The 57,671-nt window shown below is 70.7% G+C and carries 44 protein-coding genes, 1 tRNA gene, 1 rRNA gene and 1 pseudogene (1 of these 47 running past the window's edge); 20 read left to right on the top strand and 27 right to left on the bottom strand.

The features are described from left to right. The 6 genes from hflX to miaA form a co-directional block, all read right to left on the bottom strand. Window positions 1-975: the 5' portion of a GTPase HflX gene (hflX, locus tag AC07DI_RS10010; protein WP_384260845.1), read on the bottom strand. 516 nt of this gene lie to the left of the window's left edge; only the first 975 of its 1,491 coding nucleotides appear in the window; the start codon lies at window positions 973-975; its stop codon lies off the left edge, out of view. 196 nt (window positions 976-1,171) lie between these two features. After that, the gene (locus tag AC07DI_RS10005) at window positions 1,172-2,677 is read right to left on the bottom strand and encodes a M1 family metallopeptidase (RefSeq protein WP_478903518.1); all 1,506 of its coding nucleotides are present in this window, start codon (window positions 2,675-2,677) and stop codon (window positions 1,172-1,174) included. A gap of 127 nt (window positions 2,678-2,804) precedes the next feature. Next, window positions 2,805-4,952 carry a RelA/SpoT family protein gene (locus tag AC07DI_RS10000; RefSeq protein ID WP_384260848.1) on the bottom strand — a complete coding sequence of 716 codons (2,148 nt, stop codon included), beginning with the start codon at window positions 4,950-4,952 and terminating at the stop codon, window positions 2,805-2,807. 142 nt (window positions 4,953-5,094) lie between these two features. Beyond that, window positions 5,095-5,973: a diaminopimelate epimerase gene (gene dapF / locus AC07DI_RS09995; protein ID WP_478903516.1), complete on the bottom strand. Its 879-nt coding sequence runs from the start codon at window positions 5,971-5,973 to the stop codon at window positions 5,095-5,097. A gap of 79 nt (window positions 5,974-6,052) precedes the next feature. Continuing rightward, window positions 6,053-6,514 (bottom strand): hypothetical protein, encoded by a 462-nt coding sequence (locus tag AC07DI_RS09990; RefSeq protein WP_384260948.1) that lies wholly within the window; start codon window positions 6,512-6,514, stop codon window positions 6,053-6,055. 106 nt (window positions 6,515-6,620) lie between these two features. Beyond that, entirely contained in the window at window positions 6,621-7,559 is a 939-nt protein-coding gene (gene miaA, locus AC07DI_RS09985) for a tRNA (adenosine(37)-N6)-dimethylallyltransferase MiaA (RefSeq protein WP_478903514.1), read from the bottom strand. Window positions 7,560-7,741: 182 nt separating this feature from the next. Between miaA and AC07DI_RS09980 the strand changes: the two genes are divergently transcribed. Beyond that, window positions 7,742-8,032: a hypothetical protein gene (locus tag AC07DI_RS09980; RefSeq protein WP_478903512.1), complete on the top strand. Its 291-nt coding sequence runs from the start codon at window positions 7,742-7,744 to the stop codon at window positions 8,030-8,032. 25 nt (window positions 8,033-8,057) lie between these two features. Continuing rightward, window positions 8,058-8,333: an antitoxin gene (locus AC07DI_RS09975; RefSeq protein WP_478903511.1), complete on the top strand. Its 276-nt coding sequence runs from the start codon at window positions 8,058-8,060 to the stop codon at window positions 8,331-8,333. A gap of 99 nt (window positions 8,334-8,432) precedes the next feature. Here the strand turns inward: AC07DI_RS09975 and AC07DI_RS09970 are convergent, their stop codons facing one another. Beyond that, a complete protein-coding gene (locus AC07DI_RS09970) occupies window positions 8,433-9,179 on the bottom strand; it encodes a class III extradiol dioxygenase subunit B-like domain-containing protein (RefSeq protein ID WP_478903509.1) in 747 nt (248 codons plus the stop codon). 125 nt (window positions 9,180-9,304) lie between these two features. After that, entirely contained in the window at window positions 9,305-10,795 is a 1,491-nt protein-coding gene (gene miaB, locus AC07DI_RS09965; protein WP_478903507.1) for a tRNA (N6-isopentenyl adenosine(37)-C2)-methylthiotransferase MiaB, read from the bottom strand. Window positions 10,796-10,934: 139 nt separating this feature from the next. Here miaB and AC07DI_RS09960 point away from each other — a divergent pair, with 139 nt between their 5' ends. Further along, window positions 10,935-11,930, top strand: coding sequence for a TAXI family TRAP transporter solute-binding subunit (locus AC07DI_RS09960; protein ID WP_384260865.1), 996 nt, complete (start codon window positions 10,935-10,937; stop codon window positions 11,928-11,930). A 12-nt stretch (window positions 11,931-11,942) separates the two neighbouring features. Here the strand turns inward: AC07DI_RS09960 and AC07DI_RS09955 are convergent, their stop codons facing one another. Next, entirely contained in the window at window positions 11,943-13,358 is a 1,416-nt protein-coding gene (locus AC07DI_RS09955) for a sensor histidine kinase (protein ID WP_478903505.1), read from the bottom strand. A 15-nt stretch (window positions 13,359-13,373) separates the two neighbouring features. After that, window positions 13,374-14,063, bottom strand: coding sequence for a response regulator transcription factor (locus tag AC07DI_RS09950; RefSeq protein WP_384260871.1), 690 nt, complete (start codon window positions 14,061-14,063; stop codon window positions 13,374-13,376). A 286-nt stretch (window positions 14,064-14,349) separates the two neighbouring features. On the opposite strand from AC07DI_RS09950, the gene AC07DI_RS09945 reads away from it, so the two are divergent. From AC07DI_RS09945 to AC07DI_RS09930, 4 genes are all read left to right on the top strand, one after another. Then, complete coding sequence (locus tag AC07DI_RS09945; protein ID WP_384260874.1) at window positions 14,350-15,129, top strand: amino acid ABC transporter ATP-binding protein; 780 nt, start codon at window positions 14,350-14,352, stop codon at window positions 15,127-15,129. Between the two features lie 46 nt (window positions 15,130-15,175). Then, on the top strand, window positions 15,176-16,096 hold the full coding sequence (locus AC07DI_RS09940) for a glutamate ABC transporter substrate-binding protein (protein ID WP_478903502.1): 921 nt from the start codon (window positions 15,176-15,178) through the stop codon (window positions 16,094-16,096). A 119-nt stretch (window positions 16,097-16,215) separates the two neighbouring features. Then, the gene (locus AC07DI_RS09935) at window positions 16,216-16,863 is read left to right on the top strand and encodes an amino acid ABC transporter permease (RefSeq protein ID WP_384260879.1); all 648 of its coding nucleotides are present in this window, start codon (window positions 16,216-16,218) and stop codon (window positions 16,861-16,863) included. Further along, on the top strand, window positions 16,860-17,816 hold the full coding sequence (locus AC07DI_RS09930; RefSeq protein ID WP_384260881.1) for an amino acid ABC transporter permease: 957 nt from the start codon (window positions 16,860-16,862) through the stop codon (window positions 17,814-17,816). Before AC07DI_RS09935 ends, AC07DI_RS09930 begins: the two co-directional genes overlap by 4 nt. Before the next feature lie 63 nt (window positions 17,817-17,879). Here AC07DI_RS09930 and AC07DI_RS09925 read toward each other — a convergent pair whose 3' ends face one another. After that, window positions 17,880-18,638 (bottom strand): dienelactone hydrolase family protein, encoded by a 759-nt coding sequence (locus AC07DI_RS09925; protein ID WP_478903500.1) that lies wholly within the window; start codon window positions 18,636-18,638, stop codon window positions 17,880-17,882. A gap of 517 nt (window positions 18,639-19,155) precedes the next feature. On the opposite strand from AC07DI_RS09925, the gene AC07DI_RS09920 reads away from it, so the two are divergent. The 5 genes from AC07DI_RS09920 (at window position 19,156) to AC07DI_RS09900 (ending at window position 23,135) form a co-directional block, all read left to right on the top strand. Then, the gene (locus tag AC07DI_RS09920) at window positions 19,156-20,823 is read left to right on the top strand and encodes an FAD-dependent monooxygenase (RefSeq protein WP_478903498.1); all 1,668 of its coding nucleotides are present in this window, start codon (window positions 19,156-19,158) and stop codon (window positions 20,821-20,823) included. Beyond that, window positions 20,820-21,032 carry a putative leader peptide gene (locus AC07DI_RS09915; RefSeq protein ID WP_478903496.1) on the top strand — a complete coding sequence of 71 codons (213 nt, stop codon included), beginning with the start codon at window positions 20,820-20,822 and terminating at the stop codon, window positions 21,030-21,032. Before AC07DI_RS09920 ends, AC07DI_RS09915 begins: the two co-directional genes overlap by 4 nt. A gap of 80 nt (window positions 21,033-21,112) precedes the next feature. Next, complete coding sequence (locus AC07DI_RS09910) at window positions 21,113-21,652, top strand: cupin domain-containing protein (protein ID WP_478903494.1); 540 nt, start codon at window positions 21,113-21,115, stop codon at window positions 21,650-21,652. Window positions 21,653-21,690: 38 nt separating this feature from the next. Next, window positions 21,691-22,107, top strand: coding sequence for a rhodanese-like domain-containing protein (locus AC07DI_RS09905; RefSeq protein WP_478903492.1), 417 nt, complete (start codon window positions 21,691-21,693; stop codon window positions 22,105-22,107). A gap of 254 nt (window positions 22,108-22,361) precedes the next feature. Then, complete coding sequence (locus AC07DI_RS09900; protein WP_384260893.1) at window positions 22,362-23,135, top strand: polysaccharide deacetylase family protein; 774 nt, start codon at window positions 22,362-22,364, stop codon at window positions 23,133-23,135. 137 nt (window positions 23,136-23,272) lie between these two features. On the opposite strand, the gene recX is transcribed toward AC07DI_RS09900, so the two are convergent. Both recX and recA read right to left on the bottom strand, forming a co-directional pair. Further along, window positions 23,273-24,049, bottom strand: a complete 777-nt coding sequence (gene recX / locus AC07DI_RS09895) for a recombination regulator RecX (protein WP_478903490.1) — start codon at window positions 24,047-24,049, stop codon at window positions 23,273-23,275. A 3-nt stretch (window positions 24,050-24,052) separates the two neighbouring features. Beyond that, the gene (recA, locus tag AC07DI_RS09890) at window positions 24,053-25,174 is read right to left on the bottom strand and encodes a recombinase RecA (protein WP_384260898.1); all 1,122 of its coding nucleotides are present in this window, start codon (window positions 25,172-25,174) and stop codon (window positions 24,053-24,055) included. Window positions 25,175-25,444: 270 nt separating this feature from the next. Between recA and AC07DI_RS09885 the strand changes: the two genes are divergently transcribed. Continuing rightward, window positions 25,445-27,397 carry an SMI1/KNR4 family protein gene (locus tag AC07DI_RS09885; RefSeq protein ID WP_478903488.1) on the top strand — a complete coding sequence of 651 codons (1,953 nt, stop codon included), beginning with the start codon at window positions 25,445-25,447 and terminating at the stop codon, window positions 27,395-27,397. A 25-nt stretch (window positions 27,398-27,422) separates the two neighbouring features. Here the strand turns inward: AC07DI_RS09885 and AC07DI_RS09880 are convergent, their stop codons facing one another. Together AC07DI_RS09880 and AC07DI_RS09875 are read right to left on the bottom strand one after the other, a co-directional pair. After that, a complete protein-coding gene (locus AC07DI_RS09880) occupies window positions 27,423-28,700 on the bottom strand; it encodes an AI-2E family transporter (protein WP_478903486.1) in 1,278 nt (425 codons plus the stop codon). Between the two features lie 116 nt (window positions 28,701-28,816). After that, window positions 28,817-29,011, bottom strand: coding sequence for a DUF3046 domain-containing protein (locus AC07DI_RS09875; protein WP_478903485.1), 195 nt, complete (start codon window positions 29,009-29,011; stop codon window positions 28,817-28,819). Window positions 29,012-29,090: 79 nt separating this feature from the next. Between AC07DI_RS09875 and AC07DI_RS09870 the strand changes: the two genes are divergently transcribed. From AC07DI_RS09870 to AC07DI_RS09845, 6 genes are all read left to right on the top strand, one after another. Further along, window positions 29,091-30,101: a hypothetical protein gene (locus tag AC07DI_RS09870; protein WP_478903484.1), complete on the top strand. Its 1,011-nt coding sequence runs from the start codon at window positions 29,091-29,093 to the stop codon at window positions 30,099-30,101. Between the two features lie 153 nt (window positions 30,102-30,254). Next, a complete protein-coding gene (locus tag AC07DI_RS09865) occupies window positions 30,255-34,940 on the top strand; it encodes an ATP-dependent helicase (protein WP_478903482.1) in 4,686 nt (1,561 codons plus the stop codon). Between the two features lie 97 nt (window positions 34,941-35,037). Next, window positions 35,038-35,838 carry an Fpg/Nei family DNA glycosylase gene (locus AC07DI_RS09860; protein WP_478903481.1) on the top strand — a complete coding sequence of 267 codons (801 nt, stop codon included), beginning with the start codon at window positions 35,038-35,040 and terminating at the stop codon, window positions 35,836-35,838. Window positions 35,839-35,908: 70 nt separating this feature from the next. Further along, window positions 35,909-36,502 (top strand): TetR/AcrR family transcriptional regulator, encoded by a 594-nt coding sequence (locus AC07DI_RS09855; RefSeq protein WP_478903967.1) that lies wholly within the window; start codon window positions 35,909-35,911, stop codon window positions 36,500-36,502. Then, window positions 36,499-37,461, top strand: a complete 963-nt coding sequence (locus AC07DI_RS09850) for an alpha/beta fold hydrolase (protein WP_478903479.1) — start codon at window positions 36,499-36,501, stop codon at window positions 37,459-37,461. Before AC07DI_RS09855 ends, AC07DI_RS09850 begins: the two co-directional genes overlap by 4 nt. Before the next feature lie 40 nt (window positions 37,462-37,501). After that, a complete protein-coding gene (locus AC07DI_RS09845) occupies window positions 37,502-38,323 on the top strand; it encodes an SDR family NAD(P)-dependent oxidoreductase (protein WP_478903478.1) in 822 nt (273 codons plus the stop codon). Window positions 38,324-38,880: 557 nt separating this feature from the next. Here AC07DI_RS09845 and AC07DI_RS09840 read toward each other — a convergent pair. The 9 genes and pseudogenes from AC07DI_RS09840 to AC07DI_RS09800 form a co-directional block, all read right to left on the bottom strand. Then, entirely contained in the window at window positions 38,881-39,351 is a 471-nt protein-coding gene (locus AC07DI_RS09840; RefSeq protein ID WP_478903477.1) for a Dps family protein, read from the bottom strand. A gap of 187 nt (window positions 39,352-39,538) precedes the next feature. Continuing rightward, window positions 39,539-39,913, bottom strand: coding sequence for a helix-turn-helix domain-containing protein (locus tag AC07DI_RS09835; protein ID WP_055564110.1), 375 nt, complete (start codon window positions 39,911-39,913; stop codon window positions 39,539-39,541). Between the two features lie 109 nt (window positions 39,914-40,022). Beyond that, entirely contained in the window at window positions 40,023-40,604 is a 582-nt protein-coding gene (locus tag AC07DI_RS09830; RefSeq protein ID WP_384260931.1) for a CinA family protein, read from the bottom strand. Continuing rightward, window positions 40,604-41,299, bottom strand: a pseudogene (pgsA, locus tag AC07DI_RS09825) (CDP-diacylglycerol--glycerol-3-phosphate 3-phosphatidyltransferase); the annotation flags it as partial. The gene AC07DI_RS09830 and the pseudogene pgsA, both read right to left, overlap by 1 nt. Next, the gene (rimO, locus tag AC07DI_RS09820) at window positions 41,296-42,777 is read right to left on the bottom strand and encodes a 30S ribosomal protein S12 methylthiotransferase RimO (protein ID WP_384260934.1); all 1,482 of its coding nucleotides are present in this window, start codon (window positions 42,775-42,777) and stop codon (window positions 41,296-41,298) included. The pseudogene pgsA and the gene rimO, both read right to left, overlap by 4 nt. A gap of 138 nt (window positions 42,778-42,915) precedes the next feature. After that, window positions 42,916-43,821: a helix-turn-helix domain-containing protein gene (locus AC07DI_RS09815; RefSeq protein ID WP_384260937.1), complete on the bottom strand. Its 906-nt coding sequence runs from the start codon at window positions 43,819-43,821 to the stop codon at window positions 42,916-42,918. Between the two features lie 212 nt (window positions 43,822-44,033). Then, window positions 44,034-46,826 (bottom strand): DNA translocase FtsK, encoded by a 2,793-nt coding sequence (locus tag AC07DI_RS09810; RefSeq protein WP_478903475.1) that lies wholly within the window; start codon window positions 46,824-46,826, stop codon window positions 44,034-44,036. 146 nt (window positions 46,827-46,972) lie between these two features. Then, complete coding sequence (locus AC07DI_RS09805) at window positions 46,973-47,656, bottom strand: response regulator (RefSeq protein WP_478903473.1); 684 nt, start codon at window positions 47,654-47,656, stop codon at window positions 46,973-46,975. A 244-nt stretch (window positions 47,657-47,900) separates the two neighbouring features. Continuing rightward, window positions 47,901-53,312 carry a HAMP domain-containing protein gene (locus tag AC07DI_RS09800; protein ID WP_478903471.1) on the bottom strand — a complete coding sequence of 1,804 codons (5,412 nt, stop codon included), beginning with the start codon at window positions 53,310-53,312 and terminating at the stop codon, window positions 47,901-47,903. A gap of 437 nt (window positions 53,313-53,749) precedes the next feature. On the opposite strand from AC07DI_RS09800, the gene AC07DI_RS09795 reads away from it, so the two are divergent. After that, entirely contained in the window at window positions 53,750-56,371 is a 2,622-nt protein-coding gene (locus AC07DI_RS09795; protein WP_478903469.1) for a SpoIIE family protein phosphatase, read from the top strand. Window positions 56,372-56,463: 92 nt separating this feature from the next. Here the strand turns inward: AC07DI_RS09795 and AC07DI_RS09790 are convergent. From AC07DI_RS09790 to rrf, 3 genes are all read right to left on the bottom strand, one after another. Further along, a tRNA-Thr gene (locus AC07DI_RS09790) sits at window positions 56,464-56,536 on the bottom strand. An 86-nt stretch (window positions 56,537-56,622) separates the two neighbouring features. Then, entirely contained in the window at window positions 56,623-57,285 is a 663-nt protein-coding gene (locus AC07DI_RS09785; protein ID WP_384260951.1) for a DegT/DnrJ/EryC1/StrS family aminotransferase, read from the bottom strand. A gap of 116 nt (window positions 57,286-57,401) precedes the next feature. Continuing rightward, a 5S ribosomal RNA gene (gene rrf / locus AC07DI_RS09780) occupies window positions 57,402-57,518 on the bottom strand. Window positions 57,519-57,671 lie beyond the last annotated feature (153 nt).

The following is a 57,671-nucleotide window of genomic DNA, read 5'->3' as shown; positions in this document are numbered from 1 at the left end:
GGTGTAGACCCGGCCGCTCGGCGTCTCGGCCCGGCGCACGGTCGGGTCGAGGGTGGCGAACAGCGCGTTCTCCACCAGGACGCCCGCGCCCGTGAGGCGGTTGAGGAGCGAGGACTTGCCCGCGTTCGTGTACCCGGCGATCGCGACCGAAGGCACCTTGTTGCGCCGGCGCTCCTGCCGCTTGATGTCGCGGCCCGTCTTCATCTCCGCGATCTCCCGGCGCATCTTCGCCATCTTCTCGCGGATCCGTCGCCGGTCCGTCTCGATCTTGGTCTCACCGGGACCGCGGGTGGCCATGCCGCCACCGCCGCCGCCACCCATCTGGCGGGAGAGCGACTGGCCCCAGCCACGGAGCCTCGGCAGCATGTACTGCATCTGCGCCAGGGCTACCTGCGCCTTGCCCTCTCGGGACTTGGCGTGCTGGGCGAAGATGTCGAGGATCAGGGCGGTCCTGTCGACCACCTTGACCTTGACGACGTCTTCGAGGTGGATCAGCTGCCCCGGGCTCAGCTCACCGTCGCAGACGACCGTGTCCGCACCCGTTTCGAGCACGATGTCGCGCAGCTCCATGGCCTTGCCGGAGCCGATGTACGTCGCCGGGTCGGGCTTGTCGCGGCGCTGGACGAGGCCGTCGAGCACGAGCGCGCCCGCCGTCTCGGCGAGAGCCGCCAGCTCGGCGAGGGAGTTCTCCGCATCCTGGACCGTTCCCGAAGTCCACACGCCGACGAGCACCACACGCTCCAGGCGGAGCTGTCGGTACTCGACTTCGGTGACGTCCTCGAGCTCGGTGGAGAGGCCCGCGACGCGGCGCAGGGCCGCGCGCTCGGAGCGGTCGAACTGGTCGCCGTCCCGGTCTCCGTCGATCTCGTGGCTCCAGGCGACGTCCTCTTCCATCAGGGCATCGGCCCGAAGACCTTCGGGGTAGTTCTGCGCGAAGCTCTGTGCGTCCTGGGAAGGGGAAGAAGAGGAGGTCATTGGGTCCTAACGTCGATACGTCGATGGAATGTGCGGCGGATGCGGGATCCGTCACTGTCGACAACGCCCGGGCTGGTCCGGAGATTCCCGGCACCGGCCGGATCCGGCCCTGAGAAGTCCCCGAGGGGAAATCCCGGACGGACCGCGCCGCCGACCTGAAGATGGTTGCACGGCACGGTCCGTCTCGTCACCCGGATTATTTCGCAGTCTTCCCGGGTTTCGTGGACTTCCAGTCCGGATGCCCGGGCATCGGCGGCGTCTTCTTCCCGTACAGCCAGGCGTCGAAGAAGCCGCCCAGGTCACGCCCGGCGGTCAGGGAGGCGAGCCGCACGAAGTCGGCGGTGGCGACGTTGCCGTCGCGGTGGAGGCGGACCCATTGCCGCTCCACGCGCTCGAAGGCGGCCTTTCCGATCTCCTGGCGCAGGGCGTAGAGCACCAGCGCGCTGCCGTCGTAGACGACGGGACGGAAGATGCTGATCTTCTTTCCGGGCGCCGGCGCCTTCGGCCTGGCCGGCGGCCCGCCGGCCGCACGCCAGATGTCCGACTGGGTGTAGGCGGCCCGCATCCGGTCCGCCAGGGGCTTCTTCGCCTTCTCCTGCGCGAAGAGGGCCTCGTACCAGGTGGCATGGCCTTCGTTGAGCCAGAGGTCCGACCAGCTACGGGGGCTGACGCTGTCACCGAACCACTGGTGAGCGAGCTCGTGCACCATGATCGCCTCGACGTACCACGCGGGGATCTCGGGGCGGGTGAAGATCTCTCTCTCGAAGAGAGAGAGCGTCTGCGTCTCCAGCTCGAAGCCGGTCTGCGCGTGCGCGATCAGGACGCCGTAGACCTCGAAGGGGTAACGGCCGACCTTCTTCTCCATCCAGTCGATCTGGCCGGGTGTCTTCTTCAGCCAGGGCTCCAGGACCTTGCGGTCCTTGGTGGGCACCACATCGCGTACCGGGAGGCCGTTCGGCCCTTCTCGGCGCACCACGGTGGAACGGCCGATCGACACCTGGGCCAGTTCGGTCGCCATCGGGTGGTGGGTGCGGTACACCCTGGTGGTGGCTGCGGCGCCGTGTCGGCTCTCGGACTCCGGGAGGCCGTTGGCGACGGCGGTCAGCCCCTGGGGTGCGGTGATCCGGAAGGTGAACTCGGCCTTGTCCGCGGGGTGGTCGTTGCACGGAAAGACCAGGTGGGCGGCGTCCGCCTGGTTGGCCATGGCGAGTCCGTCACCGGTGCGCAGCCAGCCGCCCCCGCCGTTCTTCGTGGGCATGGGATCGCTGGTGTGCCGGACGGTGATCCGCAGCCGGTCGCCGGGCCCGACCGGCGCGGTCGGCGTGACGACCAGGTCCTCGCCGCTGCTTTCGAAGCGTGCGCGCTCGCCGTTCACCTCGACGGAACGCACCGTGCCGTGCGCGAAGTCGAGATTCACGTGCTCCAGGAGGGCGGTCGCCTGTGCGTCGATCTTGGTGACGGCGTTCAGCGGCTTGCTGTTGTCACCTCCGTAGGTGAAGGCGATGTCGTACGACATCACGTCGTACCCGGGGTTGCCCAGGTGCGGGAAGAGCGGGTCGCCGATGCCGAGCGGGGCGACCGGTGACGGTGCGCTCGCCGCGATGAGGGCGGCGGAGGCGGTCGCCGCGATCAGTGCGGCGGCGATGCGGGGGGTGCGGAGGGCCTTCGGCCGGGAGGCCGCGGTCCGAGGGGTGAGCAGCATGAACTACCGCTATCAGCGTGTGCCCTCCCGCACGTGACGACGCGCGCCGGGCCACCCGAACGAGTCGCCGTCGGGCGTGACTTGGCCGAGCGGAGTCACGCGTACGAAGTGGGCCGGGGCACCCTCGTCAGTGCGCGGCGGCCGCCGGATGCTGGGCGCGGTTCACGTCGTACACCCCGGGCACCGCGCGCATCGCCCGCATCAGCCCTGGCAGGTGCGCCGCGTCCGGGAGTTGCAGCGTGTACGTATGGCGCACTCGCTGTTGGCTCGGCGGCTCCACGGTGGCCGAGATGATCGCCACCCCTTCGAGGGCGATCGCTTCGGTGAGGTCGGCGAGCAGATGGGCCCGGCCGAACGATTCAGCGATCAAGGTGACCCGGCACTCGGCGGTGTCCCCCCAGTGCACGCCGACCTCGGGGCGCCCGACCTCCTTCATCCGCGCCACGGCGGGACAGCCGACCCGGTGGACGGTCACGACACCGCCGCGCACGGCGAAAGCGGTGACGTCGTCGGGCGGCACCGGCGTACAGCACCCCGCGAGGCGGACGCTCGCACCCTCGCGGTCCACGACGGCGTTCGCCGCGGCGGGCCGTGCCGCTGCGGAGGGTTCCGGTTTCGGTACGGGCGCCGATGCCTGCTGGGGCGGGCGCTGTGCGGCCGGCGTCGGCACGGGCGCCGCGGGCGCCGGGTGGGTGGTGAGCCAGCGCCGGATGGCGATGCGCGCGGCGGGCGTGCGGGCGTGGTCCAGCCACTCGCGCGAGGGACCGGAGGTCAGGTCCTGGCCCATGAGCAACTGGACCGTGTCACCGTCCCGCAGGACCGTGCTGAGCGTCGCGAGGCGGCCGTTGACGCGTGCTCCGATGCAGGCGTGCGCGTCCTCGCCGTACTGGGCGTAGGCGGCGTCCACGCAGCTGGCGCCCGCCGGCAGGCCGAGTGTGCCGCCGTCGGGCCGGAAGACGGCGATCTCGCGGTCCTGGGCGAGGTCTTCCCGCAGCGTCGACCAGAATGTGTCCGGGTCCGGGGCGGCCTGCTGCCAGTCGAGGAGCCGGGAGAGCCAGCCGGGCCTCGTTGGATCCACCCGCTCGTCGTCGGCGCCGTCGGACGGCTCCTCCGAAGGAGGAGCGTAGGGGTTGCGCAGTGCGACCACGCCCGCCTCGGCGACCTGGTGCATCTGATGCGTGCGGATGAGTACTTCGGCGACTTCGCCGTCGGAGCGGGTCACGGCCGTGTGGAGCGACTGGTAGAGGTTGAACTTCGGTACGGCGATGAAGTCCTTGAACTCCGAGACGACCGGAGTGAAGCAGGTGTGCAGTTCCCCGAGGACTCCGTAGCAGTCCGCGTCCTCGTTGACGAGCACGAGGAGCCGGCCGAAGTCGGACGCGCGGAGTTCGCCGCGCTTGCGGTGCACGCGGTGGACGGAGACGTAGTGCCGCGGCCTGATGAGGACCTCGCCGGCGATGCCCGCGTCCCGCAGCACGCCGCGTACGTCGTCCGCGATGGCGCCCAGCGGGTCGTCCGCGCTCTCCGCGTTGGCGGCGACCATGGCCTTGACCCGGGCGCACTCCTCCGGATGGAGGATCGCGAAGACGAGATCCTCCAGTTCGGTCTTGAGCGCCTGCACACCGAGGCGCTCGGCGAGCGGAATGAGCACGTCCCGGGTCACCTTGGCGATGCGGGCCTGTTTCTCGGGCCGCATGACACCGAGGGTGCGCATGTTGTGCAGCCGGTCGGCGAGCTTGATCGACATGACGCGTACGTCGTTGCCGGTGGCGACGAGCATCTTACGGAAGGTCTCGGGCTCGGCCGCCGCTCCGTAGTCGACCTTCTCCAGCTTGGTGACGCCGTCGACCAGATAGCAGACGTCGTCGCCGAACTCGGCCCGCACCTGGTCGAGGGTGACGTCCGTGTCCTCGACGGTGTCGTGGAGCAGGGACGCGGTCAGGGTCGTGGTCTCGGCGCCGAGCTGGGCGAGGATCAGGGTCACCGCGAGCGGGTGCGTGATGTACGGCTCGCCGCTTTTGCGCATCTGACCGCGGTGGGAGGACTCGGCCAGTACGTACGCGCGGCGCAGCGGCTCCAGGTCGGCGTCCTGGTAGTGGGCCCTGTGGGCCTCGGCGACGTGGCCGATCGCGTCCGGGAGCCGGTCCCGGGTGCCGGATCCGAGCAGGGCCGCACGGCCGAGCCTGCGCAGGTCGAGGCGGGCGCGGCCGCGCCTGCGCTGGACCCCGGGCGTCGCGGGGCCGGGCGTGGCTGGGTTCGTGGCCTCCGCACTCATGGGCACCTCCGGCTGCTTCGACCGGCGGTGAGCGGACGACGGCATACTCCGTCCGGGCCGGTGCTTGATGCTACCGAGCCCATCACGCGGCGCTGACCGCCTCTCGCCGAGCGTGAAACGGATCACCCATTCGAGCGACAGTTCATGGGAGTACCGTTTCGAGCCATTCGGACGCGACCGCGCCCTCGGCGACGATCACCGCGCCGCCCGTCATCTCGATCTCGCCGTCGGGCCGCTCGGTGATCGTCAGGCGTCCGCCGGGCAGGTCGACGGCGTAGGTGACGGGGGTCCCGGTCACAGCAGGGTCCACGCCGTCCCTGCGGGCCGCCGCCACGGCGACGGCGCACGCGCCCGTGCCGCAGGAGCGGGTCTCGCCCGCGCCGCGCTCGTGCACGCGCATGGCGACGTGGTGGGGGCCGCGGGGGACGACGAATTCGACGTTCACCCCGTGCGGGTAGGCGGCGGCCGGGCTGAAGGGCGGCGGGTCGTAGAGGCTGCCGGCTTCGGAGAAGTCGTCCACGAAGGCGACCGCGTGCGGATTGCCCATGCTGACGTTGCGCGCGGGCCATCGGCGGTCGCCGACCGAGACGGTGACGTCGCCCTCAAGGAGCAGCGCCTTGCCCATCCCCACGGTGATCTCGCCGCCGGACTCGGCCTTGGCGATGTGCACGGTCTTCACGCCGCCCCGGGTGGCCACCGCCAGGTCGCCCTCGCCGACATGCCCCGCACGCTGTAGGTAGCGGGCGAAGACGCGCACGCCGTTGCCGCACATCTCCGCGACCGATCCGTCGCCGTTGCGGTAGTCCATGAACCACTCGGCCCGCTCCGCCAGATGGCGCGCCTCGGGGTGGGCGGCGGAGCGTACGACATGGAGGAGGCCGTCGCCACCGATGCCCGCGCGGCGGTCGCACAGAGCGGCCACGGCGGCCGGAGGCAGCTCGATGGCGTTGTCGGGGTCGGGGATGATCACGAAGTCGTTCTCGGTCCCGTGCCCCTTGAGGAAGGCGATCCGCGTGCTCATTCCTCGATCGTACGGGGTGGGTACGACACTCGGTTCACGGAGTGCGGCCGGGAAGGCGGACCGCAGAGGTTTTCCGACCTCAGCGGAGTCTGGCCACGCGCCACACGGCGAGGACCACGGCGCCCAGGAACGTCAAGGCGTACGCGGAGACGACCCGCCAGTCCGGGCGGCGACCGGAGCCGCGCTCGGGCAGCCCCGGCCAGGTGTGCCCCACGCGGCGGGCGGCCATCATGCCCCAGCCTGCGGCGCAGCAGCTGATCAGCAGACCTAGCATGGCGACCACCGCGCCGCCGTCGCCGAATTCGAAGGCGAGCGGGAAGGCGAACATCAGCGAACCGACCGCGGCCAGGATCACGATGGGCGCGAGCTGCCAGATGCGCAGGCGGCGCTGTGGGCGCAGCTCGACCTCGACCTCGGCCTGCGCCGTCATCCCGTCCGCGCCGGGACCGTCGTCGCTCACACTGCCCGGGGTCTCGTCGGGACCGTCGGGACTCAGTTGCTCTTCGCCGCCATGTGCGGTGTCACGAGGGCCGGCCTCCATCGCCACGCGCCCTCCACTTCGGACTCCACCGGTCGATCGATGGTCGATGATGGCACGGCGTCAGGCACCGGGATGACCGCCGGAGCGTCCCGATGCCATCACGTGATCAGGCTGTGACCGGTCGTTCGACCAACGCCAGTGCGCGTGCCCGGAGTTCCCCTCGGTCGGCCTCGGCACCACTGAGCCAGCTCACCCGCGGATCGCGGCGGAACCACGAGTCCTGACGGCGCGCGAAGCGCTTGGTGGCGCGTACCGTCTCGGCGCGCGCCTCGTCCTGTGTGCACTCCCCCGCGAGCGCCGCGAGCACCTGCTGGTAGCCGAGCGCGCGTGAAGCCGTGCGCCCTTCGCGCAGCCCCTGCGCCTCCAGTGCACGCACCTCGTCGACCAGGCCCCCCTCCCACATGCGGTCCACGCGCGTGGCGATGCGTTCGTCGAGTTCGGGACGTGCCACGTCGACGCCGATCTGGAGGGTGTCGTACACCGAGTCGTGGCCGGGGAGGTTGGCAGTGAAGGGCTTGCCGGTGATCTCGATGACCTCCAGGGCGCGGACGATCCGGCGGCCGTTGCTGGGCAGGATCGCCTGCGCCGCTCCTGGGTCGGCGGCGGCCAGGCGGGCGTGCAGCGCACCGGATCCGCGCAGCGCGAGCTCCTCCTCCAGGCGGGCGCGGACGGCCGGGTCGGTGCCGGGGAATTCCAGGCGGTCCACGGCCCCCCGGACGTACAGTCCGGAGCCGCCGACCAGGATCGGCCAGCGCCCCTCGGCGAGGAGGCGGTCGATCTCGGCGCGGGCCAGTTTCTGATACTCGGCGACGCTGGCCGCCTCCGTGACGTCCCAGATGTCGAGGAGGTGGTGCGGGACGCCGCCACGCTCCTCGGGCGTCAGCTTGGCGGTACCGATGTCCATCCCCCGGTACAGCTGCATGGAGTCGGCGTTGACGATTTCGCCGCCGAGGGACTGGGCGAGGAAAACGCCCAGATCGGACTTTCCTGCCGCGGTCGGACCGACGACGGCGATGACCCGCGGGGCGGGGGCTGCACTACTCACCGCCCCAGTCTCGCAAACGCGGGGCCCTCTTCCCGAACGAGCTACGTGACGGCACGGCTTCGGGGTCGTTGCCTGTTGCGAGGTTCCGGCCGCCGGTTTCGAGGACCGATCACCTGTGCGCCGCAATGAGACGCACCGGGCGGGGCGGGATTTCGCCCACACGAGTAACGTATGGAGTAGATATGGGCGTTTTTGCACGGTTCCGTCGGAAGGCCAAGGACGGCGAAGAGGCGTCAACGACCGAGGCAGCTGCCGCCGCGCTGACGGCCGAGCCCGAGGAGGCCGAGGGCCTTCCCGAGGCCGGCACCGATACGAAGCCCGCTGCCGAGGCCGGCACGGACGCCGAGGGTGCCGCCGAGGAGAAGTCCGCGGAGCCCGCTGACGCGGCCGCCGCGGAGGGCGTGGAGATCCCGAAGCAGCAGTCCGCCGAGGCCGCCGCCGACAGCGAGGCCGGTGAGGGCGCCCGGAAGTAGCTCCCCAGCGAGGGAAGGTGTACCCATGGGCTTCCTGGACCAACTGAAAGCCAAGCTCGCCCCTGCCAAGGACAAGGTCTCGGACCTCGCGCAGCAGCACGGGGACAAGATCGACCGGGGCCTGGAGAAGGCCGCGAAGGTCGTCGACGAGAAGACCAAGGGCAAGTACAGCGACAAGATCCAGGCGGGCACGGGAAAGGCGAAGGACGCGGTCGACCGCCTCGCAGGGGCGGACGAGGGCAAGAACCCGGGCGGCAGCGCCACCCCTCCGTCGCCCCCACCACCCCCTCCGGCTTCCTGAACCACAGCGGCGGACGGCCGCGGAGCACACCGCTTCGCGGCCGCCACCGTCCGTCCCGGCCGGTTCGCCGGAAGTGGCCGGTCCGCCCGGCGTCCCGGGCTACGACCAGGCGGCCACCACATAGCCCACGCCGTACGGCGCGTCCTCGTAGAGAAGCTCGCCGCTCAGCGACGCGCCCTCCGCCGCGCCTGCCAGCACCTGCCACGGGGCGCGGCCCGCCGCCTTCAGTTCGTACGCGAGGCCCGCGTCCAGCGCCTTCAGCGCCGCCACATCGGCTGCGCCGAGGGCACGTCCGACCTCCGCGTCGAAGTCGGCCGCCCGCTCGTCCAGGTACCCCGGGGCCTTGAGCGTGCGGCACGCGCTGGAGTCGCCCATCACCAGCAGTGCCACGCGGTCCGCGCGTGCCCCGATCTCCCCTCCGACGTGAATACACCGCTCGGCGGGAAGTGGTTCCCCCACTCCGAGACCTTCCACCGGGGCGGTCGACCACCGCGTCTGCCCGAGCAGCCATCCGGCCACCGCGAGGGACGGCGGCAGCGGACGCTGAGGGGCGGCGTCCGGCGCCGTGCCGGGTCGGGAGGCCTCCCGCGCCGGCACGGGACCAAGGTGTACGTCGAGGTCCACCCCGAAGCCGCGGAAGGATCCGCGTGCGCCCTGGGGGTGCGGCCCGCGGCCGCTCTGCTCGGCGGGGCCGACCACGACGAGGCGGTCGGGCCGTGCGGCGGCGAGCACCCCGATGGCGTCCGAGCAGGCCGCGCGCGCGGCGTCCAGTTCAGGACCGGCGCCCGCGGCGACCTCGGGGACGAGCAGCGGCGGACAGGGGCAGACGGCAGCGGCGACAAGCATGATCCGCAGCGTAACGCGCCCCTGTCGGCCGATCGTTTCCGATCCCCGCCCCGGTGAGCCTCGATTCCGGATCCCGCCCCGGTGCGGGCCTTGCGCCCGCCCCCGTGGTCCCACCGGCTGTGCGGTCAGTCGCAGCCGCAGCCGCTGCCCGCTGCCGCCGGGAGCGGCTCCGGAGCGCCGATCTTCGGCAGGCCCAGCATCACGCCCGTGGGCTTCGCGGCCGCCTCGGTGTTCCGTTTCTCCCAGGCGTCACCCGCGCGCGTGGGGCGCACGTTCAGTACGGCGCCCTCGGCCAGCAGGTGGTGCGGCGCGGCGTAGGTGATCTCCACGGTCACGACGTCACCGGGTCGCACCTCGGTGTCCGGCTTGGTGAAGTGGACCAGCCGGTTGTCGGGGGCGCGGCCGGAGAGGCGGTGCGTGGCGCCGTCCTTGCGGCCCTCGCCCTCGGCCACCATCAGGTCCAGAGTGCGGCCGACCTGCTTCTTGTTCTCCTCCCAGGAGATCTCCTCCTGGAGGGCCACCAGCCGCTCGTACCGCGACTGGACGACCTCCTTGGGGATCTGCCCCTCCATGGTCGCCGCGGGCGTCCCGGGGCGCTTGGAGTACTGGAAGGTGAAGGCGCTCCCGAAGCGGGCCTCGCGGACCACGTGCATCGTCTGCTCGAAGTCCTCCTCGGTCTCGCCGGGGAAGCCCACGATGATGTCGGTGGAGATCGCCGCGTCGGGCATGGCCGCGCGGACCTTCTCGATGATCCCCAGGAAGCGGTCCTGCCGGTACGAGCGGCGCATCGCCTTGAGGATCGTGTCCGAGCCGGACTGCAGCGGCATGTGGAGCTGCGGCATCACGTTCGGCGTCTCGGCCATGGCGGCGATCACGTCGTCGGTGAAGTCGCGCGGGTGCGGGGAGGTGAAGCGGACACGCTCCAGGCCCTCGATCTTTCCGCAGGCGCGCAGCAGCTTGCTGAAGGCCTCGCGGTCGCCGATGTCCGAGCCATACGCGTTCACGTTCTGTCCGAGGAGCGTGATCTCGCTGACGCCCTCGCCGACCAGCGCCTCGATCTCCGCGAGGATGTCGCCGGTCCTGCGGTCCTTCTCCTTGCCGCGCAGCGCGGGCACGATGCAGAAGGTGCACGTGTTGTTGCAGCCGACCGAGATGGAGACCCAGGCCGCGTACGCGCTCTCGCGACGGGTCGGCAGCGTCGAGGGGAAGGCCTCGAGGGACTCGGCGATCTCGACCTGTGCCTCTTCCTGGACGCGGGCGCGCTCCAGGAGGACGGGCAGCTTGCCGATGTTGTGCGTGCCGAAGACGACGTCCACCCAGGGCGCCCTCTTGACGATGGTGTCGCGGTCCTTCTGGGCCAGACAGCCACCGACGGCGATCTGCATCCCCGGACGCTTGGTCTTCATCGGCGCCAGGCGCCCGAGATTGCCGTACAGACGGTTGTCGGCGTTCTCGCGCACGGCGCACGTGTTGAAGACGACGACGTCGGCATCGCCGTCCGCCCCTTCGGGCGCACGCTCGTAACCGGCGTCCTCCAGCAGGCCGGAGAGCCGCTCGGAGTCATGGACGTTCATCTGGCACCCGTAGGTGCGCACCTCGTAAGTCTTCGCGCTCATCTCGCCCCCCAGGGTACGGGGTCGCCACGCGCGCGTGGCCGCGGATGGCGACCGGGGCAGCAGGCGAGCGGGGCCCGGGGCGGCACAGTGTGGTCTCACCCCTGGTCAGCACGGTGAACGGGCTGGCAGGATCGCGCGCATGCTCAAGGCACTCCCCCACATCGGCAGGCGCCGCGCCCTCCAGGGTTCGGCCGCGGCGCTCGTGGTGTTCGGCCTGCTGCTGTGGTGGCTGCTGCCCGTGGGAGAGGACTCCCCGAGCGGGCGGATGACGTTCAGTACGGGCGTCGAGAAGGGTGTGTACGAGCGGTACGGCAAGCTCCTGCGGACGGAGATCTCGCGGGACATGCCGAAGGTCGACGTCGAGCTCCTCAACAGCGAGGGCTCGCAGCAGAACGTCGCGCGGGTGGCCACAGGGAAGTCCGACTTCACCATCGCGGCCGCCGACGCCGTGGAGACGTACCGCCTCGACGGCGCACCCGGCTGGTACCGCCTGCGTGGCTGTACGCGGCTGTACGACGACTACGTCCAGCTCGTGGTGCCCCGGTCCTCGGACATCGACACCGTCGAAGAGCTGCGGAACAAGCGCGTGGCGGTGGGGCAGGAACATTCGGGGGTGCGGCTGATAGCCGACCGGGTGCTCAGCGCCGCGGGCCTCGATCCGGTCGCGGACGTGAAGCCGGTGGCCGCCGGGATCGACACCATGCCCGGGCTCCTGAAGAGCGGCTCCATCGATGCCTTCTTCTGGTCGGGCGGGCTCCCGACCACTTCGGTGCGGGAGCTCTCCGAAGAGATGGACATCAAGCTCGTGAAGCTCGGATACCTGGTCGACGCGTTGCACAAGCAGGGTGGTGGTTCGCGCTACTACCGGGCCGCGACGATGCCGGCCGACGCCTATCCCCTGGCCCAGCGGGGCTCCGCCGTACCGACGCTCGCCGTGGCGAACCTCCTGGTCACCACGGACCGGGCCGATCCCGAGCTGACCGAGAGGCTGACCCGCACCGTCATCGACAGCCGCGACCACATCGGTGATCAGGTGCACGCGGCCCAGCTGGTGGATCTGCGCACCGCCCTGTTCACCGACCCGCTCCCGCTGCACGACGGCGCGCGCCGCTACTACCGCTCGGTGAAGCCCTGAACCGCTGCCGTCTCACACCGGCGCCGAGGGCCCGCTGCGCGGGACGCTGACCGTCACCCTCAGGCCGTGCGGTTCATGACGGGCGTATGCGATGGAGCCGCCGCCCGCCGCGAGCAGGGCCCGCGAGATGGACAGACCGAGCCCCGAGCCCTGCACGTTCTGATGCCGGTTGCTGCGCCAGAAGCGGTCGCCGACGCGCGCGAGCTCGTCCTCGGTGAGGCCGGGGCCGCCGTCGGTGACCACCACGGTCGTCGTCGCGTCACTGGAGGAGACCGCGACATGGACGAGCCCGGCCTCGGGCGTGAACTTCAAGGCGTTGTCGATCACCGCGTCCAGTGCGCTGGAGAGGGCGATCGGGTCGGCCCAGCCGGTGGTGGCGGGGCAGTCGCCGGTCAGCCGCACGCCGCGCTCGGCGGCGAGCGGCCGCCAGGAGGCGACGCGCTCGGCGGCCAGTTCGCCGATGTCGGTGAGGCTCAGGTCGGCCGCGGCGTGCTCGGCGAGGGCGAGGTCGAGCAGGTCGTCGAGCACCTGGGCAAGGCGCTTGCCCTCCGTGCGGACCGAGGCGATCTCTTCGTTGCCCTCGGGCAGTTCGAGGGCGAGGAGCTCGATGCGCAGCAGCAGGGCCGAGAGGGGGTTGCGCAGTTGGTGGGAGGCGTCGGCGACGAAGGCGCGCTGCTGCTCGAGGACGTCCTCGACGTGGTCGGCCATCTCGTTGAACGACCGGGCCAGGCGTCTGAGTTCCGGCGGCCCGCCCGCCGCCGCGACACGGGACTTGAGGCGCCCGGTCGCTATGTCGTGCGTGGTCGCGTCCAGGACGCGCACCGGGCGCAGCACCCAGCCGGTGAGCCGCAGGGCCGCGCCGACCGCCAGGAGCATGGCCGCCGCCTCTCCCGCGCCGATGAGCAGCCAGCCGTGCAGTGTCGCCGAACGCATGCGCCCGGTCGGTGAGTCCGTGACGACGACGGCGATGACGTCGCCGTCCTTGATCACCGGGGACGCGACGGCGAGCCGCCCGCGTTGCCACGGCCACACCTGCTCGGGATCGTGGCTGCCGCGCGAGCGGAGCGCCTCCTCGAAGGCGCCCCGCACGTCCCCGCGCCGTGGCAGGAACCAGTTGCTCGGAGCGTTGGCCATGGGCCCGCCGTCGCGGTAGAAGACACCCGCGCGGATGCCGTAGACGTCGAAGTAGTCGTCGAGTTCCTTCTGGAGCGTCTCGCGGCGCTCGTCGCTGCTGCCCTCCACCCGTGAGCCCGCGGGGCGTTTGGTGACGAACTGCGCGAGCGAGGCGAAGCGCGCCGTGTCGTCGATCCGGTCGACGACCACCTTCTGCTGCTGGGCCGCCGCGACGCTGACGGCTAGCGGGAAGCCGAGCGCGAGCAGGACGCCCGCCATCAGGATGATCAGCAGCGGGAGGAGGCGGGAGCGCACCTGTCCTGGCCCGGGCTACGCGGCCGGGGCGACGAGGCGGTAGCCGACGCCGCGCACGGTCTCGATCAGGGCCGGCATGTGCAGTTTGGAACGCAGGGACGCCACGTGCACTTCGAGCGTGCGGCCGGTCCCTTCCCAACTGGTGCGCCACACTTCGCTGATGATCTGTTCCCGGCGGAACACCACTCCGGGGCGCTGGGCGAGGAGGGCGAGCAGGTCGAACTCCTTGCGGGTCAGCTGGACGACCGCGCCGTCCACGCTGACCTGCCGGGTGGGCAGTTCGATGTGCACGGAACCGAGCCGGAGTCTGCTGTCGCCGGGCGTCACCGCGTCGCCCGGCGCGGGCCGCCGGATGACGGCGTGGATGCGGGCGATGAGCTCCCCGGTGTCGTACGGCTTCACTACGTAGTCGTCGGCTCCGAGGTTGAGGCCGTGGATGCGGGAGCGTACGTCCGCGCGCGCCGTCACCATGATCACCGGCGTCGAGCCGCGCTTGCGGATCTTGCCGCACACCTCGTAACCGTCCTGGTCGGGCAGGCCCAGGTCGAGAAGCACCACTCCGAAGGGGGCCGATTCGGCGGGCAGCAGCGCCTGCAACGCCTCCGCGCCGCTGCGGGCGTGCACGACGTCGAATCCGTGCCTGGCCAGGACCGCGGACAGGGCGGCGGCCACGTGATCGTCGTCCTCTACAAGAAGCAGTCTCATACGGGCCCCCTCCAGTTCATCGGTCGTTGTGCTGTGGCCGGTAATGGTGGTCGCGTACTCGCGCGGCGCACCAAGGCATCCACGCCGATGGATAAGGACCTCGTCAAGAGGGTTCAGGGCGTCGGCACGTTCCGTTACCCACCCGGTACGCACATCGTGGACCCTCTTCACACGGTGTGTCCGGTTGCGGCCGGATCGTTATGCTCAATTTCCCCTCAGATGTAATGACGCTGGTCGCACTGGGTTATTACTGTCCTCCCAACCGAGGAGGATGGAGCAACAAGCCGTGACCGAAGTATCGGTGACCAAGGACGCCATACCGTCTGGGGCCGACGACCTGGTCGTGCTGAAGAACGTCAACAAGCACTTCGGCGCTCTGCACGTCCTCCAGGACATCGACCTGACCATCGCCCGCGGCGAGGTCGTCGTCGTGATCGGCCCCTCCGGGTCCGGCAAGTCGACCCTGTGCCGCACCATCAACCGCCTGGAGACGGTCGACTCGGGAGACATCTCGATCGACGGCAAGCCGCTGCCCCAGGAGGGCAAGGAGCTGGCCCGCCTCCGCGCCGACGTGGGCATGGTCTTCCAGTCCTTCAACCTTTTCGCGCACAAGACCGTGCTCGAGAACGTGACGTTGGGCCAGACCAAGGTGCGCAAAACCGGCAAGGCGGAGGCGGAGACGAAGGCGCGCGCCCTGCTCGACCGCGTGGGCGTCGCCTCCCAGGCCGACAAGTACCCCGCACAGCTCTCCGGCGGTCAGCAGCAACGCGTCGCCATCGCGCGGGCGTTGGCGATGGACCCCAAGGTGATGCTCTTCGACGAGCCCACATCGGCGCTCGACCCGGAGATGATCAATGAGGTCCTCGAGGTGATGCAGCAGCTCGCCCGGGACGGGATGACGATGATCGTCGTCACCCACGAGATGGGCTTCGCCCGCTCCGCGGCCAACCGCGTCGTCTTCATGTCGGACGGGCGGATCGTCGAAGAGGCCGTGCCGGACCAGTTCTTCAGCAACCCGCGCAGCGACCGGGCCAAGGACTTCCTCTCGAAGATCCTTAAGCACTGAGGCTTCCACGCCGTCTCAACTCCAGTCGAAACAGAGGATGTTCACGATGAAGTTCCGCAAGTCCGCCGCCGCAGCCGCCGTTGTCGCCGCTCTCGCCCTGACCGCCACCGCCTGTGGTGGCGAGGAGGGGACGGCCGGTGACAAGCCGAAGGACCCGGCCGGCGGGAAGAACGCGCCCAAGCTGCCCACGTACACCGTGAAGTCCGGCGTCAAGGTCGACTCCGACGTCCTGAAGAAGGCCCAGAAGGCCGGCAAGATCGTCATCGGCGCCAAGGACGACCAGCCGTACCTGGGCTTCAAGGACAGCGCGGGCAAGCGCTCCGGCTTCGACATCGAGATCGCCAAGATGGTCGCGGCCGACCTCGGGTTCAAGCCCGAGCAGATCGAGTTCAAGACGATCGACTCCGGTGTCCGTGAGACCACCATCTCCAAGGGTGACGTCGACCTCTACGTAGGCACGTACACGATCAACGACGAGCGCAAGAAGCAGGTCGGCTTCGCCGGGCCCTACTTCATGGCCGGTGCCGACCTGCTCGTCCGCCACGACGAGAAGAGCATCACGGGGCCGGACTCCGTGAAGGGCAAGAAGGTCTGCTCGATCGTCGGCTCCACTCCCCTCCAGGAGATCAAGAAGTCGAAGTACGGCGCCAAGACCGTCGAGCTGGCGAAGTACTCGGAGTGCGTGCAGCAGCTCATCAACAAGGAGGTCGACGCCGTCACCACCGACGACGCCATCCTCAAGGGCTACGCGGCACAGCAGCCGAAGGCGCTGAAGGTGGTCGGCAAGCCGTTCACCAAGGAGCCCTACGGCATCGGCATGAACAAGAACGACAAGGCCCTGCGGAACGCGGTCGCGGACGCCGTCGAGGCGCACCAGAAGAACGGCGACTACAAGAAGGCGTACGACGCGACGCTCGGCCGGTCGGGCTCCAAGTTCACCGAGCCGCCGGCCCTCGAGCGCTACTGACCCGCTGCTCGCCCGCTCCACTCCCCGGCAGTGAGCTGACCGGCCCCCCGTAGGCACCCAGGCGGTGCCTACGGGGCCGGCTCCCCTGCCCGACCACTGCCGCCCACGAGGACATCCCCGTGAATGTACTGCTCGACCATATGGCGGAATTCCGCGAGGGATTCATAGGCACGATCTGGCTGACCGTGGCCAGTGGCGTGCTCGCGCTGCTCCTCGGCGTCGCGCTCGCCGGCTTCCGCGTCTCGCCCGTGCCGCCGCTGCGGTTCTTCGGCGCCGCTTGGGTCACCCTGTTCCGGAACACCCCGCTGACGCTGCTCTTCCTCACCATCTGGTTCGCGGTGCCGCAGGTCTTCGACTTCGGCTTCGACCCGTGGACCAAGGCGCTGATGGTGCTCAGCATCTACACCTCGTCGTTCGTCTGCGAGGCTGTCCGGTCCGGCATCAACACCGTCCCCCTCGGTCAGGCGGAGGCCGCCCGTTCACTGGGGATGACGTTCTTCCAGACGCTCGGGACGATCATCCTGCCCCAGGCGGTGCGCACCGTACTTCCGCCGCTGAGCAGCATCTTCATCGCGCTGACGAAGAACTCCGCCATCGCGGGCGCGTTCAGCGTCACGGAACTCTTCGGCTGGCAGAAGACCCTCAGCGACCAGGGCTTCGCCATCGCCTGGCTGTTCCTCTGGGTGGCGCTCGGCTACCTCATCATCACATTCACCATCAGTGGCCTGTTCCGGCTGCTCGAACGGAGCCTGGAGGTCGCACGATGAGCTCCAGCGTCCTGTACGACGCCCCGGGCCCCAAGGCCCGGATGCGCAACCGCATCTACTCCGTCATCGGCACGGCGGCCATCATCGGCCTCGCCGTCGTCGTGATCATGCGTCTCTCCGACCGCGGCCACTTCGACTCCGCGGTCTGGAAGACCTTCAACTACTCCAACGTGCGGACGATCATCCGCGACGGCATCGTCACCACGCTGAAGGTCTTCGCCCTCGCCGGGGTGCTTTCCCTGGTGCTCGGCGCGCTGCTCGCGGTCGCCCGTGCCTCGGACCACCGTCCGGTGCGCTGGCTGGCCACCGGTTTCATCGAACTGTTCCGCGCCATCCCGCTGCTGATCACGATCTACGCCCTGTGGGTGCTCTTCCTGACCTACAAGAGCGACCTCGGCTCCGTCGGCGCCAACAACGGCTTCTGGGCCCTGGTCATCGGTCTGGCCGTCTACAACGGCGCGGTGCAGGCAGAGGTGCTGCGGGCCGGATTCAACGCTGTGCCACGCGGTCAGGTGGAGGCGGCTTACGCGCTGGGGCTGCGCAAGTCCCAGGTCATGACGATGCTCCTGCTGCCGCAGGCGGTCAGGTCCATGCTGCCCACGATCATCAGCCAGCTGGTGGTCACGCTGAAGGACACGTCGCTCGGCTACATCATCACGTACGCGGAGCTGCTGTACGCGGCGCGGCAACTGGCCAACACCACGCTCGTCAACGGCCAGTACATCTACGTTCCGGTGATCATGGTCGTCGGCACGATCTACGTGGCGATGTGCATGGCGCTCTCCGGGCTCGCCACCTGGGTCGAGAAGCGCGGGCGCCGCGCGAAGACGGGCATCGTCGTGGCGGCGGCCGCCGAACCGGCCGAGGCACCCGGCGTTCTCGACCCGACCGAGCCGCTCGACGGACCCGGCGGCCCTGACGGCCCCGACGCGCCGCCCGCCAAGGTGAAGTAGCGGCGCGCCGGGCCGGAACCGGGTCCACGGAGTCAGGTGAGGCAGTGGCCGTGGGCCGCTGCCTCACTCTTTGGTCAGGGTGCGCCCGAGGAGGGCAAGCAGGCGGTCCCAGTGACGCCGCAGCGCGGCCGGGCTGAAGGCGTCCGTGTCGGCCATGGTGAAGCCGTGGACGGCGCCGGAGTAGGTCTCGCAGGTGTAGTCGACCCCCGAGGCGTCCAGCGCCCTCTGAAGCTCGCTGAGAGCCTCGGGCGACAGGTCGTGTTCGGCGAGGCCGATGTGGACCTGGGCGGTCAGCTCGGGCACGAGGCGGTGCGGGCTGTCGGGCGCGTCGGTGACCACGAAGCCGGGATGGAACGCGGCGAGGGCGGCCACCTGCCCGGGGTGGGCCGTCGCGGTGCGCATCGCCAGGGCGCCGCCGATGCAGTAGCCGATCACGCCGACCAGCCCCGCGCACGTCTCGGGCCGGGTGGCGAGGAACCCGAGGTACGCGTCGGCGTCACGCAGAACGCGTTCGGTGGTGTGTTCCTCGACCAACGGCATCAGTCGGCCGATGATGTCGGACCTGACCTCTTCGCCTATGTGGTCGGGGAGTTCGGTGACGGGGGCCGGGCCCCGCCGATAGTAGATGTTGGGGACGAGCACGTAGTACCCGTGCCCGGCCAGCTCGCGGGCCATCCGCTCCAGAACGGGCCGCACTCCGAAGGCGTCGCTGTACAGCAGCACCCCCGGGTACTGCCCACCGTCATCGGGGAAGGCGGCGAAGCCGTCGGCCTCGCCGTCGGCGGTGGGAATCTGCAGCGTCTTGGTGAGCGTGACGGACATGGCGGATGGTCCTTCCTCGGAACGATGCAAGTACGCGACCTCTCTCCAGGCCGGAACAGAGCGGAGAACGACCCGGTGGTGACCTACGGTCACGGGCAGACCTGGCGCCGGTGCGAGGGCACCTGCACATCAGGTACCGGTCGAACCCGGTAGGAACCGTAACAGCGATGATCAACCCCGGTCGCTCATAGAACTCCCCCAACGGATCACGGAGTTGATTCGCACCCGCACCCCCTACAGGGAGCCCGCCTTCGTCATCCCATCGGACCACGTCAGACGCCGGGCGGCGCCCTCACGGCGTCCCACGCGGGCAGGGCCGCGATTGGTGGGACGATCAGACATGGTGGTGACGGCGGTGCTCAGGCCGGGGCCGCCGTCGCTTGACGCGGGCACAAGCAATGGGTTGCATACGTTCTGTGATCGTGCACCGGGCTCCAACTGCCAGTTTCTGTACGTACGTCCAGCGCATCCGGGCAGCCCGGACCCTCGGAGTCCGCCGGGCCGGAGGGTGTGCGCCGTGGACCCGGTGATCGTCGTCGGCGCGGGTCCCGTAGGACTGGCGCTCGCCCTCGCCCTCGCCCGCCATTCGGTACCCACCGTCGTCCTCGACGAGGGTCCCGGCAAGGACGAGCAGCGGCCCGCGCGGACCGTCGTGCTCCGCGAGGACACCGCCGCGTTCGTGGAGCGGCTCGCGGGCCGCTCCTTCGGTGACGTGGAGTCGGGTGCGCGGTGGGCCGGCTGGCGTTCCGTACGGCGCAAGCAGTTGACGCAGGAGCTCGACTTCGGCGACGGGACCCGCGCCCCGCTGCATGTGCCGCAGCACGTACTGACCGGAGCGCTGCGCGAGGCCATCGCCACCGAGCGACTCGTCAAGATCGCGGTGGAGAGCAAGCTCGACTCGCTGGAACAGGACTCCACAGGTCTGACCGCACACACCCGCGACCCCAAGGGCACCTGGTGGCGCGGCAGTTACCTGGTGGGCTGTGACGGCTCCCGCTCCACGGTGCGCAAACTCCTCGACGTCCGCTTCCCAGGACGTACGGCCGTCGAACGACACGCCGTGGCCTCGCTGCGCACGGAACTTCCCTGGCCCCGTCAGGCGTTGTTGCATCGGATGCCTCCGTGGCGCGGCGGCGGCGCCGAGGTGACGGGCCGCCCGCTCGCCGACGGGGTGTGGCGGCTCGACTGGCTGCTGCCGCCGCGCGGTGAGCTGGTGACGCCCGACGCCCTCGTCGTACGCATCCGGGAGACGCTCGCGGGCTGGTGCGGGGGGTCCACACCACCGTACGAACTGCTCGACACCGGAGTGCACATCGTCCACCACCGGCTCGCCCGACGGTGGCGGGTCGGCCGCGCATTCCTCGCCGGGGACGCCGCGCATCTGCTCGGCGCGCTCGGTGCACAGGGGCTCGACGAGGGCCTGCGGGACGCCGACAACCTCGCCTGGAAGCTCGGGCTCGCCTGGCACCACGGGCCGCGCGAAGCACTGCTCGACAGTTACCAGGTCGAGCGGCGGGCCGGCGTGGCCGCGCGGCTGCGCGCCGCCGACCAGGCGTTGCCCGTGCTGCGCGGCGGCAAGGGTCTGCGCTCGTATGCGCCGGGGACCGCACGCGGGCACGACACGCTCCTCACCGACGGTCACGTGGGGCGCGGCCGGATCGGCGCGCCCCCGTCGTACGCCGAGTCGCCGCTGGCGCCCGCCCCTTCGGAGTCCGTCACGGCGGTGGGCACGGAACCCGGTGAGCCGGTCGTCGACGTACGGGTGACGGCGCCCGACGGCTCCATCGTCCAGTTGCGGGACCGCCTCGGGCTCAAACATCTGCTCGTCGTCCTCGTCGCGCCGGGCACCGTGGTGTGGGAGCGGCGGCACTGGGTGACGGCCGGAATCATGCCGCGGCTCGCCGCCGCCGTCACGGCGCTGCCGCACCCCGCGGAGCTGCTCGTCGCCGAGAGCTACCCGGGGGCCGCCGCCCACTCGGTGCTGCTCGTACGGCCCGACGGGCACCTGGTCACCGCGCTCTCGGGGGTGCGCCCGGCCGAGCTGTACGCGGCGGCCGAGGCGGCGCTGGGCGGCCCCGCGCCGGCGGGAGGCGGGGGCGAGGCAGGGCAAGCGGACCGGGCCGACCAAGCGGATCAGGAGGAGCAGGGGGAGAGCGCGGCGGAGACGGTGCGGCCTCGGAGGTGAGGGGGCGGGGGTGGGGCCCGCTTCTCGCGTTCGAAGGGCCCGTCCGCCTGGTTCCGAGGGTCATTCGACCGCATGCTGGGCCGAGGTTGACCGGCCCTCAGCCCCGTGGTCTACTCCGGAACGTGACCGACACCGATGTGCGCCTGTGGCGGAGGGTCCACATGGACCTCGTCCGCTACGCAGGCTGCGTGTGTCACCCGTCCTGTTGATTTCGCCTTCTCCTTCGCGCGCTGAGCACCCGTTCCGGGCCGTCTCGCGCGCTTTTCCGCGAACCACCAGGACGGTACCCGTGTCTGTTGTCCCTTCCGCCGCCGCGCCCGCGTCCGCGCGGTCCTCCGCGCCCACCGCGGCCGAACTCCTCGCCTTCGTCCGCCGCACAGCGGCCGACCCCGACCTCATCGCCTCCCTGCCGCTCGATCCCGAGGGCCGCACCTGGGTGCGGCTGCAGGGCCCCGGCGGCAGCGAGGCGTGGCTGATCGGCTGGCCGCCCGGCACCGGCACCGGCTGGCACGACCACGCCGAGTCGGTCGGCGCCTTCCTCATCGCGACGGGCACCCTCAAGGAGTACTCGCTCGCGGCGCGGCTGCCCACCGACGGCTGGAAGACCCTGGAGCTCTCCGACGGCGTCGACCGCGAGCGGGAACTGACGGCCGGTGAGGGCCGCGCCTTCGGCACCAACCACGTGCACGAGGTACTGAACGAGTCGCTGAGCGAGCATGCCGTGTCCGTGCACGCCTACTACCCGCCCCTGCCGCGGATCCGCCGGTACGGCCGTACCGGCGCCGTGCTCCGCCTGGAGTCCGTGGAGCGTCCCGAGGACTGGCAGTGAGCGATCGAGGACGAGTCGAGGAACGGACTGACGGACCAGTGGACACACACGCCGGCGAACGCCCCATCGGTATAGACGAGTTGCTGGAACGCGTACGGCTCGGCCTCGACCGGCTCACTCCGGAGGAGGCTTACGAGACCGTCGAGGGTGGGGGCCTCCTGGTCGACATCCGCTATGCGACGCTGCGGGAGCGCGACGGGCTGATCCCCGGGGCGCTCGTCGTCGAACGCAACGAGCTGGAGTGGCGCCTCGACCCGCAGGGAAGCCATCGTGCCCGGGAGGCCACCGGCCACGACCTGCGCGTCGTCGTGGTCTGTAACGAGGGGTACGCGTCCAGTCTCGCGGCTGCGTCCTTGCGGCAGTTGGGGCTGCGCCACGCCACCGACCTCGTCGGCGGCTTCCAGGCATGGCGGGCGGCGGGACTGCCGGTCCTGACGGTCGAATTCCGCTCCTGAACGCGTCTGTGGCTCGGTAAGGGGCGTCTGCCATGGCCGACTGCCCCTTACCGCCCAATCGGCGGGCTGTGCCGGCCCGCTGAGTCACAGTCATCGGTGTTTCCGGCCGCTGTCCGCGCGGAGATGTCCGCAAACTCTCCCGGAATTGTCCGTGATCGGTAACAGACGCATCCCTGGGCCGCCGTGCCTCGTCCAACCAGTTGGTCGCGAGCGACCAGGGGGATTGGCGAAGAACTGCGTGAAAAGGGGCGGACATGGCACGGCACGGCGGCGGGCGTGGCTGGTACGGCAAGGTGATCGGAGCGGCGCTCGGGGTGACGATGCTCGCCACCGGCGCCTCGGTGTGGACCGCGCAGGCCGGTTCCGCGGAGGACGCGCCGCCGGAGGCGACCGCGCCGGCCGGACCGGCCAAGAACGTCAAGCCCGTCGATGCGACCATTGTGCACGCCTCGGAGAAGGGGAAGCGCGGCATCAACATCACCATAGACGACGGCCCCGACCCCAAGTGGACTCCCCAGATGCTCGACCTGCTGCGGGAGCACGGGGTGAAGGCCACGTTCTGCATGGTGGGAACGCAGGCGCAGGCCCACCCCGACGTCGTGAAGAAGGTCGTCGCGGCCGGACACCGGCTGTGCGACCACACGGTGTCCCACAACACCGCCATGGACAAGGACTCCCAGGACTACCAGTCCAAGCAGATACTCGACGCCGAACGCATGATCACCAAGGCGTCCGGTGGCGTACGGCCGATGTACTACCGGGCGCCCGGCGGCGCTTTCACCCCCTACAGCCGCAAGCTCGCCGCCTCCCGGGGCATGCGCCCGCTGGGCTGGAACGTGGACACCAAGGACTTCGAGCGGCCGGGCACGGACGCCATCGTCGCCACCGTCGAGCGGGAGCTGTCCAACGGCCCGACGCTCCTCTTCCACGACGCGGGTGGCGACCGCACCCAGACCGTCGAGGCCCTGCGCCGGATCCTCCCCCGGCTCAAGGAGCAGGGCTACACCTTCGGCTTCCCGGTGCGCTGAGCGCAGCAGCGCGCGGGTGGTCCGTGGCAGCCGGGCCCAGCGGCTCCGCAGGGAGGGGGAACCCCGCCCTGCGGAGCGCGGGTTGAAGTACAGGGAATCGCTCTGGTTGCCGCCCCACCCCCGTGGGGGCGGCCCGCTCAGAACGCCCCGTACCCCAAGTCCTCGGTATCCTCGCCCTCTTCCTCCAGGGCCTGTCGGACCACTCTGAGCGCCATGCCCTCCCCGTAGCCCTTGCGGGCGAGCATGCCCGCGAGGCGGCGCAGCCGCTTGTCGCGGTCGAGGCCTCGCGTGGAGCGGAGCTTGCGGGCGACCAGCTCACGCGCGGTCGCCTCCTCCTGCTCCGGTTCGAGCTGCCCCACGGCCTCGTCGATCAGCGTGGAGTCCACGCCCTTGGTACGCAGTTCCCGCGCGAGCGCACGGCGGGCCAGGCCCCGGCCGTGGTGCCGGGACTCCACCCAGGCGTCCGCGAAGGCGCTGTCGTTGATCAGACCGACCTCTTCGAAGCGGGAGAGCACCTCTTCCGCCACGTCATCGGGGATCTCCCGCTTGCGCAACGCGTCCGCGAGCTGCTTGCGCGTACGCGGGGTGCCGGTGAGCAGGCGCAGACAGATCGCCCGCGCCCGCTCAGCCGGGTCCCCCGTGGGCGGCTCCCCCTTCTCGGCCCTCGACGAGGAAGGGGAACCGCTGTCCTGGTGGCCGTCGAAACCGCCACGCCGTCGTCGGCGCCCACGGCTTCTACCGTCACCGTCCTTGCGGCCACCGTCCCGGAAGCCGTCGCCATCGCCGCCGAAGCCGCCGTGGCTGTCGTCCCGGCCTGTGCCGTCCTGATCCGCACCGTCCCCGTGGCCCCGCCCGGCGGGGCCGGTGCGGTTTTCGGGGGCGGTGTGGTCCGCCCAGTCGGTTCGCCGTGTCACGGGCTAGCTCTTGGCCGCCGTGGCCTTGGACTTGGTGACCTTCGCCGCCGGCGCGGGCACCGCCTTGGCGTCGTCGGCCGGAACCGCGGCCACCACGTCCGCGACCGGCTCGTCGGCCGGGGCCTCGGGCTTCACACCGACGCCCAGCTTCTCCTTGATCTTCCTCTCGATCTCGTTGGCGAGGTCGGGGTTGTCCTTCAGGAAGTTGCGGGCGTTCTCCTTGCCCTGGCCGAGCTGGTCGCCCTCGTACGTGTACCAGGCGCCGGCCTTGCGAACGAAGCCGTGCTCGACACCCATGTCGATCAGGCCGCCCTCGCGGCTGATGCCCTGGCCGTAGAGGATGTCGAACTCCGCCTGCTTGAAGGGGGGCGCGACCTTGTTCTTGACGACCTTGACGCGGGTGCGGTTGCCGACCGCGTCCGTGCCGTCCTTGAGGGTCTCGATGCGGCGGATGTCCATGCGCACCGAGGCGTAGAACTTCAGCGCCCGGCCACCGGTCGTGGTCTCGGGCGAGCCGAACATCACGCCGATCTTCTCGCGGAGCTGGTTGATGAAGATCGCGGTGGTCTTGGACTGGTTGAGCGCGCTGGTGATCTTCCGGAGCGCCTGGCTCATCAGGCGGGCCTGGAGACCCACGTGCGAGTCGCCCATCTCACCCTCGATCTCCGCGCGCGGCACCAGGGCGGCGACGGAGTCGATGACGATGAGGTCGAGGGCGCCGGAACGGACCAGCATGTCGACGATCTCGAGGGCCTGCTCGCCGTTGTCCGGCTGGGACAGGATGAGGTTGTCGATGTCGACGCCGAGCTTCTTCGCGTACTCGGGGTCGAGGGCGTGCTCCGCGTCCACGAAGGCCACCGCGCCGCCCGCCCGCTGAGCGTTGGCCACGGCGTGCAGCGTGAGGGTCGTCTTACCGGAGGACTCCGGGCCGTACACCTCCACCACGCGGCCGCGCGGGATGCCGCCGACGCCGAGCGCGACGTCGAGCGCGGTCGACCCGGTGGGGATGACCTCGATGGGCTCGTTCGGCCGCTCGCCCATGCGCATCACTGCGCCCTTGCCGAATTGTCGTTCAATCTGTGCGAGCGCGGCGTCGAGCGCCTTCTCGCGGTCGGTTCCTGCCATGGGTTCCACCCGATTTGCTTGAGTCGATCGCTTCACGTCAAAGACGCTAACGCCTGCCACTGACAATCCGCCTCGACGCCCGTCCCACCTGTGGATAACTCAAGATCATCCCGCACCGGAATCCTCTGAAGCGTCCCGGGCATCCTCCGCGCAACCCCCGGAAAATCACCGCCGGACTCCCCATGAGAATGGATGTTCGATTTCAGTGTCAAGCATGGCACGCGGCAGGCGTCAGGGCGTTGTCAGTGGCGGCTGACAGCATCGCCTGCCATGACGGACATGATCGACGACTGGCGGTCCTTCCTGGCGCGCTGGAGCCGGGAGTGGGCGGACGCGCAGGTCTCCGACCTCACCGAGGACGGGGCGAGCGCTCGGCGGGACGACGAACCTCCGAATACGCGCCGACTGGCGTTCCCGCCCGCGTCCGAGGAGAAGATCCTGGCCCTGGAGCAGCGGCTCGGCCTCCGGCTGCCGCCCTCGTACCGGACGTTCCTGGCGGTCAGCGACGGCTGGCGGCACGCGGGCGGCTTCGTCTGGCTGCTCGCGGGCACCGACCAGGTCCGGTGGCACGAGGACGAGGCGGGGCTGTCCGAGTTCTTCCCCGGAGAGCTCGACGAGGACTCCACGCCCGAGGAGGAGCTGCTCGCCGGGATGTGGGAGCGGTCGCTGCAGCTGGACGTGGAGTCGGACGCCGTCCACGTCCTCCTCGACCCGGGTGACGTGGGCGACTCCGGCGAGTGGGCCGTGTACAGCTACGCGTCGTGGCGCGCGAGCCCGCCGGAACGGTACGCGTCGTTCGGCGCGTTCATGGAGGCGATGTACCGGGAGTTCCACCTTCTGCAGGTGGACCGCTCGGAGCGGGCGGGGAGGCGGTTCGTCAACGCGACGACGCGGGCGCAGGACGCGGCCGTCGAGGCCGCCCGGCTGGACGCGCTGGGCGGACGGTACGAACAGGCCTCGGCGGCCCTGGCCGAGGCGGTCGCGTACGGCAGGCCCCGGGCGACGGGCCTGCGCGACCAGATCTGCCGACTGCTCGGGGAGACCTGCATGGTGTACTTCCACGGGCTCACGGGCGACCCGTTGTACGCGCCGGAGGTCCTTGCCGTACTGGAGGCCGAGCGCCGCAGGCGCCACCGGGGCGACGGATCGTCGACCCACCTGCTGAGGGGCGTTCCCGACGCGGTGCGCGAGGCGGTGGACGAGACCCTGGCACGCGTGCGTGAAGGCACCTTTCGCTACACCGCCGAGGGCCCGTTCGGCCGCGCCGTGGACGAAGCGCGGGAGCAGGCACGCTGGGGCGAGACGGACACCGCCTGGCGCACCTTGTGTGCCGCCCTGCCGAAGTGGCGGCCGCTCGGGCCCGACCACATCGCTCCCGTCGGCCTGCTCGCCGACCCGCTCCTCGGCCCCCTGATCACCCCCGACCGCGGCCGGGAACTGCTGGCCACGCCCCGCGCGGGCCTGCCGGGCGACGCCCCGGGGCCCCCGGCCCACCTGGACCCGCCGGGCCTGGCATGGCTGGCCGAGGACTCCGGCAGCTTCCCGGACGCGTACCGCTTCCTCCTGGTGGAGGGGGTGGAGCCGACCGGGCTGCCCGCCCGTATCGGTGCCGACGAAGACACCGGCCTGAACGAGCCGATGGAGTACTGGGAGGCGCGCACACGCTTTCCCGGGGACCGGAGCAGCTCGGCGCGGGAGGAGGGCGCGCTCGCCGCCGTGGGCCGGGCGGGTGCCGGTTGGAGCTTCGCCTTCGAGCCGCGGCCGGGCACGAAGTTCGACGAGCGGCGGTTCATCTCCCCGGGGATCGCCGCTTCCGCGGGCACGCGGGCGGTGACGGTGTGGAGCGAGCCCTCGGACGGGCGCCGCCCCGGTGTCTTCCATCTGTCCGTGGCCGAGAACGGCGAAGAGAGGTACGGATTCACCGTCCGAGGGGCCACGATCGCCCGGCAGGGGCACCTGCCGGGCGCACTGGACCCGGACGGTCTCTACTCACGGGACGCGCCGCACGGGGAGCGGCTGGAGCCGCACGGGGAATGGCTGGAGCCGTACGGGGAGCGGCTGGGTGAACGTCGCGCCCTGGAGGCCCTCGCGGCCGAGTTCGGCTGCCGGCTGCCCCGGTTCGCCATCCGGCACGGAAGCCTCCACACCTTCCGCACCCGCCCGTGGAGCCGCCCTCCGGGCCTGGAGGACCTGTACGCGACCTTCCACATACTGCGGGAGTAGCCGGTCGACGGCCCCACCGGCCCGCCTACTGGTGTCCGTCCTGTTTCGGCCGTGCGTCGCCCGATGTCGGCGGCGCTTCCGGCCTGTTCGGCCCGCGCAACGCGCGCCGCATACGCGCGATGAGGGGCGCTCCGACCTGACGCCTGTGCCCTTGCACCCGGGGGTCGTCCGTGACGTCGTACCTCTTCACGTACGCCCCGAGGAACGCCTGCAGGGTCGCGACGGCCGGGATGGCGATGAGGGCGCCCACCGCGCCGAGGAGCGCCGTGCCCGCGATGACCGAGCCGAAGGCGACCGCCGGGTGGATGTCCACGCTCTTGGCGGTGAGTTTGGGCTGCAGCAGGTAGTTCTCGAACTGCTGGTAGACGACCACGAAGATCAGCACCCAGAGCGAGTACCAGGGGTTGACCGTGAAGGCGATCAGCATTGGCAGGGCACCTGCCAGATAGGTGCCGATCGTGGGGATGAACTGGGAGACCAGGCCCACCCACACGGCGAGCACGGGCGCGTAGGGGACGTCCAGCGCCTGGAGCAGGATGTAGTGCGCGATGCCGGAGATCAGTGCCATCAGGCCGCGCGAGTAGAGGTAACCGCCGGTCTTGTCGACCGCGATCTCCCAGGCCCGCAGCACCTCGGCCTGCTTGGCGGGCGGCAGCACCGAGCACAGCGCGCGCCGCAGCCGCGGCCCGTCGGCCGCGAAGTAGAACGAGAACAGCAGGATCGTCAGGAGCTGGAACAGGCCGCCGAGGACCTGCGCGGAGACATCCAGGACGCCGCTGGCGCTGTTCTGGACGTACTTCTGGAGCCAGTCGGAGTGGACCAGGCTGTCCTGGACCTCGACGCGGGAGAGCTCCGTGTGGAAGGTCTGGTTGATCCAGCTGATGACCTTGTCGAGGTAGTCAGGGAAATCCTCGACCATGTCCACGATCTGGCCCGCCAGCATGGACCCCATCAGCGCGATGAACCCCGCGCTGAAGATCACGACGCCCAAGAAGACCAGGAAGGTGGCGAAGCCCCTGCGCATCCCGCGCCCCGCCATCCAGCTCACCGCGGGCTCGACCGCGAGGGCCAGGAAGAACGCGATCAGGATGTTGATCAGCAGCCCGGTCAGCTGGTGGAACGCCCAACTGCCCAGCTGGAAGCAGGCGATGAGGGCGAGAGCGAGCACCATGGCGCGCGGCAGCCAGCGCGGCATGCGGGCGCCCTGCCCTGCCTCGGCCCCGGCTGGGGGCTGTGCGGGCGGCGTCGTGCCGGACGGAGCGGTGTTCTGGGTGACCTGCGCGGTCTCTTCTGTCGGTGCCACGGAGCCAGTCTCGCCCACGCCGCCGACAACTGACCGCCACCCTCACATCTTGGGACGGCCGCACGCGCGCGTGCGGCCTTACCGGAGGCACTACGGCGACAACAAGCCGTCCGCGGTCAGCGCTTTTCGTCCGGTACGTCCATGGCGGTGCACACCGCGCGCCAGACGTCCTTGGCGTCCCACCCCGAGTCCAGTGCCTCGTGGACCGTACGGCCGCCGAACTCCGCCATCACGTGATCGCGCGCGAAGGAGTCGGCGTACCCCGCACCGAAGTGAGCCGCCATCCGCTGCCAGAAGACCGTCAACCGCATGCCTCCAGTATCACGCCCCTGAGGGTGCAGCCGGGCGCAGGGGGCTTGTGGGGAACGCTTTCCGCCCTACGGTCGGGGCATGGCCGAAACCGGAGCATCCCCCGACGCAGTGTCCTCTCCCGACGCGGTGTCCTCTCCCGACGCGGTGTCCGCCTTTGACGCGGCGTCCTCCCCGGTCGTCCGCGCCGGGCACTTCGTCTGGCTCACCGCGCGCGTCCTCGAGCAGCGACGGTTCGCGTACCACTTCCCCGATGGCGCGGATGGCGCGGCCGGCGCGCCGGCCGCGGACGCGGTCGAGACCGCCCTGGCCTCGTACGCCACGGAGGACGGCGGGTACGGCTACGCGCTCGAACCCGATCTGCGCGGCCCGGTCAGCCAGCCGCTGCACATCGGACACGCGTTGCGCGTGCTGGACTCGATCCACCGCTGCGGCGGGCAGCGGGCGGAGCGCGTATGCCGGTACCTGACCTCGGTGTCGACTCCCGATGGCGCCCTCCCGGCGATCCATCCCGGCCAGCGCGGCTACCCCTCGGCGCCGTTCGTACCGATCGTGGACGATCCGCCGAGCGCGCTGCTCGCCACGGGACCCGTGGTCGGTCTGCTGCACCGCAACGAGGTGTGGCACGCCTGGCTCTTCCGGGCCACGGACTTCTGCTGGGCGGCCGTCGAAGCGCTGGAGGAGTCGCACCCCTACGAGGTCCAGGCGGCCGTCGCCTTCCTGGACGGCGTGCCCGACCGCCCGCGCGCGCGGGCCGCCGCCGACCGGCTCGGCCGCCTCGTGCGCGAGCAGCGGCTCGCGGCGCTGGATCCGGAGGACCTGGCCGCGTATCCGGTGCCGGTCGGTTACGCGCCGGGAGAGCACCACTTCGCCCACGACTTCGCGAGGACCCCGGAGTCCCTCGCGCGCTCGTGGTTCACCGACGCCGAGATGGAGCAGTCGCTCGATTTCCTCGCCCGGGAACAGCAGGCGGACGGCGGCTGGCCCGTGCGCTGGCAGCAGTGGGCGCCGGGCACGGCCCTGGAGTCCCGCCCGATCGTCACCATCGAGGCGCTGCGCACCTTGCGGGCGTACGGACGTCCGATCGCCTAGTGGGCCCGCAGCAGGCCGACGCCCTGCAGCCCGGCGTACCGCCACTGCCGTGCCCGCTCCGCCGAAGCTGCCATGCCTCCATGCCGCGACGGGCGCGCGACCGCTCCTTCGCAGGTCGGCGCCGTTGTCAGTGGTGGGGTGCACGATGGGGGCATGGTCAGCTCCGCGTCCAGTGCCCGCGGCGCCCACGGCGCCCTAGACGGATTCTCCCCGGCGACCCGCAGCTGGTTCGCGGGGGCCTTCTCCGCGCCCACCTCCGCCCAAGCCGGTGCGTGGCGGGCCATCTCCGAGGGTTCCGACGTGCTGGTCGTCGCGCCCACGGGTTCCGGGAAGACCCTGGCCGCGTTCCTCGCCGCACTCGACCAGCTGGCCTCGACGCCTCCGCCCGCCGACCCGAAGAAGCGCTGCCGGGTGCTGTACGTGTCACCGCTGAAGGCCCTCGCCGTGGACGTGGAGCGCAATCTGCGCAGCCCGCTGACCGGCATCCGACAGGAGTCGGTGCGCCTCGGCATGCCCGAGCCCGAGGTGCGGGTCGGCATCCGCTCGGGCGACACCCCGCCCGCCGAGCGCCGAGCCCTGTCGACCCGGCCGCCGGACATCCTGATCACCACGCCCGAGTCGCTGTTCCTGATGCTCACCTCCGCCACGCGGGACGCGCTCACCGGCATCGAGACGGTGATCCTCGACGAGGTGCACGCGGTCGCGGGCACCAAGCGCGGCGCCCATCTCGCGCTCTCCCTGGAACGGCTCGACGAGATCCTGCCGAAGCCCGCGCGCCGCATCGGCCTGTCGGCGACCGTGCGGCCGGTGGACGAAGTGGCCCGCTACCTCTCGCCCAAGCGCAAGGTCGAGATCGTCCAGCCGCCGTCCGGCAAGGAGTTCGACCTGTCCGTGGTCGTTCCTGTGGAAGACCTCGGGGAGCTGGGCGGATCCCCGGTCAGCGACTCCGGGGACGGCCCCGGGGCCGAGGCGGAGCGCCCGTCGATCTGGCCGCACGTCGAGGAGCGCATCACCGACCTCGTCCAGGCGCACCGCTCGACCATCGTGTTCGCCAACTCCCGCCGCCTGGCCGAGCGCCTGTGCAACCGCCTCAACGAGATCGCGTACGAGAGAGCGACAGGCGAGTCGCTCCCCGAGGACCACTCCCCGGCGGAGCTGATGGCCGAGTCGGGCGCCGCCAAGGGCGCCCCGCCGGTCCTGGCCCGCGCCCACCACGGCTCGGTCTCCAAGGAGCAGCGCGCCCAGGTCGAGGAGGACCTCAAGGCGGGCAGACTGCCGGCCGTCGTCGCCACGTCCAGCCTGGAGCTCGGCATCGACATGGGCGCGGTCGACCTGGTCATCCAGGTCGAGTCGCCGCCGTCCGTGGCCTCCGGACTGCAGCGCGTGGGCCGGGCGGGCCACCAGGTGGGTGCGGTCTCCACAGGAGTGGTCTTCCCGAAGTACCGGGGAGACCTGGTCCAGGCCGCCGTCGTCACGGAGCGGATGCGGACCGGCTCCATCGAGTCCCTGCGCGTCCCGGCCAACCCCTTGGACGTGCTGGCCCAGCAACTGGTGGCGATGGTGGCGCTCGACACCTGGCAGGTCGACGACCTGCTGGCGGTGGTCCGCCGGGCGGCCTCCTTCGCGTCCCTCCCGGAGTCGGCGTTCACGGCCGTCCTGGACATGCTCGCCGGCCGCTATCCCTCCGACGCCTTCGCGGAGTTGCGCCCCCGCGTGGTCTGGGACCGCGTCGCGGGCACGGTCACCGGGCGCCCCGGTGCGCAGCGCCTCGCGGTCACTTCGGGAGGCACGATCCCCGACCGCGGCCTCTTCGGAGTCTTCCTCGCGGGCGCCGACCCCAAGAAGGGCGGCGGCCGCGTCGGCGAGCTCGACGAGGAGATGGTCTACGAGTCCCGGGTGGGCGACGTCTTCACGCTGGGCACGAGCTCCTGGCGCATCGAGGACATCACACGCGACCGCGTCCTCGTCTCCCCCGCCCCCGGAGTGCCGGGCCGCCTCCCCTTCTGGAAGGGCGACCAGCTCGGCCGCCCGCTCGAACTGGGCCGCGCGCTCGGCGCGTTCCTCCGTGAGGTCGGCGCCCTCTCGAAGGAGGACGCGCGCGGGCGCCTGCTCACCACGGGCCTCGACTCCTGGGCCGCCGACAACGTCCTTGCGTACCTCGCCGAGCAGCGTGAGGCCTGCGGTCACATCCCGGACGACCGCACGATCGTGGTCGAGCGGTTCCGCGACGAGCTGGGCGACTGGCGGGTCGTCGTGCACTCCCCCTTCGGGGCCCAGGTGCACGCCCCGTGGGCCCTCGCCCTCGGCGCCCGCCTCACCGAGCGGTACGGCATGGACGCTCAGGTCATGCACGCCGACGACGGCATCGTGCTGCGGCTGCCCGACGCCGACCTGATGGGCCTCGACCTGCTCGACCAGGAACCCACCGCGCCCCCCGTGGAGTACGACGCCGAGAAGGCTCCCGTGGGCGCCGCCGACGTCACCTTCGACAAGGGCGAGGTCAATCAGGTCGTCACCGACGAGGTGGGCGGCTCGGCCCTGTTCGCCTCCCGGTTCCGCGAGTGCGCCGCCCGCGCGCTGCTGCTGCCGCGCCGCAGCCCCGGCAAGCGCACCCCGCTGTGGCAGCAGCGCCAGCGGGCCGCCCAGCTGCTCCAGGTGGCCAGCGAGTTCGGGTCCTTCCCGATCGTCCTGGAAGCGGTCAGAGAGTGCCTCCAGGACGTCTTCGACGTGCCGGGGCTCACCGAGCTGATGGGCGACATCGAGTCCCGCCGCGTCCGCCTCGTCGAGGTCACCACCCCCGAGCCGTCCCCCTTCGCCCGCTCGCTCCTCTTCGGATATGTCGCCCAGTTCCTGTACGAGGGCGACTCCCCCCTAGCCGAACGGCGCGCGGCGGCCCTCTCCCTGGACTCCAGGCTGCTCGCCGAGCTCCTCGGCCAGGCGGAGCTGCGCGAACTGCTCGACGCGGAGGTCCTGACGGAACTGGAGCAGGAGCTCCAGTGGCGTACGGAGGATCGCCGCGTCAAGGACTCCGAAGGCGTCGCCGACCTGGTGCGGCTCCTCGGTCCGCTCACCACGGCGGAGTTGGCGGAGCGCGGCGCCGAGCCGGAGTGGGCCGAGGAGCTGGCGTCCGCGCGCCGGGTGATCCGGGTCCGCATCGCGGGCGAGGAGCACTGGGCGGCCATCGAGGACGCGGGCCGCCTGCGCGACGCCCTCGGCACAGCCCTGCCCGTGGGCATCCCGGAAGCGTTCATGGAGCCGGTCAAGGACCCGCTCGGCGACCTCCTTGCCCGTTTCGCGCGCACGCACGGCCCCTTCACTTCCGCCACTGCCGCCGCCCGCTTCGGCCTCGGGGCGGCGGTCACCGAGGGCGCGCTGCAACGCCTCGCGGCGAACGGCCGAGTGGTGCAGGGAGAGTTCCATCCGGCGGGCATCGGCCAGGAGTGGTGCGATGCCGCGGTCCTGCGCCGTCTGCGCCGCCGCTCCCTCGCCGCGCTGCGGCACGAACTGGAACCGGTGCCCCCCGCCTCGCTCGCCCAGTTCCTGCCCCAGTGGCAGAACGTGAGCGGGCACGGCCTGCGGGGCATCGACGGCCTGGTGCGCGCCGTCGAGCAGCTCCAGGGCGCCACCGTCCCCGCCTCCGCGCTCGAAAAGCTCGTCCTGCCGTCGCGCGTCACGGGCTACAACCCGGCCATGCTCGACGAACTGACCGCGGCCGGCGAGGTCGTCTGGGCCGGCGCCGGTTCCCTCCCGGGCAAGGACGGCTGGGTCTCCCTCTACCTGGCCGACGCCGCACCCCTGCTCCTGCCCCCCGCGCACCCACTGGAGCTCACCGCCCTGCACGAGTCGGTCCTGACCACCCTCTCCGGGGGGTACGGCCTCTTCTTCCGCCAGATCGCCGACCAGGTCCGCGCCACCACCCACCCGGAAGCCCTCGACCCCCAACTGGCCGACGCCATCTGGGAGCTGGCCTGGTCCGGCCGGCTGACCAACGACACACTCGCGCCGATGCGCTCACTCCTCGGCTCGGGCCGCACCGCGGGAGCCACAGCGCACCGCGCCAAGCGCAGCGTCCCGCGCGGGCGGTACGGCAGCCTGACCGGAGCCGCCCGCCCCACGTCCCGCTCCGGCCCCCCGACGGTCGCGGGCCGCTGGTCGCTGCTGCCCGCCCGTGAGCCCGACCCGACCCTGCGCGCCCACGCCCTGGCCCGCACCCTCCTGGACCGGCACGGCGTGGTGACCCGCGGCGCGGTGGCGGCCGAGGGGGTCGAGGGCGGCTTCTCGGCGACGTACCGCGTCCTCTCGGCCTTCGAGGACAGCGGCCAGGCGCGCCGCGGTTACGTCGTGGAGGGTCTTGGCGCTGCCCAGTTCGCGATGGACGGCGCGGTGGACCGGCTGCGCGCCACCGCGAACACCCGGGAGCGTACGGACGGATCCCGCCCTTCCGACGCGCAGGCCGCCGTCGTCCTCGCCGCCGCGGACCCCGCCAACGCGTACGGGGCCGCACTGCCCTGGCCCGAGCCGCCGAACGACACGACCCACAAGCCGGGCCGCAAGGCGGGCTCCCTCGTCGTCCTGGTCGACGGCGCGCTGACGCTGTACATGGAGCGCGGCGGCAAGACACTCCTGGCCTGGCCCGCCTCTCCGGAGGACCCCATCGCCGACGACCAACGCCTGCACGCCGCCGCCGAGGCGCTGGCCAAGGCCGCCCGAGCGGGCTCCCTCGGCACGGTCACCGTGGAGCGGGTCAACGGCACCGCGGCCCTGACCTCGCCCTTCGCCCCTCTCCTGGAAGGAGCCGGTTTCCTCGCCACACCGCGCGGGCTGCGCCTGCGTGCGTGACAGCGCGGATGAGTAGGCGCGGGTGAGTACATGCGCCTGCGGGTGCGGGTGAGCCTGCGACAGACCCCACCCGCCTCCGCCGTGCCACCCTGGACCCATGCCCGAAGGTGACACCGTCCACCAAGCGGCCCGGCGCCTGCACACCGCCCTCGCCGGGCACACCCTCATCCGCTCCGACCTCCGCGTGCCCAAGCTCGCGACGGTCGACCTCACCGGCCGCGCCGTCCTGGACGTCACTCCGCGCGGAAAGCACCTCCTCACCCGCATCGAGGGCGGCCTCACCCTCCACTCGCACCTGCGGATGGACGGCTCCTGGCGGCTGTACGGCCCCGGTGAGCGCTGGCGCGGCGGACCCGGGCACCAGATCAGGGCGATCCTTGGGACCGCCGAACGCACCGCCGTCGGCTATCGCCTGCCCGTACTCGAACTGCTCCGCACCAGCGACGAGGCCAAGGCCGTGGGCCACCTGGGCCCCGACCTCCTCGGCCCCGACTGGGACCCGGAACGCGCGCTGGCCAACCTCCTGGCAGTGCCGGACCACCCCCTCGGCGAGGCCCTCCTGGACCAGCGCAATCTCGCGGGCATCGGCAACATCTACAAGAGCGAGCTCTGCTTCATCCTGGGCGTCACTCCCTGGCTCCCCGTCGGCGAACTCCCCGAGGAGAAGGCCGCCCGTCTTCCCGCCTTCGCCAAGAAGCTCCTGGAAGCCAATCGGGACCGGGCCTCCCGCACCACCACCGGCCGCGACCGCAACGGCCTGCGCCTGTTCGTGTACGGCCGCGCACCCCGCCCCTGCCTTCGCTGCGGCACTCCCGTCCGGCTTGGCGAGCAGGGCGACGGCTCCCGCAGCCGTCCCACCTACTGGTGCCCCACCTGCCAGCAGGGCCCGACTCCCTGACCTGGTATTCCGATTGCCGTTCCTAGGGTCCCTAGGTTATACCTAAGGCCCCTAGGAATGAGGAGAGCGCATAGTGCGGGCCGGACTGACGGCGGAGCGGGTCACGATCGCGGGCGCCGAGCTGGCGGACGAGATCGGCCTTGACCGGATGACCATGTCCCAGGTGGCGCGGCGGCTCGGAGTGAAGGACGCGAGCCTCTACACGCACGTCCGCAGCCTGGAGGACCTGCGCGGACGGATCGCGCTGCTCGCGGCGGACGAGAAGACCATCCGCATCGCGGAGGCGACGGCCGGACTGGCGGGCAGGGACGCGCTGGCCGCCTTCGCGAACGCCTGGCGGGACTACGCCCACGAGCACCCCGGCCGTTACACGGCGACCCAGATCCCGGTCCGGATCGACCCCGACCTGGCCGAACAGGCAACCGGACCGCGACGTGCGGTCGAGCTGACCTACGGCATGCTGCGCGGCTACGGACTGGCCGAGCCCGACCTGACCGACGCGGTCCGGTTGCTGCGGAGCACGTTCCACGGGTTCGTCGCGCTGGAGGCCGCGGACGGGTTCGGGCATCAGCGCCCGCCCCAACAGTCCTGGTCCCGCGCCCTGGACGCCCTCCATCTCCTCCTGGAGCGCTGGCCCTCGCCCCGAGAAGGAGACCCCTCATGACCGGCCCGACCACCGGCAGCCTGCGCGTGAACGGCGCGACCCTGCACTACGAAGTACGCGGCCAAGGCCCTCTCCTGCTGCTGATTCCCGGCGGGACGGGCGGCGCGGCCTCCTTCGACGGCGTCGCCGACGGCCTGGCCACCGAGTACACCGTCGTGACCTACGACCCGCGCGGCATCTCCCGCAGCACCCTCGACGATCCCGAAGCCGAGCAGCACGTGGCCGAACACGCCGATGACGCGTTGCGGATCCTGGACCTGCTGTCGCCCGACGAGCCGGCCCGGGTGTTCGGCGCAAGCTCGGGCGCGATCGCCGCCGTCCACCTGCTCACCGCCCGTCCCGAACGCGTGGAGCGCGTCGTGGCGCACGAGCCGCCGCTGGTGGAGGTCCTGCCGGATGCCGCCGAGCACCGCGCTCTCATCGCCCGCGTGGGGGAAACGTTCCGCACCCAGGGGCTCATGCCGGCAATGGCCGAGTTCGCCGCGGGCCTGAACAAGGAGGCCGGAACACAGGCCACTGGCACGAGGGGTGCCGATGCATCAGGCACCGCCACAAAGGGCGCCGAGACCGCCGGGCCACCGGCCGAGATCAAGCTCCCCCCGCAGGCGGCGGCACGGGCGGAGCAGACGATGGCCGACCTGCCGTACTTCGTCGGACGCATCGTGCCCGGCTTCATGTCGTACGCCCCTGACCTCCGTCGACTCGCGGAGCTGTCGGACCGGCTCGTGCTCGCCTGCGGCCAGGACTCGCGCGGCGAGCTGCCCTACCGACCGGCCGCCTTCCTGGCCGAGCACCTCGGCACCGAACTCCTGCACTTTCCTGGCGGGCACACCGGCCTGACCACGCACCCGGCGGATTTCGGCGACCACCTCCGCGACGCGTTCCGCGCCCAGGCCCAAGCCCGCGCCCAGGCCCAGCCGCTGGTGGGACCCGACACCCCACTGGAGGCGGGCAGTTGACCAGTTGACGCCCCGTCAGAACTAGTCGTACCTTCCCGTCATGCCCGTCAAGGCGTACGACCTCACCGGACGCACCGCATTCGTCACCGGCGCCGCCAGTGGCATCGGCCGCGCATCGGCCCTGCTCCTCGCGGAGGCCGGCGTCACCGTCCACTGTGCGGATCGCGACGAGCAAGGCCTCCACGAGACCGCCACCCTCATCAAGGCGGTCGGCGGCACCGCGCACACCCACCCTCTGGACGTGGCCGACAGGGCGCAGGTGGACCGCGCCGTCACGGCTGCGGCTGCGGCTGCTACGGCGGCGGCAGACGCGAGTGCGCCCGCGCGCGATCCCCACCCGCCGCGCCTCGACATCATGGCCGCCATCGCGGGCGTCATGCACAGCAGCCCGGTCCTGGAGACCCGCGACGAAGACCTCGACCGCGTTCTGAACATCAACTTCAAGGGCGTCCTGTACGCCTGCCAGGCCGCGGCCCGCATCATGATCGACGCGGGCTCCGGCGGCAGCATCGTCACCATGGCCTCGGGCGCCGTAGACACCGGCGGCCCCGGCCTCCTCTGCTACGGCGCGGCCAAGGCGGCCGTCGTCCAGCTCACCAAGACCCTGGCCACGGAGGTCGGCCCGCACGGCATCCGCGTCAACGCCGTCGCACCCGGCTGGATCCGCACCCCCATGACGGCCCGGCACGACGCGGAGACCCAGGCCCATACCGAGCGCCTCATGGTGCGCATGTCACCCCTCGGCCGCGTCGGTGAACCGGACGACATCGCTCACGCCGTGCTGCACCTGGCGTCGGACGCCGCGTCCTTCACGACGGGCCAGATCCTCCGCCCGAACGGCGGCGTCGCCATGCCGTGGTAGCTCCCGCCCAGCGGGCCTCCGCTCTGGTGGCCCGCTCCCGGATCGCCCGCCCCGGCATCAGCTCCGGAGCCAGGACTGCGTGCGCCCACCGCGGCCCGCTTCCGGACTCGGACCCGCGGCCGTCCGGCCCCGGCTCCCGCCCGGCTTCGCCCTCACCCGTGGCCGGCCCCGCAACATGCGGCGCCCTCGACTTCGGCACGCAGTGCACGGGCAGTACGCTCAGCCCCCATCCCCCGGCGACGACCGTGCCCTCCAGGACCCCGGCACCGGGCACGAAGATGAGCCGCAGCACGCCCCACCACCACAGCAGACCGAACACCAGGGCGGGCACCCACCGCATGGCACGCCACGACACGGTCGACCCGCTCACGGATGCCACATGTGCCACCTCCCGCCCAACGCGAGGCCGACGCTAAGGCCGGGGTTCACCCCACGGGAGGGCGCACCGCTGTCACCGGAAGCAGCACGGCGCACAGACGGTGGCACCGTCCCACGGTTCACGCCCCCTGAGAGCCTGTGTCCTGTCGCCGGCCGGGGCGCCCGGACGTATCGGCCGGTCAGCCGCTCTCCGCCTGGAACATCCAGTGGTGCTTCTCGAGGTCGGCCGTGACCCCGATGAAGATGTCCTGGCTCACCGGGTCAGCCTCACCGGTCGCATCGATACGTTCACGCATCCGGGTGATCACCGCGCCGAGCGCGTCCACGAGCGCCTTCACGGCGTCCACGTCCTTCACCCAGCCGTCGGGGACCGAACCGATCCCGCTGCTCTTGGCCACGGTCGCCGCGCGCCCGTCCGGCGACACGCCGAGCGTGGAGGCGCGCTCCGCCACCGTGTCGGAGTGCTGCCTGGCCGTGTCCACGACCTCGTCCAGCTGCAGGTGCACGGAGCGGAAGCGCGGGCCGACCACATTCCAGTGAATCTGCTTGGCCACCAGCGAAAGGTCGACCAGGTCCACGAGCGCGCCCTGCAGTGCATCCGAGACCGTCTTCAGATCCGCATCGGACAGCGGGCTCTTCACGACGTACATCTGTCTCCTCCAACTCACGAGCGAATGAGGTAAATCCCCACCAACCATGTCATACAAGAGCCAAATAGGTCGATTCGTGCACCTTGGTCATGTGGGGCTCACCTCGAACAACACAGAAGCCCCGACCGAGTACCCGGCCGGGGCTTCCACACACTTCTGGGGGCTGCCGCTGAGAGACAGCGCAGCGTCACGCCGCGACGACGTCGACCGCCTCCGCAGGCGCCTTGATCGTGACCCGTTCCGGTGGCACACCGGCCACGGAGACGGAATTGAGCATCGAACGAACCGGTGCGCGCACCGGTTCCGGGACTGCTGCAGACTCAGCCAGCTCGGCGAGCGACAGTTCATCGCTCACTTCACGCATGAGCTCGGACATCCGTACGTCAAGCGCGTCGCAGATCGCGGAAAGCAGCTCGGAGGAAGCCTCCTTCTGCCCCCGCTCCACCTCGGAGAGATAGCCGAGCGAGACTCGGGCGGACGAGGAGACTTCGCGCAGAGTACGGCCCTGGCGCTGGCGCTGCCGACGCAGCACGTCACCCAGCAGGCGACGGAGCAGAATCATCGGTGGCTCCCTCCTCGGACCGCGTAGCCGCATCCTTCACGCCCCACCGTACCGCCTCGTGCGGCGGCCGTGCGGGGAGCGATGTCGTGTTCACTCAGGGCTGCAAACATCAATTCCCCCCGTTCTGTTCCGTATCCTGTGCTCGCCCGTTCTCGGCGCGTTCTCCGGAAAGCTGCTCGAGAAGCAGAGTGAGCACGTTCCGTACGCTCTCCCTACGGATTTCCGAACGGTCTCCGTTCAACCGCAGGGCCGCAACTTTCCCACGGGCTCCGCCAACGGCGTAACCGGGCACGCTTTCGAGACCCGGCCCCGAGACCGCCACGAACACGGTCCCCACCGGCTGCCCGTCCTGCGCCTCGGGCCCGGCCACCCCAGTGGTCGCGAGCCCCCAGTCGGCGCCGAGCACCTCGCGCACACCGGCCGCCATCTGCCGCGCGACCTCGGGATCCACGGCCCCGCGCTCGTCCAGCAGGGTGCCGTCGACCCCGAGCACGTCCCGCTTCAGCTCGGTGGCGTACGCGGTCACGGACCCCCGGAAGACCTTCGAGGCCCCGGGCGTCGCCGTGATCTCGGCGGCCACCAGGCCCCCGGTCAGCGACTCGGCGACGGCGAGCGTCTCGCCGCGCGCGGCGAGGAGCCTCAGCAGCGTGCTCGCCGGTTCCTCGCCGGTCAGGGCCCCGGGGGACGTCACTTCGCCGCCTCCCGAGCGGACTCGGCAGCCGCCGCACGCGCCTCGGCCATGCCCTGCCTGCGCAGCACGACGGCCTGCTTCACATAGTCGAGCCCGGTCACCACGGTCAGCACCACGGCGACCGCCATGACCCAGAAGCGCAGCGTCGCGAGCGGCCCGGTCAGAGCGAGAACGTACATCCCGACGGCCGTGCCCTGCGCGAGCGTCTTCATCTTTCCGCCGCGACTGGCCGGAATGACGCCATAGCGGATCACCCAGAACCGCAGCAGTGTGATGCCGAGCTCACGCCCGAGAATCACCCCGGTCACCCACCAGGGCAGGTCGCCGAGCCAGGACAGGCAGATCAGTGCGGCCCCCATGATCGCCTTGTCGGCGATCGGGTCGGCGATCTTGCCGAAGTCCGTGACCAGGTCGTACGTGCGAGCCAGGTGCCCGTCGAAGAGGTCGGTGATCATGGCGACGGCGAAGGCGGCCCAGGCGAACGAGCGCCAGGCCGGGTCGTACCCGCCATTGCCGAGCAGCAGCATCACGAAGCCCGGCACGAGCAGCAGCCGGACCATGGTCAGCAGGTTCGCGACGTTCCACAGGCTGGCCTGATTGACCGCCGCGGCTCCCAGCTTCCCGCCCCGCACCGGCTTGGCGCCCGGAGCGCCCTGCGCGCCGGAGCCGCTTGCGGATGCCGGGACTCCGGTCATCTGCCGGCCTCCTGCAGACACTCAGCCACCAAGTCCACGCCCTCCGTGCCGACGACCTTTGCCACGACCATACGGCCGACCTGGAGGCCGTCCGCACCGGTGGCGCCCGTCAGGCGGATCTGGCCGTCCGTCTCGGGGGCCTGGTGCGCGGCCCTGCCGAGCGGACCCTCCTCCTCGTCGAGGGACTCGACGAGGACCTCGACGGTCTCGCCGAGCCGCTCGTCGGCGCGCTGGGAGGTGAGCTCCTCGGCCAGTCGCGAGATGCGCGCGAGCCGCTCGTCGACGACGTCCTGGTCGAGCTTCTCGTCGTAGGTCGCCGCCTCGGTGCCCTCCTCGTCGGAGTACCCGAAGACGCCGATGGCGTCCAGGCGCGCGCCCGTCAGGAACCGCTCGAGCTCGTCGACGTCCGACTCGCTCTCGCCGGGGAAGCCCACGATGAAGTTGGACCGCACACCGGCCTGCGGCGCCTTGGCCCGGATGGTGTCCAGAAGCTCCAGGAAGCGGTCGGTGTCGCCGAAGCGCCGCATGGCGCGCAGCACGCCGGGCGCGGAGTGCTGGAAGGACAGGTCGAAGTACGGGGCGATCTTCTCCGTCGACGTGAGGACGTCGATGAGGCCGGGGCGCATCTCGGCAGGCTGCAGGTAGCTGACCCGCACCCGCTCGATCCCGTCGACGGCGGCGAGCTCGGGAAGCAGCGTCTCCAGGAGACGGATGTCACCGAGGTCCTTGCCGTACGAGGTGTTGTTCTCGGAGACGAGCATGACCTCCTTGACGCCCTGCTCGGCGAGCCAGCGGGTCTCGCCGAGGACGTCGGAGGGGCGGCGCGAGATGAAGGAGCCGCGGAAGGACGGGATGGCGCAGAACGAGCAGCGCCGGTCGCAGCCGGAGGCGAGCTTCACGGACGCGACGGGGCTGCTGCCGAGGCGGCGGCGCAGCGGCGCGCGCGGCCCGGAGGCGGGCGCGACACCCTCGGGAAGGTCCTTGGGGGCCGGGGCGGGCTCGGCGGGGCCGTGGCCCGGGAGGGCGACGCTCGCCTGGGCGTCCTGGCGCTCCGCGGGGCTGATCGGCAGCAGCTTGCGCCGGTCGCGCGGGGTGTGGGCCTCGACGCTGCCACCGCTGAGGATGGTCTGCAGACGGCCGGAGATGTCGGCGTAGTCGTCGAATCCGAGCACGCCGTCGGCCTCGGGCAGCGCGTCAGCGAGTTCCTTGCCGTACCGCTCGGCCATGCAGCCGACCGCGACGACGGCCTGGGTCCTGCCGTGGCCCTTCAGGTCATTGGCTTCGAGGAGGGCGTCGACGGAGTCCTTCTTGGCGGCTTCGACGAAGCCGCAGGTGTTGACGACGGCCACGTCCGCGTTCTCGGCGTCCTCGACGAGCTGCCAGCCGTCCGCCTCCAAGCGGCCTGCGAGCTCCTCCGAGTCCACCTCGTTACGGGCGCAGCCAAGAGTGACAAGGGCGACGGTGCGGCGTTCGGGCATGGTCTCAAGACTACTTCGTCCCCGCCCCGGCACCGGCCGCCAGGGTTACCGACCGGTCGGCCCCCGGTCGGCGGGGCTTCACCGGCCGTCACCGCGCCTCGCGGAGCGTCGCAGCTCAGGCGCCCTGGAGGGCGTCGGTCAGCCGGCCTGTGGGTCGCCCTTGGTGTAGGTGAGGCGCTCGACCTGGCCGGGCTCGAATTCGTTGTCGACCTGCTTGCCGTTCACGTACAGCTCGATCGCGCCCGCGTCGCCGAGGACCAGATCGATCTTCTTCTTGTCCTGGAAGGTCTTGTCCTGGCCCTGCTCGAGGACGCCGTCGAAGAGGGTGCGGCCGCTGTGGTCCTTGGCCGAGATCCAGCTGCGGCCGTCGGGGGCGACGACCTTGACCGTGACCTTGTCGCGCGGGACACCGGCGATGGCGCTGTCCGACGGGTCGGGCTTGGGGTCGGCGGGCTTGGTGGGCTTCGGCTTCTTCGTGGGCTTGGGCCCTGCGGGCGTGGAGCCCTCGGCGACGGCCTTGGAGCTGTCGTTGTCGTCGCCGCCGCTGAACGCGGTGAAGCCGACGAAGCCGATCACCGCGACGATCGCGGCGACCATGGCGGCGGTCCAGTTCGGCCGGCGTGGCTCGGAGCGGATGCGCTCGGCCTCGAAGAGGGGCGCCGCCGGAGTGGGCGCGGGCGGGTGGCCTCCGTGCCCCTCGTCGTACTGGGCGAGCAGCGGGGCCGGGTCGATGCCGACGGCGCGCGCCAGCGTTCGGATGTGGCCCCGGGCGTACACGTCGCCGCCGCACCGGGAGAAGTCGTCCTGCTCGATCGCGTGCACGATGGGGATGCGCACCCGGGTGGTCGTGCTGATCTCTTCGACGGTCAGGGCGGCGTCGAGGCGGGCCTTGCGCAGGGCGCGGCCGATCGAGGTCCCGGCGTCGGCCTGGTGGTCGGCGGCCTGGGGCGCCGCGTCCGCCCGGCTCTCGTCGGCGAAGCGGTCGGGGCGGTCGAGGCGGTCGTCTGAAGGACGGTCGTCTTCAGGGGAGTTGCCGATGGACACGGGGGCGCCTTTCGAGCGTGTAGCCACCTGCCGGAGGTTCAGTTTAGGGGGGTCTTGAAAGGGTGGGGCAACCGGGCGGACGGACTTTGTACGCCATCAGAATGGCCGGACATCCTGATGGTGGGACATCGTGCTCTTCTTCCCCTCAACTTGACGTGCTCCGAAGGGAAACGGTTGCCTGCCGACCCCTTACGGGTGAGCCTCGCCCGGCCTTATGGGTGAGCCTCCCCGCGGATCACGGCGAGCACGCCGTCCAGCTCATCAGGTTTCACAAGAACGTCACGTGCCTTTGAGCCTTCGCTCGGCCCGACGATGGAGCGCGACTCCATCAGGTCCATCAGCCGGCCGGCCTTGGCGAAGCCGACGCGCAGCTTGCGCTGCAGCATGGACGTGGACCCGAACTGGGTGGATACCACCAGCTCAGCGGCCTGGCACAGCAGATCCAGGTCATCGCCGATGTCCTCGTCGATCTCCTTCTTCTGCTTGGTGCCCACGGTGACGTCGTCCCGGAAGACCGGCGCCATCTGGTCCTTGCAGTGCTGGACCACCGCGTGGATCTCGTCCTCGGTGACGAAGGCACCCTGCATACGGGTGGGCTTGTTCGCGCCCATCGGCAGGAACAGGCCGTCGCCCTTTCCGATGAGCTTCTCCGCGCCGGGCTGGTCGAGGATGACGCGGCTGTCGGCGAGCGAGGAGGTGGCGAAGGCGAGCCTGGAGGGGACGTTCGCCTTGATCAGTCCGGTCACGACGTCCACGGAGGGGCGCTGGGTGGCGAGCACCAGGTGGATGCCGGCCGCGCGGGCGAGCTGGGTGATGCGCACGATCGAGTCCTCGACGTCGCGGGGCGCCACCATCATCAGGTCCGCGAGCTCGTCGACGATCACCAGCAGGTACGGATACGGGCTGAGCTCCCGCTCACTGCCCTCGGGCGTCTTGAGCTTGCCCTCGCGGACCGCCTGGTTGAAGTCGTCGATGTGCCGGTAGCCGAAGGCGGCGAGGTCGTCGTAGCGCAGGTCCATTTCCCGTACGACCCACTGGAGCGCCTCCGCGGCCTTCTTGGGGTTGGTGATGATCGGCGTGATCAGGTGCGGGATGCCCTCGTACGCGGTGAGCTCGACGCGCTTGGGGTCGACGAGGACCATCCGGACGTCCTCGGGCGTCGCTCTTATCATGATCGAAGTGATCAGGCAGTTGATGCACGACGACTTGCCGGAGCCGGTGGCGCCGGCGACCAGGATGTGCGGCATCTTCGCCATGTTGGCCATGACGTAGCCGCCCTCGACGTCCTTGCCGAGCGCGACGAGCATGGGGTGGTCGTCCTCGGCCGCGTCCGCGAGGCGCAGCACGTCGCCGACGTTGACCATCTCGCGGTCGGTGTTCGGGATCTCGATGCCGACCGCGGACTTGCCGGGGATGGGCGAGATGATCCGGACGTCCGGGGAGGCCACCGCGTACGCGATGTTCTTGGCCAGCGCCGTGATCTTCTCGACCTTCACGGCGGGGCCGAGCTCGATCTCGTAGCGCGTGACCGTCGGGCCGCGGGTGAAGCCGGTGACGGCGGCGTCGACCTTGAACTCGGTGAACACGTTCGTCAGCGAGTCCACGACCGCGTCGTTGGCGGCGCTGCGCGACTTGCCGGGACCGCCGCGCGTCAGGAGGTCCAGCGAGGGCAGCGCGTAGGTGATGTCCCCGGCGAGCTGCAGCTGCTCGGCGCGCGGCGGCAGTTCGCGCGCGGGCTCGGGGGCGGGCTTGGTGAGGTCCTGCACGGCGCCCTGAGCGGGCTCCTGCGGCTTCTTCCTGAGCTTGCCGGGCACCGGGGCGTCCGTGGCGCGTGCGGGCGGCACAGGCGCCGTGTGCTCCGCCTGCTCCGGCTGCCCGGACTCCGCACGCTGCCCGCGCTCCCCGGAGACGCCCTGCGTCAGATCGGCGACCAGCGGCGAGGGTGGCATGCCGTGCAGCACGGCGCCGTCCAGGGCGGCGGCCGCGGCGGCCGCCACGTCCACGGCGTCCATCGGCCGGTCCATGTCCGGCTGTACGGGGGTCCTGCGGGGCCTGCGGCGCTTGGTGAGCGCCTCTTCCTCCGCCTGGTCCGCGCCGTACGCGTCGGGGGCGGCGGTGCGCCGGCGCACGGGGCGCGGCGGCAGCGCCTCGCGCCACTGCTCCTCGTAGCGCTCCTCGTCGTCCATGAACAGGTCGGCCTCGGGCTCCGGCTGGAGCAGGCCGAGTCTGGTGCCGAGCAGCCGCAGCCGCTGCGGGATGGCGTTGACGGGTGTCGCCGTGACGACGAGCAGCCCGAAGAGGGTGAGGAGCACCAGGAGCGGTACCGCGAGGATCTCGCCCATGGTGAAGATCAGCGGGGTGGCGGAACCCCAGCCGATCAGTCCACCCGCGTCCCTTATCGCCTGCATGCCGGAGCTGCGTGCGGGCGAGCCGCACGCGATGTGGACCTGGCCGAGGACGCCGATGACCAGGGCGGAGAGGCCGATCACGATGCGGCCGTTCGCCTCGGGCTTCTCCGGGTGGCGGATGAGGCGTACGGCGACGGCGCCGAGCAGCAGCGGCACCAGCAGGTCGAGGCGGCCGAACGCGCCGGTCACCAGGATCTCGACGAGGTCACCGACCGGGCCGCGCAGGTTCGACCAGGTGCCCGCGGCGACGATCAGGGCGATGCCGAGCAGGAGGAGCGCGAGGCCGTCCTTGCGGTGTGCCGGGTCGAGTCCCCTGGCGCCGCGCCCTATGCCGCGGAACATCGCGCCGACGCCGTGCGCGATGCCCAGCCAGACGGCGCGCACGATCCGGTACACGCCCCCGGTGGCGCTGGGCGCCGGTGCGGGCGCGGGCTTCTTCGCCGCGACCTTCTTGGCCGGTGCCTTCTTCGCGGGCGCCTTCTTCGCCGCGGCCTTCTTCGCGGGCGGTTTGGCGACGGCCTTCTTCGCCGGGGCCTTCGTCGGCGCGGCCGCCTTCTTCGCGGGCGTCTTCTTGGCTGCGGACTGACGTGAGGCCATGGGTGTGAGGTTACCGGTGTCGACCACCGCGGACACGTGTGCCCACTGCTTCACCCGTTGGTGTCGCCCTTGCGGTGGCGCAGAACTGACGGGGGTTCACCGCGCGCACGCGCCACGAGACCCCTTCAGCGAGGCCTCGTGCCGCGTCAGTTCTGCGAGGGGACCGAGGGGGCGCCGCTGCCGGCGCCCGGCCCCAAGGCGTCAAGGGCCCGGCGCAGACCGGTGAGTTTGCGTTCGAGATGGGCGGCCGTGGCGACCGCCGCGGCGTCCGCCGACTCGTCGTCCAGCTGTTTGGACAGCGCCTCGGCCTGCTCCTCGACCGCCGCGAGCCGCGCCGACAGCTCGGCGAGGAGTCCCGCGGGCTCCTTCGTGTCGCCGGCCGCGGCCTTGCCGCCGCCTTCGAGCTGGAGCCGCAGCAGCGCCGCCTGCTCCCGAAGTTGGCAGTTCTTCATGTACAGCTCGACGAACACCGAGACCTTCGCGCGCAGCACCCACGGGTCGAACGGCTTGGAGATGTAGTCCACCGCGCCCGCGGCATAGCCGCGGAAGGTGTGGTGCGGCCCGTGGTTGATGGCGGTGAGGAAGATGATCGGGATGTCCCGGGTCCGCTCCCGCCGCTTGATGTGCGCCGCGGTCTCGAAGCCGTCCATCCCCGGCATCTGGACGTCCAGCAGAATGACCGCGAAGTCGTCCGTGAGTAGTGCTTTGAGCGCTTCCTCCCCGGACGATGCCCGCACCAGTGTCTGATCGAGCGCAGAGAGGATGGCCTCCAGCGCCAGCAGATTCTCCGGCCGGTCATCGACCAGGAGGATCTTGGCCTTCTGCACCATGGCCCGCCCTCCTCGCCCCGGCGAAACACCGGGCGCCGCCCCAGAGGACGACTCCCTTGCGCCGCCCGTCCTTGTGCCGGTCATCGTAGCCGCACCCCGCCTGTCGCCACACCCTGTCACCGCGATGTCACTGTGCACGTAGCAGAAACGCGGTGGGAGACCAGAAGGTTCCCCCAATACCGCCGTTCTACACGACTCCGGCCACACTCTGTCAGCAACTGCGTGTGACGAAGCCTGTTCTCGGTCACTGAGCGCGCATCCACTGCTCCATCACCGACAACAGATGATCGGGGTCGACCGGCTTCGTGACGTAGTCAGAAGCTCCGGAGTCGATCGCCTTCTCCCGGTCACCCTTCATCGCCTTCGCGGTGAGCGCGATGATCGGGAGCCCGGCGAACTGCGGCATCCTACGGATCGCCGTCGTCGTCGCGTACCCGTCCATCTCGGGCATCATGATGTCCATCAGAACGACCGTCACATCATCGTGCTGCTCCAGCACCTCGATGCCTTCCCTGCCGTTCTCCGCGTACAGCACCGCAAGACCGTGCTGCTCCAGGACGCTGGTGAGCGCGAAGACGTTGCGGATGTCGTCGTCGACGATCAGGACCTTCTCGCCGCCGAAGTGGAAACCGGGCCGCGCCGCGGCCGGCGTCTCCTGCCCCGCGGCCGGCCACTGCTCCTCGGGCCGCTGCTCGGGAGCCTGCGGACCCGGGGCCGACTGCCCCGGCAGGGCCGTCGGCTCCTGCGCGGGCGCGGGACGGCGCCGCCTGCGGAAGAGGGCCGCGGGCCCCGAGGCCGCGTCGTGACGCGCCGGGGCCGCCTCCGGCTGCCCCGCGTCCTCGGGCGCGGGCATCTCCTCCAGAGCGGGCAGTTCGCGCGGCTGGGGCGCGGGCGCCAGCTGCGTGTAGCCCTGGGGCGGCAGTTCGCTCGGGTGCAGCGGCAAATAGAGCGTGAAGGTGGAGCCGCGCCCCGGCTCGCTCTGCGCGTGGATCTCGCCGCCGAGCAGCCGCGCGATCTCCCGGCTGATGGAGAGGCCGAGGCCGGTGCCGCCGTACTTCCTGCTCGTCGTGCCGTCGGCCTGCTTGAACGCCTCGAAGATGACCCTCATCTTGCTGGCCGCGATGCCGATGCCGGTGTCCGTCACCGAGAAGGCGATCAGGTCGGCGTCCGCGTCGCGCAGCGAGCCCGCCTCCAGGAGCTGTTCGCGGATCGCGTTGGGCACGTCGTTGCTGGCGTGCCGGATGACCAGCTCGACCGCTCCGGAGTCGGTGAACTTGACCGCGTTGGAGAGCAGGTTGCGCAGCACCTGCAGCAGGCGCTGTTCGTCCGTGTGCAGCGTCGCGGGCAGCTCGGGAGAGACCCGTACGGAGAAATCGAGCCCCTTCTCCGCGGTCAGCGGGCGGAAAGTGGCCTCTACGTAGTCGACGAGTTGGACCAGTGCGATGCGCGTCGGCGAGACGTCCATCTTGCCCGCCTCGACCTTCGACAGGTCGAGGATGTCGTTGATCAGCTGCAGCAGGTCCGAACCCGCGCCGTGGATCGTCTCGGCGAACTCCACCTGCTTCGGGGTGAGGTTCGCGTCGGCGTTGTCGGCGAGCAACTTGGCGAGGATCAGCAGGGAGTTGAGCGGCGTGCGCAGCTCGTGCGACATGTTCGCGAGGAACTCGGACTTGTAGCGCATCGAGACCGCGAGCTGCTCCGCCCGCTCCTCCAGGACCTGCCTGGCCTCCTCGATCTCGGTGTTCTTGACCTCGATGTCGCGGTTCTGCTGGGCGAGCAGCTCGGCCTTCTCCTCCAGCTCCGCGTTGGAGTCCTGCAGCGCCTTCTGCCGGTTCTCCAACTCGGCCGAGCGCTCGCGCAGTTGCTCCGTCAGCTCCTGCGACTGCTTGAGCAGCACCTCGGTCTTCGTATTGACGCTGATCGTGTTGACGCTCGTCGCGATCATCTCGGCGATCTGACTGAGGAAGTCCTTCTGGATCTGCGTGAACGGCTGGAACGCGGCCAGCTCGATCACGCCGAGGACGGTCCCCTCGAAGAGCACCGGCAACACGATGACCTGCGCCGGCGGCGCCTCACCGAGGCCCGACGCGATCCGCAGATAGCCGGAGGGCGCGTTCTCCACGAGGATCGTGCGCCGCTCCTTGGCCGCCGTCCCGATCAGCGTCTCGCCGGGCCGGAAGGACGTCGGCATGGACCCCATGGAGTACCCGTAGCTGCCGAGCATGCGCAGTTCGTACGCGTCCTCGTGATCGCCCCCGAGATCCTGGCCGTCGTCCGTGGGCATCGCGAGGAAGAACGCGCCGTGCTGCGCCGAGACGACCGGCGTCAGCTCGCTCATGATCAGCGAGGCGACGTCCTCCAGGTCGCGGCGGCCCTGCATCAGGCCGGAGATCCGCGCGAGGTTGCCCTTGAGCCAGTCCTGCTCCTTGTTGGCAAGCGTCGTGTCGCGCAGGTTCGCGATCATGGTGTTGATGTTGTCCTGGAGCACCTGGATCTCACCGGCCGCGTCGACCTCGATCTTGAGGTTCAGGTCGCCGCGGGTCACCGCGGTGGCGACCTTGGCGATGGCGCGCACCTGTCGGGTGAGGTTTCCGGCCATCTCGTTCACGGACTCGGTGAGGTCCCGCCACGTGCCGTCGACGTCACGGACGCGTGCCTGGCCGCCCAGCTGCCCCTCCGTGCCCACCTCGCGGGCGACCCGGGTGACCTGCTCGGCGAAGGACGACAGCTGGTCCACCATCGTGTTGATGGTGGTCTTGAGCTCCAGGATCTCGCCCCGGGCGTCGATGTCGATCTTCTTGGTCAGATCACCCTTGGCGATCGCGGTGGTGACCATCGCGATGTTGCGGACCTGACCGGTAAGGTTCGACGCCATCGAGTTCACGGACTCGGTGAGGTCCTTCCACGTACCGGATACGCCAGGGACGCGCGCCTGACCGCCGAGGATGCCGTCGGTGCCCACCTCGCGGGCCACGCGCGTCACCTCGTCGGCGAACGAACTCAGCGTCGTCACCATGGTGTTGACCGTGTCGGCGAGCTGCGCGACCTCGCCGCGCGCCTCGACCGTGACCTTCTTGGTGAGGTCGCCGTTGGCGACCGCCGCCGAGACCTGGGAGATGTTCCGCACCTGGCTGGTCAGGTTGTTGGCCATCAGGTTGACGTTGTCGCTCAGGTCCTTCCAGATGCCGGTGACCCCCGGCACGCGCGCCTGACCGCCCAACTGACCCTCGGTACCCACCTCACGGGCCACCCGCGTCACCTGCTCGGCGAACGACGACAGCTGGTCGACCATCGTGTTGACGGTGGTGACGAGTTCGAGGATCTCGCCCTTCGCGTCGACGGTGATCTTCTTGGAGAGGTCACCCATGGCGACGGCCGTCGTGACCTCGGCGATGTTCCGCACCTGAAGGGTGAGGTTGTTCGCCATGCCGTTCACGGACTGCGTGAGGTCCTTCCAGGTGCCGGAGACGCCCTGGACCTCGGCCTGGCCGCCCAGGATTCCGTCCGTGCCCACCTCGCGGGAGACCCGCGTGACCTGCTCCGCGAAGGCCGAGAGCTGGTCGACCATCGTGTTCAGCGTGTTCTTCAGTTCGAGGATCTCGCCCCGCGCGTCCACGTCGATCTTCTGCGAGAGGTCACCGCGGGCCACCGCCGTGGCCACCTGCGCGATGTTGCGGACCTGCGCGGTGAGGTTCCCGGCCATGCCGTTCACGGAGTCCGTCAGATCGCGCCACACACCGGCCACGCCGGGCACCTGTGCCTGACCCCCGAGGCGCCCCTCCGTGCCCACCTCGCGGGCCACCCGGGTCACCTGGTCGGCGAAGGCGGAGAGCTGGTCGACCATCGTGTTGATGGTGTTCTTCAGTTCGAGGATCTCGCCCCGCGCGTCGACCTCGATCTTCTGCGAGAGATCACCGCGCGCCACCGCCGTGGTGACCTGCGCGATCTGCCGCACCTGCGACGTCAGGTTGCCCGCCATGAAGTTGACGGAGTCGGTGAGGTCCTTCCACGTACCGCTCACGCCGTCCACACGGGCCTGCCCGCCGAGGCGGCCCTCCGTACCCACGTCACGCGCCATCCGCGTGACCTGGTCGGCGAAGGACGACAGCTGGTCCACCATCGTGTTCACGGTGTTCTTCAGCTGGAGCATCTCGCCGGAGACGTCGACGGTGACCTTCTGCGACAGGTCGCCGTTGGCGACCGCCGTCGTCACCTGCGCGATGTTGCGGACCTGCCCCGTGAGGTTGCGGAACGCGGTGTTGACCGAGTCCGTGAGGTCCTTCCACGTACCGGCCGCGCCCTGCACCTGCGCCTGGCCGCCGAGCTCACCCTCGACACCGATCTCGCGCGCCACGCGCGTCACTTCGCTGCCGAAGGCCGAGAGCTGGTCGACCATCGTGTTCGTGGTGTTCTTCAGTTCGAGCATCTCGCCCGCGACATCGACGGTGACCTTCTGCGACAGGTCACCGTTCGCGACCGCCGTCGTCACCTGCGCGATGTCCCGCACCTGCGTGGTGAGGTTCCTGAAGACGGTGTTGACCGAGTCCGTCAGGTCCTTCCACGTACCCGCCGCGCCCGGCACATTGGCCTGGCCACCGAGCTGCCCCTCGGCGCCGACCTCGTTGGCCACGCGCGTGACCTCGTCCGCGAACGTCCGCAGCGTCTCGGTCATCTGGTTGATCGTCTCGGCGAGCTGGGCGACCTCGCCGCGCGCGCTCACCGTCACCTTCTGCGACAGATCGCCGTTGGCGACCGCCGTCGTCACCTGGGCGATCCCACGCACCTGCGCGGTGAGGTTGCCCGCCATCAGGTTCACCGAGTCGGTGAGGTCCTTCCACACACCCGCCACTCCAGGCACCTGCGCCTGCCCGCCGAGCTCACCCTCCGTACCGACCTCGCGGGCCACCCGCGTCACTTCGGAGGAGAACGACGAGAGCTGGTCCACCATCGTGTTGACGGTGTTCTTCAACTCCAGCATCTCGCCCGCGACATGGACGGTGACCTTCCGCGACAGGTCACCCTTGGCGACCGCCGTCGTCACCAGCGCGATGTCCCGCACCTGGGCGGTCAGCCGGTACGCCATGGTGTTCACGGAGTCCGTGAGGTCCTTCCACGACCCCGACATCCCGCGCACCCTGGCCTGCCCGCCGAGCTTGCCCTCGGTACCGACCTCGCTGGCCACCCGCGTGACCTCGTCCGTGAACGTGGAGAGCTGGTCGACGAGGTTGTTGACCGTCCGCCCGACCTTCAGGAACTCCCCGCGCAGCGGATGACCGGTCCCGTCGTCCCCCTGCGCCCGCAGCTCCATGCGCTGCTCCAGGTCACCCTCCGCGACCGCGGAGAGCACCCGGCCGACCTCGGAGACCGGCCGCACGAGATCGTCGACGAGCGCGTTCGACGCGTCGATCGCCGCGGCCCACGAGCCCTCGCTCGCTCCCGTCTCCAGTCGTTCCGTGAGTTTTCCCTCACGTCCGACCATGCGCCGCACCCGCGAGAGCTCACCGGTGAGGTGCAGATTCCGGTCAGCCACCTCATTGAAAACGGCGGCGATCTCCGACATCACATCGTCACCGGAGACCGTGAGCCGCTTGCGGAAGTTGCCGTCCCGCATCGCTGCCAGGGCTGCGAGCAGCCTGTTCAGAGCCGCCGCATCCACTGAAGCCGTCGTCCCGTTGCGCGGTTTGCGCTGTTTGTTCAGGGACTGTCCGTCTTTCGCGCGCGTCTTAGTGGCCCGCGTCGCTGCGCCAGACTCCACTGTGTCCCTCCCGCAAGGGTCGACCGGTACTGCTCGGGTTGTTCTGAGCTGCTGCATGAAGCTTGCCCAGTGTTTCACCATGGCCGAACCAGGCCATAACAGTTCGGCAGCTTCGCACACCGTCCGCACACCCTCCGGGCGGAAACACTGACGACCGGCATCAGCATGGACGGCGAAGGTAAGTAACCTTGCATCCGGCTGTCCAACCACCCCGGTCCTGCCCGGCCAGGGCGGTGGTACACGAACAAGCGGGCATCGGAGGGGCGGCCGTCACCATGGGTTCGGGAGAACTGGGCGTCGATACAGTCGACACTGTCGATACTGGTACGAGGAGTGCTGTGATCACCGCGCGCGCGGCTGCGACCTTCGACCCCGTCGGACGTTCCGTCGCGACGGCCCGCTCCTTCGTACGCGACACCCTGCAGGGCTGGGGATTCTCGGACATCGTCGACGACGCCGTCGTCCTCACCAGCGAGCTGGTGACCAACGCCGTGGTGCACGCAGGCACGGCCGCCGACGTCGAGTGCCTGCGCAGCGAGGACGCCGTCCGCATCGAGGTCTCCGACCGCTATCCGGAACGCGAGATCCCACTCCAGCAGTCCTCCGTCAACATGGGCAGCCCCGATCGCGAGGGCGGCCGCGGCCTCCAGCTCTGCGCGGCGCTCGCCACCCGCTGGGGCGTCGACTACTCCCCCACCCACAAGCAGGTGTGGTTCCAGCTCGACCTGCCCCACCGCCCCGTCGGCACCCGCACCGCGGGCCCCGCGCTGCCGGCCGACCTGCTGCCCATCGCCGACGGCAGAGTCCGCGTCGCCGTCATCCAGATCGACCGCCTGGGCGCCGTCTCCGCCTGGAACGAAGATGCCGAGGAACTCTTCGGGTACGTCGCCGAACAGGTCATGGGCAAGCCCCTCAGCGACCTCGCGGCCTGGCCGCACACTCCCGGTACCAGCACCGGCATCGCGGAGGCCCTCCGGCTCTCCCGCTGGGAAGGCAGCTACGGCGTCCGCGGCGCCAACGGCTGTGTGATCCCCGTCTACGCCTCGCACCTGCGCGTCCGCGACGCCGACGGGGAACCCTCCACGGTCTGCCTGCTCGTACGCGACGACGAGCGCGCTGTGCTGCAGACCCCGCTGCGCGGCGCCGCCCCCGAGCCGGGCGCCCGCAGCGAGCCGCACGCCGCGGACCCCTTCGAGGTGTTCATCGGCTCTCCCGCCCCGGACGACCTCGACGGTCTGCTCCAGCGCACCGTCGAACGCGCCCGCGACATGCTCGACGGCGACGCCGCCTTCCTGCTCCTCGCCACCGACGACGAGACGGAGCTCGAGGTCCGCGCCTCCACGGGCCTGCCGTCGGCCCGCCAGCGCTTCGCCCGCGTCCAGGTCGAGTCGGCCCCCGGCCGCTACGGCTCGGCGCGCATGCCGGCCGTGCACGAGGACCTGACGGTGGTGCCGGGCGCGGTCCCCCTGCTCGCCGGCACGGGCATGCGCTCGGTCGTCACGGTCCCGTTGAAGGTCGAGGGCCGCCTGACGGGCTCCCTGGGCGTCGCCGCCGAGGCCTCGGGGCGGTACTCCAACGAGGAGGCGCTGCGTTTGCAGTTCGCCGCCGACCGCATCGCCCTGGCCGTGGAGTCCGCGCGCCTCGGCGAGCTCGAACGGCTGCGCCGCGGCTCCCTCTCCTTCCTCGTCGAGGCCTCCGACCTCCTCGCGGGCACCCTCGACCGCGACCAGACCCTGGCTCTCATGGCCCAGATGACGGTCCCGACCCTCGCCACCTGGTGCGCCGTCTATACGATCGCGGACCAGTCGGCCGAGCCCTATCTCTCGTACGTCCTGCACGAGGACGAGGAGCGCATCGACGGCCTCAAGGCCCTGCTCTCCAAGATCGCCCCGCCGGACCCGGTCCCGACGCCGGGTGCGCGGATCTGGGCGGCCCCCTCCGAGGCCGCGCACCAGGCGGCCCTGCGCACCTCCATGCGCAGCCTGGGCCTGGGCGAGACCCCGCCCCTCGGCTCGGGCATCGGCACGACGCTCTCCACCGCCTCCGCGGTCGGCGGCGAGACCGTGGTCCTGCCCCTGGTCGCCCGCAACCGCGTCATCGGCATGCTCACCCTCGGTAAGCCCGCCGACGAGCACTTCCGCCAAGAGATCCTGGAATTGGCCGAAGATCTCTCCCGCCGGGCGGCCCTCGCCCTCGACAACGCCCGCCTCTACTCCGAGCGCATGGCCATCAGCCAGTCCCTGCAGCGCAGCCTGCTGCCGCCGGGCCTGCCGCAGGTGCCGGGCGTCGAGGTCGAAGTCATCTACCGCGCGGCCGGCGAGGGCAACGAGGTCGGCGGTGACTTCTACGACCTCTTCCCGATCCGCGACGGCGCGTACGGCTTCGCGATCGGCGACGTCTGCGGTACGGGCCCGGAGGCCGCGGCCGTCACGGGCCTCGCCCGGCACGCGCTGCGTCTGCTGGCCCGGGAGGGCTTCGGCGGCCCCGCGGTCCTCGAACGGCTCAACGCCGCGATCCTCGACGAGGGCGCCCGCAGTCGCTTCCTGACGCTCCTGTATGGCGAGTTGTGGCCCCAGGAGGACGGCTCGGCGGTCCTGAAGGTCGTGTGCGCCGGCCATCCGCTGCCGCTCCGGCTGCGCCAGGACGGCACGGTCGAGCCGTACGCTGAGCCGCAGCCGCTGCTCGGCGTGATGGACGACCTCGAACTGTACGAGCAGACGATGACCCTCGACCCCGGCGATGTCCTGCTGTGTGTGACCGACGGCGTCACCGAGCGCCGCGAAGGAACCCGCATGCTCGGCGACGACGGCCTGGCGGAGGTCCTCACCACGTGTACGGGCCTCACGGCCGGCGCGGTGGCGGCGCGCATCATGCGCGCGGTGGAGCGTTTCGCGACGGACGCGCCCTCCGACGACATGGCGATTCTGGCGATGCGCGTGCCGGGCCTGCAGAAGGACTGAGCGTTCCGGGGCCCGGAGAAGGGCCCCGAAGAAGGGTCCCGAAGAAACGAAGGAAGGCCTCCGCCCAACCGGGCGGAGGCCTTCATTGTTTGAGCCCCCAAGCGGAATCGAACCGCTGACCTTCTCCTTACCATGGAGACGCTCTACCGACTGAGCTATAGGGGCCTGCTGCCTTTCGGGGGTTTTCCCCGCGGCAACGGAATAGATCATACCTGAAATCGAAGGCGCATCGAACCGCCCTTCGCAGCGGCTCAGAAGGCCGGCTGGAGAAGTCCGCCGAGTGCGTTGCAGGCGGAGACGACGCGCTGCAGCTCGCGCCGCGACATCGAGGCGTCCACCGGCAGCGCCAGCGTCTCGTCCGCGGCCCGTTCGGTCTCCGGCAGCCGCACGTCCCGCCAGAACCGCGGCATGCGGTGTACGGGAGTCTTCACCGGCACCCGGCACTCGACTCCCCTGGCGCGGACGGCGCGCGCGAAGGCGTCCCGGTCGGGCCGCCCGTTCCCGGGCACCCGGACGACGTACTGCTGGTAGCGGTGTCCCTCGCCGCCGTCGGGCGTCATGACGCCGCTGAGACGGCCGTTGAGATACGCCGCGTGCGCCCGGCGAAGAGCGAGCCCGTCGTGCGCAGCCTCCGGCTCGCCCTGCTCCAGGACGAGCAGCCCCTGCCGCTGCCCTATGTCCCGCAGCCTCCGCACATCGGCCTGGTTGCCGAAGCGGTGCACGACGACGACGGCGGCCGTACGCGGCGTCAGCGCGGCGCTGACGGCGTCCGGGTCGAGGCAGTACGTGGCGGGATCTATGTCAGCGAAGACGGGCACCGCTCCGGCGAGGACCACGTCCTCGGCCACCTCGGCGTTCCCGTAGGCCGACACGACGACCTCGTCGCCGGTCCCGACACCTGCGGCGCGCAACATTGCAACTGTCCCCATGTCTGCGGATGTTGGCTGCGCAACGTGAACGGCAAGTAACAGAAAACAAAAAAGAGCTGGTCCCTGAACCGAAGTTCAGGGACCAGCTCTTATCAAGATTAGTTCGGCGGCGTCCTACTCTCCCACAGGGTCCCCCCTGCAGTACCATCGGCGCTGTGAGGCTTAGCTTCCGGGTTCGGAATGTAACCGGGCGTTTCCCTCACGCTATGACCACCGAAACACTATGAAACTGTCAACCGCACCGCAGTCGTGGCCCGACATACGGGGTTGTTCGTGGTTTCAGAACCAACACAGTGGACGCGAGCAACTGAGGACAAGCCCTCGGCCTATTAGTACCAGTCACCTCCACCCGTTACCGGGCTTCCAGATCT

The organism is Streptomyces sp. NPDC044106 (assembly GCF_056433985.1).
This window is presented reverse-complemented; position numbering and strand designations above follow the sequence as displayed.

Coding starts and splice junctions, on each gene's coding strand:
- AC07DI_RS09875 (WP_478903485.1), bottom strand. CDS start 29,011: ATGCGGTTGACGGTCTTCTGGCAGCGGATGGCGGCTCACTTCGGTGCG.
- AC07DI_RS09805 (WP_478903473.1), bottom strand. CDS start 47,656: ATGGTGCAGAAGGCCAAGATCCTCCTGGTCGATGACCGGCCGGAGAAT.
- AC07DI_RS09835 (WP_055564110.1), bottom strand. CDS start 39,913: ATGATTCTGCTCCGTCGCCTGCTGGGTGACGTGCTGCGTCGGCAGCGC.
- AC07DI_RS09930 (WP_384260881.1), top strand. CDS start 16,860: ATGAGCTCCAGCGTCCTGTACGACGCCCCGGGCCCCAAGGCCCGGATG.
- AC07DI_RS09980 (WP_478903512.1), top strand. CDS start 7,742: ATGGGCGTTTTTGCACGGTTCCGTCGGAAGGCCAAGGACGGCGAAGAG.
- recA (WP_384260898.1), bottom strand. CDS start 25,174: ATGGCAGGAACCGACCGCGAGAAGGCGCTCGACGCCGCGCTCGCACAG.
- miaB (WP_478903507.1), bottom strand. CDS start 10,795: ATGAGCGCGAAGACTTACGAGGTGCGCACCTACGGGTGCCAGATGAAC.
- AC07DI_RS09840 (WP_478903477.1), bottom strand. CDS start 39,351: ATGTACGTCGTGAAGAGCCCGCTGTCCGATGCGGATCTGAAGACGGTC.
- AC07DI_RS09970 (WP_478903509.1), bottom strand. CDS start 9,179: ATGCTTGTCGCCGCTGCCGTCTGCCCCTGTCCGCCGCTGCTCGTCCCC.
- AC07DI_RS09860 (WP_478903481.1), top strand. CDS start 35,038: ATGCCCGAAGGTGACACCGTCCACCAAGCGGCCCGGCGCCTGCACACC.
- AC07DI_RS09785 (WP_384260951.1), bottom strand. CDS start 57,285: ATGTTGCGCGCCGCAGGTGTCGGGACCGGCGACGAGGTCGTCGTGTCG.
- AC07DI_RS09975 (WP_478903511.1), top strand. CDS start 8,058: ATGGGCTTCCTGGACCAACTGAAAGCCAAGCTCGCCCCTGCCAAGGAC.
- AC07DI_RS09940 (WP_478903502.1), top strand. CDS start 15,176: ATGAAGTTCCGCAAGTCCGCCGCCGCAGCCGCCGTTGTCGCCGCTCTC.
- AC07DI_RS09870 (WP_478903484.1), top strand. CDS start 29,091: ATGGCCGAAACCGGAGCATCCCCCGACGCAGTGTCCTCTCCCGACGCG.
- AC07DI_RS09865 (WP_478903482.1), top strand. CDS start 30,255: ATGGTCAGCTCCGCGTCCAGTGCCCGCGGCGCCCACGGCGCCCTAGAC.
- AC07DI_RS09990 (WP_384260948.1), bottom strand. CDS start 6,514: ATGGAGGCCGGCCCTCGTGACACCGCACATGGCGGCGAAGAGCAACTG.
- AC07DI_RS10005 (WP_478903518.1), bottom strand. CDS start 2,677: ATGCTGCTCACCCCTCGGACCGCGGCCTCCCGGCCGAAGGCCCTCCGC.
- AC07DI_RS09925 (WP_478903500.1), bottom strand. CDS start 18,638: ATGTCCGTCACGCTCACCAAGACGCTGCAGATTCCCACCGCCGACGGC.
- dapF (WP_478903516.1), bottom strand. CDS start 5,973: ATGAGCACGCGGATCGCCTTCCTCAAGGGGCACGGGACCGAGAACGAC.
- AC07DI_RS09845 (WP_478903478.1), top strand. CDS start 37,502: ATGCCCGTCAAGGCGTACGACCTCACCGGACGCACCGCATTCGTCACC.
- AC07DI_RS09850 (WP_478903479.1), top strand. CDS start 36,499: ATGACCGGCCCGACCACCGGCAGCCTGCGCGTGAACGGCGCGACCCTG.
- AC07DI_RS09960 (WP_384260865.1), top strand. CDS start 10,935: ATGCTCAAGGCACTCCCCCACATCGGCAGGCGCCGCGCCCTCCAGGGT.
- rimO (WP_384260934.1), bottom strand. CDS start 42,777: ATGCCCGAACGCCGCACCGTCGCCCTTGTCACTCTTGGCTGCGCCCGT.
- AC07DI_RS09810 (WP_478903475.1), bottom strand. CDS start 46,826: ATGGCCTCACGTCAGTCCGCAGCCAAGAAGACGCCCGCGAAGAAGGCG.
- AC07DI_RS09900 (WP_384260893.1), top strand. CDS start 22,362: ATGGCACGGCACGGCGGCGGGCGTGGCTGGTACGGCAAGGTGATCGGA.
- AC07DI_RS10000 (WP_384260848.1), bottom strand. CDS start 4,952: ATGAGTGCGGAGGCCACGAACCCAGCCACGCCCGGCCCCGCGACGCCC.
- AC07DI_RS09885 (WP_478903488.1), top strand. CDS start 25,445: ATGACGGACATGATCGACGACTGGCGGTCCTTCCTGGCGCGCTGGAGC.
- AC07DI_RS09950 (WP_384260871.1), bottom strand. CDS start 14,063: ATGAGACTGCTTCTTGTAGAGGACGACGATCACGTGGCCGCCGCCCTG.